The organism is Streptomyces roseirectus (genome assembly GCF_014489635.1).
GTDB lineage: Bacteria > Actinomycetota > Actinomycetes > Streptomycetales > Streptomycetaceae > Streptomyces > Streptomyces roseirectus.
Map to the genome: position 1 here is coordinate 9,113,453 of NZ_CP060828.1, position 57,671 is coordinate 9,171,123.

General features: G+C 72.1%; 42 protein-coding genes and 4 pseudogenes (1 of these 46 cut by a window edge). 23 read left to right on the forward strand and 23 right to left on the reverse strand.

The window, feature by feature from the left end; genetic code table 11:
• Positions 1–15: 15 nt before the first annotated feature.
• Entirely contained in the window at positions 16–2,577 is a 2,562-nt protein-coding gene (locus IAG44_RS39165; RefSeq protein ID WP_187751787.1) for an AfsR/SARP family transcriptional regulator, read from the forward strand.
• A gap of 360 nt (positions 2,578–2,937) precedes the next feature.
• Here IAG44_RS39165 and IAG44_RS43940 read toward each other — a convergent pair.
• Positions 2,938–3,488: pseudogene (locus IAG44_RS43940) on the reverse strand (IS701 family transposase); the annotation flags it as partial.
• A gap of 6 nt (positions 3,489–3,494) precedes the next feature.
• Between IAG44_RS43940 and IAG44_RS39170 the strand changes: the two are divergent.
• Together IAG44_RS39170 and IAG44_RS39175 are read left to right on the forward strand one after the other, a co-directional pair.
• Complete coding sequence (locus IAG44_RS39170) at positions 3,495–3,845, forward strand: oxygenase MpaB family protein (protein ID WP_246562481.1); 351 nt, start codon at positions 3,495–3,497, stop codon at positions 3,843–3,845.
• A gap of 132 nt (positions 3,846–3,977) precedes the next feature.
• Positions 3,978–5,495 (forward strand): hypothetical protein, encoded by a 1,518-nt coding sequence (locus tag IAG44_RS39175; protein ID WP_187751788.1) that lies wholly within the window; start codon positions 3,978–3,980, stop codon positions 5,493–5,495.
• Positions 5,496–5,868: 373 nt separating this feature from the next.
• Here the strand turns inward: IAG44_RS39175 and IAG44_RS39180 are convergent.
• Positions 5,869–6,401: pseudogene (locus tag IAG44_RS39180) on the reverse strand (MBL fold metallo-hydrolase); the annotation flags it as partial.
• A 133-nt stretch (positions 6,402–6,534) separates the two neighbouring features.
• Between IAG44_RS39180 and IAG44_RS39185 the strand changes: the two are divergent.
• The 6 genes from IAG44_RS39185 to IAG44_RS39210 all read left to right on the forward strand — a co-directional run bounded on the left by IAG44_RS39185 (position 6,535) and on the right by IAG44_RS39210 (position 9,694).
• A complete protein-coding gene (locus tag IAG44_RS39185; protein ID WP_187751789.1) occupies positions 6,535–7,233 on the forward strand; it encodes a TetR/AcrR family transcriptional regulator C-terminal domain-containing protein in 699 nt (232 codons plus the stop codon).
• Between the two features lie 127 nt (positions 7,234–7,360).
• Positions 7,361–8,350 carry an NAD(P)-dependent alcohol dehydrogenase gene (locus IAG44_RS39190; RefSeq protein WP_187751790.1) on the forward strand — a complete coding sequence of 330 codons (990 nt, stop codon included), beginning with the start codon at positions 7,361–7,363 and terminating at the stop codon, positions 8,348–8,350.
• 146 nt (positions 8,351–8,496) lie between these two features.
• A complete protein-coding gene (locus IAG44_RS39195) occupies positions 8,497–8,727 on the forward strand; it encodes a hypothetical protein (protein ID WP_246562494.1) in 231 nt (76 codons plus the stop codon).
• Positions 8,711–9,046, forward strand: a complete 336-nt coding sequence (locus IAG44_RS39200) for an ArsR/SmtB family transcription factor (RefSeq protein WP_281404324.1) — start codon at positions 8,711–8,713, stop codon at positions 9,044–9,046. Before IAG44_RS39195 ends, IAG44_RS39200 begins: the two co-directional genes overlap by 17 nt.
• Positions 9,047–9,114: 68 nt before the next feature.
• Positions 9,115–9,513, forward strand: a complete 399-nt coding sequence (locus IAG44_RS39205; protein WP_246562509.1) for an ATP-binding protein — start codon at positions 9,115–9,117, stop codon at positions 9,511–9,513.
• Between the two features lie 31 nt (positions 9,514–9,544).
• Positions 9,545–9,694, forward strand: coding sequence for a DUF6126 family protein (locus tag IAG44_RS39210; protein WP_187751792.1), 150 nt, complete (start codon positions 9,545–9,547; stop codon positions 9,692–9,694).
• Here the strand turns inward: IAG44_RS39210 and IAG44_RS39215 are convergent.
• Together IAG44_RS39215 and IAG44_RS39220 are read right to left on the reverse strand one after the other, a co-directional pair.
• The gene (locus IAG44_RS39215) at positions 9,670–10,050 is read right to left on the reverse strand and encodes a hypothetical protein (RefSeq protein WP_187751793.1); all 381 of its coding nucleotides are present in this window, start codon (positions 10,048–10,050) and stop codon (positions 9,670–9,672) included. The genes IAG44_RS39210 and IAG44_RS39215 overlap by 25 nt on opposite strands.
• 189 nt (positions 10,051–10,239) lie before the next feature.
• The gene (locus IAG44_RS39220; RefSeq protein ID WP_187751794.1) at positions 10,240–11,094 is read right to left on the reverse strand and encodes a helix-turn-helix domain-containing protein; all 855 of its coding nucleotides are present in this window, start codon (positions 11,092–11,094) and stop codon (positions 10,240–10,242) included.
• Between the two features lie 75 nt (positions 11,095–11,169).
• On the opposite strand from IAG44_RS39220, the gene IAG44_RS39225 reads away from it, so the two are divergent.
• From IAG44_RS39225 to IAG44_RS39235, 3 genes are all read left to right on the forward strand, one after another.
• A complete protein-coding gene (locus tag IAG44_RS39225) occupies positions 11,170–11,607 on the forward strand; it encodes a nuclear transport factor 2 family protein (protein WP_187751795.1) in 438 nt (145 codons plus the stop codon).
• A gap of 158 nt (positions 11,608–11,765) precedes the next feature.
• Positions 11,766–12,056 (forward strand): hypothetical protein, encoded by a 291-nt coding sequence (locus tag IAG44_RS43945; RefSeq protein WP_246562512.1) that lies wholly within the window; start codon positions 11,766–11,768, stop codon positions 12,054–12,056.
• Positions 12,047–12,244 (forward strand): hypothetical protein, encoded by a 198-nt coding sequence (locus tag IAG44_RS39235; RefSeq protein ID WP_187751796.1) that lies wholly within the window; start codon positions 12,047–12,049, stop codon positions 12,242–12,244. The genes IAG44_RS43945 and IAG44_RS39235 overlap by 10 nt, the downstream gene beginning before the upstream one ends.
• Positions 12,245–12,256: 12 nt before the next feature.
• On the opposite strand, the gene IAG44_RS39240 is transcribed toward IAG44_RS39235, so the two are convergent.
• The 10 genes from IAG44_RS39240 to IAG44_RS39285 all read right to left on the reverse strand — a co-directional run bounded on the left by IAG44_RS39240 (position 12,257) and on the right by IAG44_RS39285 (position 23,520).
• Positions 12,257–12,676: a hypothetical protein gene (locus IAG44_RS39240; protein ID WP_187751797.1), complete on the reverse strand. Its 420-nt coding sequence runs from the start codon at positions 12,674–12,676 to the stop codon at positions 12,257–12,259.
• The gene (locus IAG44_RS39245; RefSeq protein WP_246562527.1) at positions 12,673–13,557 is read right to left on the reverse strand and encodes a dienelactone hydrolase family protein; all 885 of its coding nucleotides are present in this window, start codon (positions 13,555–13,557) and stop codon (positions 12,673–12,675) included. The genes IAG44_RS39240 and IAG44_RS39245 overlap by 4 nt, the downstream gene beginning before the upstream one ends.
• 166 nt (positions 13,558–13,723) lie before the next feature.
• On the reverse strand, positions 13,724–14,737 hold the full coding sequence (locus IAG44_RS39250; protein WP_187751798.1) for a glycoside hydrolase family 5 protein: 1,014 nt from the start codon (positions 14,735–14,737) through the stop codon (positions 13,724–13,726).
• Positions 14,738–14,846: 109 nt separating this feature from the next.
• Complete coding sequence (locus IAG44_RS39255) at positions 14,847–15,704, reverse strand: SGNH/GDSL hydrolase family protein (RefSeq protein WP_187751799.1); 858 nt, start codon at positions 15,702–15,704, stop codon at positions 14,847–14,849.
• Positions 15,705–15,741: 37 nt separating this feature from the next.
• Positions 15,742–16,818, reverse strand: coding sequence for a rhamnogalacturonan acetylesterase (locus IAG44_RS39260; protein ID WP_187751800.1), 1,077 nt, complete (start codon positions 16,816–16,818; stop codon positions 15,742–15,744).
• A 68-nt stretch (positions 16,819–16,886) separates the two neighbouring features.
• Complete coding sequence (locus tag IAG44_RS39265) at positions 16,887–17,942, reverse strand: glycosyl hydrolase 53 family protein (protein ID WP_187751801.1); 1,056 nt, start codon at positions 17,940–17,942, stop codon at positions 16,887–16,889.
• Between the two features lie 130 nt (positions 17,943–18,072).
• A complete protein-coding gene (locus IAG44_RS39270; protein WP_223006887.1) occupies positions 18,073–19,854 on the reverse strand; it encodes a rhamnogalacturonan lyase in 1,782 nt (593 codons plus the stop codon).
• 259 nt (positions 19,855–20,113) lie between these two features.
• Positions 20,114–20,995, reverse strand: a complete 882-nt coding sequence (locus IAG44_RS39275) for an alpha/beta hydrolase family protein (protein ID WP_187751802.1) — start codon at positions 20,993–20,995, stop codon at positions 20,114–20,116.
• A 275-nt stretch (positions 20,996–21,270) separates the two neighbouring features.
• Positions 21,271–22,287, reverse strand: a complete 1,017-nt coding sequence (locus tag IAG44_RS39280) for a PaaX family transcriptional regulator (protein WP_187751803.1) — start codon at positions 22,285–22,287, stop codon at positions 21,271–21,273.
• A 564-nt stretch (positions 22,288–22,851) separates the two neighbouring features.
• Positions 22,852–23,520, reverse strand: coding sequence for a TetR/AcrR family transcriptional regulator (locus IAG44_RS39285; RefSeq protein WP_246562553.1), 669 nt, complete (start codon positions 23,518–23,520; stop codon positions 22,852–22,854).
• A 114-nt stretch (positions 23,521–23,634) separates the two neighbouring features.
• Here IAG44_RS39285 and IAG44_RS39290 point away from each other — a divergent pair, with 114 nt between their 5' ends.
• Complete coding sequence (locus IAG44_RS39290) at positions 23,635–24,846, forward strand: cytochrome P450 (protein WP_187751804.1); 1,212 nt, start codon at positions 23,635–23,637, stop codon at positions 24,844–24,846.
• A gap of 279 nt (positions 24,847–25,125) precedes the next feature.
• On the opposite strand, the gene IAG44_RS39295 is transcribed toward IAG44_RS39290, so the two are convergent.
• Positions 25,126–25,599, reverse strand: a complete 474-nt coding sequence (locus IAG44_RS39295) for a hypothetical protein (protein WP_187751805.1) — start codon at positions 25,597–25,599, stop codon at positions 25,126–25,128.
• 1,047 nt (positions 25,600–26,646) lie between these two features.
• Positions 26,647–27,236, reverse strand: a pseudogene (locus tag IAG44_RS39300) (LysR substrate-binding domain-containing protein); the annotation flags it as partial.
• Between IAG44_RS39300 and IAG44_RS39305 the strand changes: the two are divergent.
• From IAG44_RS39305 to IAG44_RS39315, 3 genes and pseudogenes are all read left to right on the forward strand, one after another.
• A pseudogene (locus IAG44_RS39305) lies at positions 27,226–27,624 on the forward strand (CoA-transferase); the annotation flags it as partial. The pseudogenes IAG44_RS39300 and IAG44_RS39305 overlap by 11 nt on opposite strands.
• A 132-nt stretch (positions 27,625–27,756) precedes the next feature.
• Entirely contained in the window at positions 27,757–27,924 is a 168-nt protein-coding gene (locus IAG44_RS39310) for a hypothetical protein (RefSeq protein WP_187751806.1), read from the forward strand.
• A gap of 137 nt (positions 27,925–28,061) precedes the next feature.
• Positions 28,062–28,736, forward strand: coding sequence for an RICIN domain-containing protein (locus IAG44_RS39315; protein ID WP_187751807.1), 675 nt, complete (start codon positions 28,062–28,064; stop codon positions 28,734–28,736).
• Between the two features lie 146 nt (positions 28,737–28,882).
• Here the strand turns inward: IAG44_RS39315 and IAG44_RS39320 are convergent, their stop codons facing one another.
• Positions 28,883–29,635: an aspartyl/asparaginyl beta-hydroxylase domain-containing protein gene (locus IAG44_RS39320; RefSeq protein ID WP_187751808.1), complete on the reverse strand. Its 753-nt coding sequence runs from the start codon at positions 29,633–29,635 to the stop codon at positions 28,883–28,885.
• A 238-nt stretch (positions 29,636–29,873) separates the two neighbouring features.
• Between IAG44_RS39320 and IAG44_RS39325 the strand changes: the two genes are divergently transcribed.
• The 4 genes from IAG44_RS39325 (at position 29,874) to IAG44_RS39340 (ending at position 49,702) form a co-directional block, all read left to right on the forward strand.
• A complete protein-coding gene (locus IAG44_RS39325; RefSeq protein WP_187751809.1) occupies positions 29,874–37,772 on the forward strand; it encodes a non-ribosomal peptide synthetase in 7,899 nt (2,632 codons plus the stop codon).
• Positions 37,769–48,100 (forward strand): non-ribosomal peptide synthetase, encoded by a 10,332-nt coding sequence (locus IAG44_RS39330; RefSeq protein WP_187751810.1) that lies wholly within the window; start codon positions 37,769–37,771, stop codon positions 48,098–48,100. The genes IAG44_RS39325 and IAG44_RS39330 overlap by 4 nt, the downstream gene beginning before the upstream one ends.
• Positions 48,101–48,180: 80 nt before the next feature.
• Entirely contained in the window at positions 48,181–48,387 is a 207-nt protein-coding gene (locus IAG44_RS39335; RefSeq protein WP_187751811.1) for an MbtH family protein, read from the forward strand.
• 79 nt (positions 48,388–48,466) lie between these two features.
• The gene (locus IAG44_RS39340) at positions 48,467–49,702 is read left to right on the forward strand and encodes an MFS transporter (protein ID WP_187751812.1); all 1,236 of its coding nucleotides are present in this window, start codon (positions 48,467–48,469) and stop codon (positions 49,700–49,702) included.
• Positions 49,703–49,719: 17 nt separating this feature from the next.
• Here the strand turns inward: IAG44_RS39340 and IAG44_RS39345 are convergent, their stop codons facing one another.
• Both IAG44_RS39345 and IAG44_RS39350 read right to left on the reverse strand, forming a co-directional pair.
• The gene (locus IAG44_RS39345) at positions 49,720–50,184 is read right to left on the reverse strand and encodes a hypothetical protein (protein ID WP_187751813.1); all 465 of its coding nucleotides are present in this window, start codon (positions 50,182–50,184) and stop codon (positions 49,720–49,722) included.
• 207 nt (positions 50,185–50,391) lie between these two features.
• Positions 50,392–51,363, reverse strand: coding sequence for a helix-turn-helix transcriptional regulator (locus IAG44_RS39350; protein WP_246562571.1), 972 nt, complete (start codon positions 51,361–51,363; stop codon positions 50,392–50,394).
• Between the two features lie 217 nt (positions 51,364–51,580).
• Here IAG44_RS39350 and IAG44_RS39355 point away from each other — a divergent pair, with 217 nt between their 5' ends.
• Entirely contained in the window at positions 51,581–51,775 is a 195-nt protein-coding gene (locus IAG44_RS39355; protein WP_187751815.1) for a hypothetical protein, read from the forward strand.
• Between the two features lie 221 nt (positions 51,776–51,996).
• Complete coding sequence (locus IAG44_RS39360; RefSeq protein WP_187751816.1) at positions 51,997–52,239, forward strand: response regulator transcription factor; 243 nt, start codon at positions 51,997–51,999, stop codon at positions 52,237–52,239.
• Here IAG44_RS39360 and IAG44_RS39365 read toward each other — a convergent pair.
• Both IAG44_RS39365 and IAG44_RS39370 read right to left on the reverse strand, forming a co-directional pair.
• The gene (locus IAG44_RS39365) at positions 52,202–52,450 is read right to left on the reverse strand and encodes a hypothetical protein (protein WP_187753153.1); all 249 of its coding nucleotides are present in this window, start codon (positions 52,448–52,450) and stop codon (positions 52,202–52,204) included. The genes IAG44_RS39360 and IAG44_RS39365 overlap by 38 nt on opposite strands.
• Before the next feature lie 28 nt (positions 52,451–52,478).
• Positions 52,479–52,910 carry a MerR family transcriptional regulator gene (locus tag IAG44_RS39370; RefSeq protein WP_187751817.1) on the reverse strand — a complete coding sequence of 144 codons (432 nt, stop codon included), beginning with the start codon at positions 52,908–52,910 and terminating at the stop codon, positions 52,479–52,481.
• 63 nt (positions 52,911–52,973) lie between these two features.
• On the opposite strand from IAG44_RS39370, the gene IAG44_RS39375 reads away from it, so the two are divergent.
• Positions 52,974–53,681: an SDR family oxidoreductase gene (locus tag IAG44_RS39375; RefSeq protein ID WP_187751818.1), complete on the forward strand. Its 708-nt coding sequence runs from the start codon at positions 52,974–52,976 to the stop codon at positions 53,679–53,681.
• A 142-nt stretch (positions 53,682–53,823) separates the two neighbouring features.
• Here the strand turns inward: IAG44_RS39375 and IAG44_RS39380 are convergent, their stop codons facing one another.
• Together IAG44_RS39380 and IAG44_RS39385 are read right to left on the reverse strand one after the other, a co-directional pair.
• On the reverse strand, positions 53,824–54,432 hold the full coding sequence (locus IAG44_RS39380; protein ID WP_187751819.1) for a response regulator: 609 nt from the start codon (positions 54,430–54,432) through the stop codon (positions 53,824–53,826).
• Between the two features lie 21 nt (positions 54,433–54,453).
• On the reverse strand, positions 54,454–57,671 hold the 3' portion of the coding sequence (locus IAG44_RS39385) for an SDR family oxidoreductase (protein WP_187751820.1). Its footprint extends 1,453 nt past the window's final position; the window shows 3,218 of its 4,671 coding nt (coding positions 1,454–4,671); the start codon falls outside the window, past its right edge — the gene reads right to left on this strand; it ends in the stop codon at positions 54,454–54,456.

Consider the following 57,671-nt stretch of genomic DNA (forward strand, 5'->3'; position numbering starts at 1 on the left):
AAAGGTGACGGGCGGATGCGAATTCCGGATATCGAAGTGAGTGCGCCGGATTTCTCCTTCACATTGCTGGGCCCTCTCGAAGTCGTCGGAGCCGACGGCGAGACCTGTCTGCTGCCCGGCCGGCAGCGGGCCGCCCTGTCCGTCCTGCTGATCCGGGCCGGCCGGGTCGCGAGCATCGGCCAGCTCGTCGACGCCATCTGGGAAGAGGTCCCGCCGCAGACCGCCAGGGCCCAGGTCCAGTTCTGCGTGCACGCCCTACGCCGGGTCCTCGACGACCTCGCCGTACCCGCCCGCATCGTCACCCAGCCCCCCGGCTACCGCCTGGAGGTCCCCGACGACCGCCTCGACAGCCGCGTCTTCGAACGCCACGTCGACACCGCCCGCGCCCTGGCCGCCGCCGGCCGCGCCGAGGACGCCGCCACCGCCTTCCGCCGGGGCCTCGACCTCTGGCGCGGCCCCGCCCTGGACGGCGCCGGACGCGCGGTGCGCGACCAGGTCGTCTGGCTCGACGAACTGCGCGCCCAGGCGCGGGAGCAGTGCGTGGAACTGGAGCTGGGGCTCGGGAGACACCGTGAACTGGTCGGTCCGCTGCGCACGTTCCTCGCCGCCGACCCGCTCGCCGAGGGGCTGCGGGGACAGTTGATGCTCGCGCTGTACCGGTCGGGGATGAAGGGCGAGGCACTGAACGTGTACCGGGCCGGACGGACGCTGAGCGCGGAGCAGCTGGGGCTGGACCCGGGGGAGCGGCTGCGGGGTCTGCAGGCGGCGATCCTGGCGGACGATCCGGGGCTGCTGTGGACGCCGGGGGAGCGGGCTGCGGGGGCTGGGGAGAGGGGCATGGGGCCGGGAGAGCGGGCCGCGGGGCCGGGGGATCGGGCGATGGGACCTGAGGGACGGCTCATGGAGCCCGGGGAGCGGGTGGCGGGGCCTGGGGGGCGGGTTGCGGGGCCTGAGGGATGGCTTATGGGGCCGGGGGAGCGGGCTGCGGGGCTTGAGGGGCGGCTTATGGGGCCGGGGGAGCGGGCTGCGGGGCTTGACGGGCGGCTCATGGAGCCCGGGGAGTCCGGGGAGCCGGCGGGGAGGTTCGCCGGGCGCCCGGGACCGTCCCGTGCCACGGCGGCGCCCGCGTACACCGACGACTCCACGTACACCGACGACCCCACGCTCCCCTGGAGACCTCGGCGCCCCGCGCCGCTCACCCCCGGTCGGTCCGCCCACCACCGCCCGCCCCGCCAACTCCCGGCCGCGATACCGGACTTCACCGGTCACACGGCCCTCGTCGCCGAACTCGTCCGCGAACTCGGCAGCGCGCGCGAACCGGCGGCGGGTCCCCGGATCGTGAACATCACCGGCGGCGCGGGCGTCGGCAAGAGCGCGCTCGCCGTGCACGTCGCGCACCGCGTCGCCGCCGCCTTCCCGGACGGCCAGCTGTACGTCGACCTCACCGACGTCCGCCCCCCGGGCGCCGCCCTCGCCCAGACCCTCGTCGGCTTCGGCTACGACGCCGGCTCGCTCGCCGGTGACGCCGCGAACGCCGCGCTGTACCGGAGCCTGCTGGCCGGCCGGCGGTTCCTGGTCCTGCTGGAGGGCGCCCGGGACGAACAGGACGTGGCGTTGCTGCTGCCGGGCTCCGCGGACGGCGTCGTCCTCGTCACCAGCCGGCGCCGGCTCACGGGGCTGCCGGGGGCGCGGTTCGCGCACGTCGACCCGTTGACCGGGACCGAGGCGGCGGAGCTGCTGGAGCGGCTGACCGGCGGGGGCGGGCGGGAGCCGGACGCGGTCGCCGCCCTCGTCGACCTCACCGGCGGGCTGCCGCTGGCCCTGCGGATCGTCGGCGCGCGGCTGAGGGCCCGGCCGCACTGGACCCTGCGCACGATGGTGCGCCACCTCGAAGAGGAGGCACACCGCCTCGACCTCCTCACCCACGGTGAACTCTCCGTCCGCGACAGCCTGTTGTCCGTCTACACCGACCTCGGCCCCGACGAGGCACGCCTGTTGCGCCGGCTGGGAGCCCTGAGCGGTCGCCGGCTGCCCCGCTGGACGGCGGCGGCGGTCCTCGGCGAGGGCCGCCGGTGCGCCGACGAACTCCTCGAACGCCTTGCGGACGCGGGCTTGCTGGACACCTCGACGGCGTCCCCGGCCGACGCCGGCCACTTCCACCGCACCGAACTGGTCCGCCTCTTCTCCGCGGAACGCCTGCGGGCGGACGAACCCGGCGCCGAGCCGGGCGTCCTCCGCCAGATCCTCGAAGGCTGGCTCTGCCTGGCGGAACACGCCCGCCGCGCGGTCCGCGCCCCCCACGCCCCGGCACCGTCCCCGGCCACCGCCTCCTGGCGGGTCCACGCCGACGCCGTCGCCGACGCCCTCACCGACCCCACGGCCTGGCTCCTGCGCGAACGCGAGGGCATGTCAGCGGCGTTGGCCCGGGGGCGCGAGCTGGGGCTGGAGGAGCTGTGCGGCGCGCTGACGCGCACGGTGAGTTCCTTGTGGACGGACCTGCGCGAGGGCGCGGAGTCGGAGAGGGCCCGGCGGAGCGGGCCGCGCGCGGTGTCACCTGCGGTGGGCTGGACAGCCTGACCGCAACCACCCCGCCCCACCGGCCACCCCACCGCCTCGGACAACTCCTGTGCCCCCCCCCCCGCGGAAGATTCCTGGCGGGTGTGCCGCTGAGGTGCCCCCGAGATGCGGAGGGCGACAGCGGATCAGAAGCTCAGGAAGTTGACCGTCGACCCCGAGGCTCTGCGTGGCTGGATCCGCCAGGCCGAGGCGGACGCCAGTGAACGCGACTGAATACGAGTCTGAGGGGCTGCCGACGCCAGGTGCTCGGGAGATTCCTGTCTCCTGCCCGGGCCGGGCGTTTTTCTCAGCGGTGGCTGTCGGGCACGCCGCATGACCGGGGACTGCCCCGGGGGACGACCGCACGTGGGTCCGGGCCTCAGGGTGTCGAGAACTTGGCAGGGGGGAGACCAGCGCGGGCACTTTTGGGGCCAGGAGCTGTTCGGTGAGGAAGGCATGGACGGCGGTCACGAGGGTGATGTGGTGGTGCCAACCCGGCCAGGACCGGCCCTCGAAGTGGTCCAGGCCCAGGCTGTGTTTGAGTTCGCGGTGATTGTGCTCGACGCGCCGGCGGACCTTGGCCGGACGGACCAGCTCGGTGACCGGTGTGTCGGAGGGTAGGTTCGACAGCCAGTAATCGGTTGGCGCGTCGGCATCGGCGGACCATTCGACCAGCAGCCGGCAGTCGGGCAGGCCCCCGTCCCACCAGCCCTGTTCGGCCGGGGCAGCGGCTTTGCCGGGACGCTCCACGGCGCCTTGTCGGCCGGGCGGACGCGCACCGCGGCGAAGCGGGAGCGTGACTCCCCTCACGCCCCGTTCCGCCAGGTGAGAGGGGTGAAGGCCTCCTGTCCGAGTCCGGCCGCCAGGGTTGCCAGGGAAGGTGCGGCCTGCCGGTAGCGCGGCTGAGGCCCACAGTCGATGGGCCCGTTGCGGTCGGCGTGCCGCGCAGCGCGGGCGAGGTCATCCGCTATCTGGCCCGGATGCGCCCCCAACTCCACGTCACCCCGGCCGTCTTGGACGCCCTGGGGTTCCTGCGCGGCTTGGGCCGCACCGGACGGAAACGGGTGGTCGTGCGCGTGCTGATGAACGACGTGGTGGGGCTGCTCCCGAGCTGGGCGCGCACAGAACTCGGCATTCACCGACCGGCCCTGGTGCGCGCCGACTGGGACCGGCCGGCGGCCACCGTGGTCGGCTGGGCGCTGGAGTGGGCCCGCGGCCCCTCCGAGATCCATGCCGCAGCGCGGGCCCGACTGGTCGAGGCGGAGCCGGGACCACGCGACGGGTTCTGAAGGGCTCGCCGACGGTTGCCCCTCGTCAAGTCACGGAGATCGGTTGACCACTTGAAGGCCGCGACCGGACGCGCCGAGCAGCCGTTCGAAAACCATGCGACGTATCGCGGGCGCCCCCGGCAGGATGCTCCTGTGAACCCTGTGCTGTGCGGGCTCGCCGCCAATCCGGCCCTCCCCGGTGAACTCATCGATGAGCTGATCGGCCTCGCGGACACCGGGGTCGACGAGATTCTCGCCGAGCGCGTGGATCTCAGCCGGGCACAGGTCGTCGCGCTCGCCCGTCGCGTCCCGGAGACCGCGGTGCTGCTCGCCTACCGGGGCAAGCTGACCGCCGCCGACGTCGATCCCTCGGCGCAGCCGCGTGCCGCGCTGGCCCTCCTGGACGAGGGTGCCGGCTGCCCGGAGTGGGCACGCCGCTTCGCGGCGGATCCGGTCGCAGAGCACAGGGAGAAGCTGGCGGCCTGTCCCGGTCTTCCGCCCGATGTCGTGGAGACGCTCGCCGCCGACGCGGAGGCAGAGGTCGTAGCGGAGCTGGCCCTGTGGGCGACGCCGGACGTGGCGGCCCGGCTCGCGCGGCACCCGCACGCGGCGGTGCGCAGCGCCGTGGCCGCCAACGAGGCGACACCCCCGTCCGTACTGGCGATGCTGATCACGGGGGAGGAACTGGCACTGGCCCGGACGTGCCTGGTCTGTGACCGCGAGACGACTCCCTTCGTGCATGATCCGAACTGCTCGCTGACCGACTGCGAGCTGCCACCGGGTGCCTCGTGCGACGGCTCCCACGAATCCACCACGCACGAGATGTACGCAAGAGCGTTGGCCAACCCGGCCACGCCCACCGCAGCAGTCGTCGGCTTCGCCGACCACCCTTCGACGCTGCTGCGCTACCAACTGGCCGCGCGCCCGGACCTGCCACAGACGGTGTACGGGCGGCTCGCCCGTGATTCCGTTCCCGGTGTCCGCGCCGGCCTCGCGGAGAATCCGGCGATCGACGACGCCCTGATCCGCGCGCTGGCCGGCGACCGCGGCCATGACGTACAGCGCATGCTGGCGCACAATCCGCGGGTGCCGCTCGATGTGCTCGCCGAGCTGACCGGTGTCACCAAGATCGGTCCGACCCTGCTGCCGCGGATCGCCGCCGCGTCCGAGTCCGAGATCAGGGAGCTGGCCGCATCGCCGAATCCCACGCTGCGGATGCTCCTGGCCGCCCGCCGTGATCTGCTGCCCGGGATCCGCGACGAGCTGGCCACGGACCCCGACGCGAAGGTACTCGCGTCCATCGCACCGCACCCTGGGCTCTCCGACGCCCGACTGCGCGCCATGACCGACCGGCACGGCGCCCGGGTCATCGCGAGAGTGGCGACCAACCCGGACGCGTCACCGGCACTCCTGCACGACCTGGCCCGACACCAGCCACCCGTCAGCAAGGCACTCCGGGAGATCGCCCGACACCGCAACGCGACGGCACCGGCACTGCTCGCCTGCCTGGCGGACGTACGGGCACGCCCCATGGCCGCCGCCCATCCGGCACTGCCACCGCAGACCATCGTGGACCTCCTCACCGACGACGACTGCGACGTGGCGGAAGCCGCCGCTGCCAACCCCTCCCTGCCCTCGGCCGTCATGACGCGACTGGTGTCACGCACCTGATCCGACACCCCCGGGCACCCGCATGCGCAGCAACCGGCCCCCTGACCTGGCCCACTTGGGCGAAACCCCCGCCACGACTACCGCCTCGCACTTCTGACCTGCCGTCAATTCTCTTGCGGGCGTCCAACGCCGGTGCCTCATGCCCCGTCCGAAAAGAGGTCCATATGCCCAGACCGTCCCGCCTGGCCGGTGCTGCCACGGCCACGCTCGCCCACCCACTTCGACCTGGCCGCGAGAACATCGCGCTGGAATCCGACGGATCCGCCGACCTGACGCTCGCCTTCGCCCGCCAGGTCGCGAACGTCACCCGGCAGGGCGACACACGGATCCTCGCCACTCTGCCAGCCGTGGCGAACCCGAACACACCTATCATCCAGGAGGAAGCGGCCGACGTGCGTGACGATCAACCGGTGCGCGCCGACCGTGTCGCCGGCGTCCTCGGGTGTGTGCTGCACCTGCTCGCCCTCGGCCGGTGCCTGCGCGCTCTCCGCCTCGCAGAGCAGCACGTCGCACCCCTCGGCCAACTCGGTGAGGCTCGGGCAAGGGGCCGTATCCCCGGAGTACACCAGCGACCTGCCCGCCGCCTCGATGCGCACGGCGAAAGGCCGGAACGCCATGCGACACGGCCCGGCTGGTCAGCCGCAGCGAGCCGATGGTCGCCCGGTGTCCGTCGTGCGACTCGGTGACGGCGAAGGCGGATTCGACCGGACTGCGGGCCGGTGTGTTGATGAGGAACGCGGCCAACCGGTCGGCGATGCCGGCCGGACCGTAGGGCGGGATGGGGCGTGCGAGACGGATGTCCGCGTACAGGGCGCCGTAATACGCCGTGAGGAGGTCCGCGCTGTGATCGGCGTGCAGATGCGAGATCCAGATCGCGTCGAGCTCGTCCAGCCGCACGTGACGACGGCGTCGCGCACTCCAGGACCGTGAGGCTGAAGAGTTCGCTGCTCATCCCGGGAGCTCAGAACGCGTGATCCACAACTCTCCCGGGTTTCTCGTGGAGATCGGGAGTTACGATGGCTCGCGCGAACGAGAGGGGATGGTGGAGATAGCCACGCAGGCCGCCGCCGCGCAGCCCCGCACCCCCTTGAGCAGGAAGCGGGTCCTGGACACCGCCGTCGCCCTGGCCGACGAAGGCGGGGTCGAAGCGCTCAGCATGCGGAAGATCGCGCAGCCACTCGGGGTCGTGCCCATGGCGCTGTACAAGCACGTGGCCAACAAGAACGAGTTGCTGGACGGCATGATCGACGTCCTCGTCGGCGAGATCGACCCGCCGGCCACCGACACCGACTGGAAGACCGCCATCCGCAGGCGGATCCTGTCGGCCCGCCGCATGCTGCTGCGCCACCCGTGGGCGTCCGCGGTCATCGAGGCGCGGATGAAGGCACGGGCCACCCCGACGCCCGCGATGCTGGAGTACCTGGACTCGATGATCGGGATCTTCCGGGCCGGGGGTTTCTCCGTCGACCTGGTCCATCACGCGATGCACGTCATGGGCAGCCGCCTGCTGGGCTTCTCCCAGGAACTGTTCGAGGACTCCGCCGGCGGTGAACCGGACCCGGACGCCTTGCCGCCCGAGGAGATGGCCGCGCGCTACCCCCACATCGCCGAACTGGCCATGGCCGTCGCCCACGACCCGGAGTCGGTCGTCGGCTCGGGCTGCGACGACCAGTTCGAGTTCGAGTTCGCTCTGGACCTGACGCTGGACGGCCTGGAACGGCTCAGGACGGCGAGCTGACCCGCCGGAGCCGTCGCCGCACTCCCTCTCCGAACCAGCTCCTCCCCACCCCTTGACCGGTGTACTGCGTACACCTAGCTTGCTTAGAAGGTGTACGCAGTACACCCCGAAGGGTGGGGGAAACCGGATGAAGGCGATCGTTCAGGAGCGGTTCGGCCCGCCGGACATCCTGCGGCTGGCGGAGACCGACGTACCCGAGGTCGGGGCCGGCGAGGTGCTGGTGCGGGTGCGCGCCGCCGCGATCAACCCGTACGACTGGCACCTGATGCGAGGCGACCCGTTCATGGCGCGGCTGACACCGGACGTGGGACTGACCCGGCCGAAGAGCCGGGTGGCCGGGGTCGACGCGGCCGGACGTGTTGAGGTCGTCGGCGCCGCTGTGCGCGGGCTGTGTCCCGGCGACGAGGTCCTGGGATTCTGCCCGGGCTCCTTCGCCGAGTACGCGCGCACCACCCCGGACCTGCTGGTGCCCAAGCCCGAGGGCCTGACCTTCGAGCAGGCCGCCGCGATCCCGATGGGGGCGGTGACCGCGCTGCGCGGCATCCGGACCGTGGCCCAGGTGCAGGCCGGACAGCGGGTGCTGGTCAACGGGGCGGGCGGCGGCGTGGGCACCTTCGCCGTGCAGATCGCCGCGGCCCTGGGCGCGGAGGTGACGGGGGCGTGCAGTGCGCGCAACGCCGAACTCGTGCGCTCACTGGGCGCCGCGCACGCCGTCGACTACACCCGGGAGGACTTCACCGACGGGCGCACGCGCTATGACGTGATCCTGGACAACGTGGGCAACCGTCCGCTGAGCCGGCTGCGCAAGGCACTCCCCCCGAGCGGGGTCCTGGTGGCCAACGGGGGCGGCTCGCCCGGCCACGTGGTCGGGGCGATGGGCTCGATGCTGAAGGTGATCGCGGTCAACGCGATCGTCCGGCAACGGCTCCGCGTGATCCTTCCGGCGGCCCCTGCCGGACCGACCCACGAGGACCTCCTCGCCGTCACCGCACTCATCGAGGCCGGCAAGCTCACCCCGGTGATAGACCGGACGTACACCCTGGCCGAAGCGGCCGAGGGCGTGCGCCACGTGGAACGGGGCCACGCACGCGGCAAGGTCGTGGTCACTGTGCCGTGAGCGTCTCCGGCCTTCGTCGCTCCAGACCCGCCGGCCGTCTTCGACGTAGACGGTCACATACGGTTCGTCAGGTCCTGCGGTGCGATGCCCCGGACGTTCGCTAGACTCGGCTTGAAGACTTCTTCAATTTCGATATTTGTTTGATCATGTATCTCGTATCTCGTGGAGGGTTGTCCGGGGTGGGTGGGTTCGTCGAGGCGTTGCGGGACCGGGTGCGGAAGGCGCGGGCCCGGGTGGTGGAGGCGACCCGGGAGGGCGATGTGTTCGAGAAGGCGGCCGCCGAGGACGAACTGGACGACGCGCTGCGCATCGCCCGTAAGCACGGAGTGGCGGTCGAGGAGGAAGAGGAAGGTGACGCGCGTGGTTCCGCTGTATGAGGCGAAGGCGGAGTTCTTCCGGATGCTCGGGCACCCCGTGCGGATCCGGGTCCTGGAGCTGTTGCAGGAGGGGCCGAGGCCGGTGCGGGAGCTGCTGGCCGAGATCGAGGTGGAGCCGTCGAACCTGTCCCAGCAACTGGCGGTGCTGCGCCGCTCGGGCATCGTGACCGCCACTCGGACCGGCTCGACGGTGGTGTACGAACTCGCCGGGGGAGACGTCGCCGAACTGCTGGGCGCGGCCCGGCGCATCCTCGCCACGCTGCTGGTCGGCCGTCAGGGGCTGCTGGAGGAACTGCGGAGCGCGGAGCCCGCGCGGTGAACGGCCGCCGGTTCAGGCCGCTGTGGGGGCGGGGGAGACCGGCGGCCCCCGTCGAGTACGGACCGCCCGTGGTACGGCGTCACCTCGCTTCGATCGAGGTCGGCCCGGAGGCGGTACGGCGGGCGAGGGAAACGGTGGCCGCGTACCTGCCCTCCGCCGGTGTCGCACCGGGTTCCGCGTTCGCGGACGCGGTGCTGCTGGCGACGAGCGAACTGGCCGCCAACGCCGTTCGGCACGCACCCCGCTCCCCGGTGATGGACGTGGGGATCGCGGTCGCGGCCGGACAGCTGATCGTCAGCGTCGAGGACGCCGAACCGGTACTGCCGGATCTCAGCGCCGAGGGCATGGGCGCGGGCCTGCGGATGGTGACCGAACTCGCCGGCGACTACCGCGGAGGCGTCGGCACCGAGCGGGCCGTCGACCATGACGGCAAGGCCGTGTACGTGCGGTTCGGCATCCCGTCGTAGGGACGGGGCGGAAGGGACAAGGAGCGGCACCATGTGGAAAACGCGCAGACCAAAGGCCCAGGACCGGGATTCGAAGGTCCAGCGAGGCGTCGCGCTGCGCGCCTTCATCTACATCTTCGGCACCCACATCATCGCCGGATGGGTGATGCTGCTCTTCTACCTGGGCGGACACGCCAAATAAGCGTGCCGCGGGTGGCTCGCCTCGGCCGTGCGGCAGGACACCGTGGGGCTGCCCTTGGTGACCGTCCTGCCGTCCAGGAACGGTCTGCCCGAGAAACCGGGCCCGGCCGCCTCCCAGCCGGTCGGGCACGCGGTGTCGACGTGCGGGTGATCTGGCCGTCGGGGGCCGCGCGTGAGGCGAGGTCCGGGGGACCGGGCGACGCGATCGCAGTCGATCGGGCTTCTGAACCCGTACACGCTGGTGTTGCAGAAGCCGGTGATCCAGGTGGCGATCTCGACGCGGGCCTCGGCGCGGGTGCGGAAGGCGCGCCGGTGGACGTACTCGACCTTGAGCACGCTGCGGGACGCCTCGCTCACGGCGTTGTCGAAGCACGAGCCGACTCTGCCCGCGGGGCGCACGACGCTCAGCTCGCGGCAGCCCCGCCTGCTCGCTGCCTCTGCCGGTGTGCATGATCATGCCGTGGACGTCGCCGCCCCGGGTCCGCGGCCAGGTGGAGGCCATCTCCGCGCCCGTGCCGAGCGGCGCGTGATGCACGGGGTGAGAGATCAGCCCGTCTCACCGACGCCGTGCTCCGCCCACGCGATGCCGTCCACCGACAGCCACGGCTGGCCGGCCACGGTCGCCGGGGTCATCGCGGTGAACGCCAGGACGTCCCGATGCAGGTGGGACTGGTCGGCGTAGCCGCTGTCGGCCGCGACCCCGGCCGCACCTTCGCCGGCCGCCAGACGATGCGCGGCATGATCGAAGCGGACCAGCCTCGCGGCGCGCTTGGGAGGAAGCCCGATCTGCGACCGGAAGCGGGACCACAGGCGCTTGCGGCTCCACCCGACCTCGGCCGCCAGGTCCTCGACCCGGACCCGGCCGCGGCTGACGAGCATCCGGTCCCAGACGAAGACCACCTCGGGATCCACCGCCGGTCCCGTCTCCGCCCGGCGGGCGAGCAACGCCTCCGTCAACGCGAAACGGTCCTGCCACGACGTGGCGTCCCCGAGTCGCTGTCCGATCCGTGCCGCGTCCCGGCCCCACAGGTCGTCGAGGGCGACCAGGGTACGGTCCAGCTCCGACGGGGAGGCGCCCAGCACGGCGCGTGCGGCCACCGGGGACAGGCGCACCTGCAGGCACTCGATGTTCTCGCCTCGCACGCGGACAGCGCTGTGCAAGAACCCGGCGACAAGGTTCCCCCGCTGCTGCCGACCGGTGGCGACATCCACGACGAGCGGGCCGTTGCCGAACTCCAGAGCCAGCGTGACCGCCGGGTGCGGGACCACCCGCACGTCGACCGGGCCCGCGCCGCCACTGCGGAACCCGGCCATGCTGACACCGGCTACCCGGCTGGGCCCCGGCGGCTTCACGACACCCCACCCGGCCACCGTCCCACGCTCGTGCGCAGCGGATCGCATGACCCCATGCTAAGAGGACGTCGACCGGAACATTTGTCCAATACACCGGCGCGCGGTGACGGTGACAGTGGGTTCATGAGCCACACCATCATCCAGAACGCCTTCCAGGCGCTCGCCGGCAACGACCCCGACCAGATCTCCGCAGTCTTCACCGAGGACGCCGAATGGCTGTCGCCCCCGGGGAACGCCACCGCCGTCGCGCTCGGGGTGACCCACCACATGGTGGGCAGGAGGGCGATCGCGCGCTTCTTCGCCGAGGACTTCCCCCGCCTGTTCGCGCACGATGTCGCCGTCTCCTTCCACGGGTCCCACACCGACGGCGAGCGGGTGACCGTGGAGGCGACCATGACGGCGACGCTCGCCGACGGCCATCACTACACCAACGACTACTGCTTCGTCTTCGAGCTCCGGGGCGAGCTGATCCACCGGGTCCGCGAATACGTGGACACGGCCCGCGGGCACCGCATGATCTTCGGCGAAGCCCCCCAGCAACCATCCCCGACCTGGCCGTGAGGCGGGAGCGCGGTCGCGGTGGTGCTGGCGCTGTCGGTGCCGGGAGGGGCCGGAACGGCGGGGGATCACGGGTTCGGGGTGGTGCCGGGGATCGGCACGGGGGGGTCGGTACGGGGGTAGGGGTCGCGTTTCTGTACCGGGCCATGGAGCAGGGGCAGATGAGTGTGGTCGTGCCCGTGAGCGATGTGGGCGCGGTCGCCCTTCCCGTCCTGGTGGGCGTGGCTCTGCTGGGGGAGCGTCCGACGCCGGCGGCCTGGGTCGGCATCGTGGCCGCGGTGCCCGCGCTGTGGCTCGTCTCCCAGGTTCCGGGGCCGGACCGGGCCCGGTCCGACGGGCCGCGGGTGACCGCCGGAGTGCCGGCCGCGCTGGTCGCGAGCGCCGGATTCGGTGTGCAGTTCCTGGCGATGGCGCAGGTGGGGGAGGCAGCGGCCTGTGGCCCGTGGTCGTGAGGCGGGTCGCCTCCGTGCTGGCGATCGCCGTCGTGCTCGCCCGGTACCGGGCGCCGGTGACGATGCCCGGCGGGCCGGGCGTGGTGGCCTGCGCCGCCGGTGCGGTGGGGACCGTGGCCACCTCCAGCCTGCCTGGTCCCGGGAAGCCGGTCCCCAGAGATGGCGAGCACGCGGACGTCGTCACGTGAAGAGGGCAGAGCTCAGCAGAACCTGCCCAGTCCTGCGGAGAATGAGTCGGCGAGGGCGGGGTCCGACTCGAACTTCTCGACCTGATCCCTGGCCGAGACCTCGAGATTGGAGCGCGAGAAGGCGAAGTTGGCTCGGACGAAGCAGTCGTCGCTGGTGTTCAGATCCGTCAGCGTCCCCGAAACATACGACCAGGTATGGCTCCCGAAGGGTGCCGAGCATCGCGTGTAGGTCACCTTGCCCCAGCTCTGCTTGATCGTCGTGGCCTTCGAACACTTGTAGCTGGACGCCGTTGCGGGAGCGGTTGTCACTGTGGACAGACCCGCAACTGCCAGTACTACACCGCCCGTCAGAGCAGCCAGGCGTTGTGCAGCCTTCATGTATACATCTCCCATAGTCCGTGGACAGCCCGTGCCGTCAGCGTTCCGGATCATGGGTGAGCTGCGTACCTGAAATGTTTCAGGTTGTACGGGCACTTGGTCCTGGACCTGGAGACGCCGCTGGAGTCCGCCAGTGAGGGACACAGGAACTGGGTGTAGCGGGTGTCGTTGTCGAGGAAGATCTTCAGCCAGGGGATCGTGCGGCGCGTCACGTTCGAGTTGCCCCAGGTGGGGAAGCCGTGACCGCCGCTGGTGAGTTCGATGAAGGCGCTCTGTGTGGCAGCGGGCATGCCGCCGTAGAGGCCGTCGAGGTAGGACGGGGTGACCGTACCGTCGTCGCGCGCGCCCATGATCATCGTCGGGACGCGCAGCGTGGACAGGTTCTGCGAGGGGGAGAAGGGCGCGAGCGGGATGGCTGCCTTCAGCGACGGCCGCCGTTCGGCCGCGCTGATGGCTCCGCCGCCGCCCATGGAGTGGCCGATGACACCCAGCCGGTTGGGGTCGACGCGGTCGCGTACCGGGCTTTTCCGGGTGAGGTAGTCCAGCGCGGCGAGGAGTTGGGTTCCTCGGGCGGTGTCGAAGTCGTTGGGGCTGTTGGTGTCGATGCCGATGACGACGAACCCGAAGGAGGCGAGCCAGGGCCCCATCCAGGCACCCTCGGCGTCCCACCGCGCGGTGTAGCCGGGCACGGCCGCGACCGCGGCCCAGGTGCCCAGGCTCGTGTCGGTCGGGTAGTAGATCTTCCCGCCCTTGAAGCCGTTGCCGGGCGGCACGCCCACCTCCGCGGTGGCGAACGTCCCCCTCTGGGCCGCGACGCTGCTCACCGTGGGGTCCGGTCCCCGCTGGTACGGATTGTCCTGGGCCGACGCTGATTGCGCCGATGTCGGCTGGATCGAGACCAGCGCGGTGATCAGACCGGCCACGGCCGTGGCCACGACCGTCCTCAGCCTGACCAGGCTGATTCTCCGACGAGTCCTCACCCGATCGCTCCAGGAGCCTTCGGATACCTGGACTTCGGTGACGTGTGTATGCACTGTTCAGCTTCCTTCCGTGACGAGGTGCAGCTGTGGTGCTCAGACCAGGTGGTGGGGGCTGAAGGAGTCACCGCCCGTTGTAGATCGCGGCCTGCTTCGACGTGGCGGCTATGCCGTTCGCGCCGTTGAAGATCCGCCGGCCCCAGGAGGTGAGGCGGTTCGGGTCGAAGTTCGTGACCATGTCCAGGTAGCCGACGTCGCTGCCGTTGCCGCTCCAGGACCAGCCGAGGTAGCCGAGGCCGAGCCGCTGGGTGGTGGCCAGGATGGCGTCCTCGTCGGGGTTGCCGTCGGAGTGGTTGTGGCCGAACTCGCCCACGACGATCGGGAGTTTCGCGGCGACGAAGCGGTTCAGGTAGTCGTTGACCTTCGCGGCCGTGTTGAAGACGCCGTACATGTGGACCGAGAAGACCGTGTTGCGGTCGGGGTCTGCGGCGAAGACCGAGGCGGCGTTGTCCCGCATGGTGAACGCCCAGTCCTGGCCCCAGTTGGGCGCGTCCACCATGAGCGTGTGGTTGAACCCGGCGCCCCGCAGCTTCTGGATGGCCGCTTTGGTGTCGGCCGTCCACCTCGTGTAGTTGCTGTTCCCGTACGGCTCGTTGCCGATGTTGACGATGACGTAGCTCTCCTGGCCGGCGAGAGCGCTCTTCACGCTGATCCAGTAGTCGGCCGCGCGGGAGAGGGTGGTCGCACCGCTCTGGTCGCCGTAGCCCGTGGTGTCGTGGACCTCCAGGACACAGATGAGACGGTTCCGCTTGCACTGGGAGACGACGTTCGCCACGTCGGTGGTGTCGTTGCGGGTCCAGCGATCCCCGCTGGCGAGGACCACGCGGACGGTGTTCGCGCCCGTGGCCTTGATGTGGGCGAGGGAGCTGGTCCGGTCCCGGTACCACGTGTGCGCGTGGTTGACGCCACGCATCACGAAGTCGTTGCCGGACGCCTCCAGCAGTCGCCCGTTCTGGACGCGGAAGCCGGTCGGCGCGGCGTGGGCCGGGGTACCTAGGCCGAGCAGCGGGACGAGGAGGCCGACGAGGGCGGCCACGACGGCGGCCACTCGTGGGGCGGTACGGGTGCGGGATTTCATGACGACTCCAGTGGGGGGTCATGGTGCGTCAGGAGAGTGCGGCCACTCCGGCGTGCGGCGATCTCCTCGTCGACGGAGGAGGCGGGGTGCGCGGTGATGAAGCCCGGCGCTACTTGAGATACGCGGCGAGCGGGAGGTTCTGCCGGCGCACTTCACTGGTGACGAGCGTGGCGATCTGCTGCGCGCCGTAGGTCTCGAAGTGGGTGTGGTCGTTGCAGAAGAAGGCGCCCACGGGGCCCGATGCGTAGTCGCCGTTGTTCGGGCAGAAGCGCAGACTGTTGTAACGCGAGACGCTCGACGTCTGCAGGTCGATGACCGGCGCCCCGGTCGCGGATCCGGCGGCGAAGGTCTGGGTGACGAAGCCGCGGTTCTTGACGGCGGTGCTGCCGGAGCAGGTGATGGCGGCCACCGGGGTGAGCAGCACCGGGTGCGCGCCCCGGTCCAGGGCGGTCTGCGCCATCATCGTCATCAGCTGCTGGTACCGGGCCGGGCCGACGTGTCGTGGGCAGGTCGAGGAGGAGTCGTTGATGCCGAACTGGATGAACAGATAGTCGCCGGGCTTCATCCCGGTGCTCGCGTTCAGCATGGCCTGCCAGCGTGCCGAGTACGCGGTGGACGTGAGGCGGCACTCGCCGTCCGGGCCCTTGGTGCTGCTCACGTTCCCCTCGTACAGCCAGGTCTGGATGGAGCGGCCTCCCACAGCCTGGTTCCTGACGGTCACGTCGGTGTTGAACAGGGCGTCGAACTGACTGCCCCAGCCGACCGGGCAACGGCCGCCGCTGGGGTTGGCCATGGTGGAGTCACCGGCCAGCCACACGGTGACCGGCTCGGCCGCGGCTCGTACGGCCGAGGCGGGGGAGGCCGCGCAGTTCGCGGCGACGCTGTCGGCCGCCGATGCGGTGCGAACACCGAGGCTCGGCAGGGCGATCAGCAGTGTGGCCATGAGGAGTGGGCGAAGGTTCTTCATCGGGTCCTTCCCGGGAGCGGGGGCTGCCGCGCGTCGGTCAGCGCAGGTAGGCGGCCAGGGGCAGGCGCTGCTCCCGGATGCTCTGGAGCACCAGCCCGCCGATCCGCGTCGCGCCGTACTGCGAGAAGTGGGTGTTGTCCGTGACGCCGTCGACGGAGGAGCGGAGGAAGAGCTGCGCGGAGGCGGACGGGCCGAGGGACTCCACCAGCGTCCTGCTCTTGGTGGTCAGGTCGATCACCGGCACGTTCTGCGCCGCGCCGAGCGAGCGCGTCTCGGCGGGCAGGTTCACGCCCACGCCGTTGACATGCAGCGCCGTCGGCGTGAGCCGGTTGCCGTCGAACAGCCGGCGGACCGGTGGGGTCACCAGTACCGGGACGCCGCCCTTGGCCCGGACTTGCGTGATCATGGACGTGAGGTTGTTCCGGAAAGCGGACGCGTTGGTCTGCTTGTCGTTGTGGCCGAACTGGATGTAGACCGCGTCGTTCGCCCGGACCTTCGACAGCAACGACGGGAGGAGCGCCGAGTTGGACCGGAAGCTGCCCGAACTCTCCCCCGAGTCCCCGTAGTTGGCGATGGCCGCGCCGGGACGCAGCGCAGTCGTGATCATCTGGCCCCAGCCGGTGTACGGGGCGACGGGCTGGTCGCACACGGTCGAGTCACCGGCCAGGTAGGCGACGAGCGGCCGGTCCGCCGGCTTCACCGAGACGGCCGAGACCTGCGGGTCGGCTCCCGCGAACCGGATGTCCAGACCGGGGGTTCCGGTGCCGCCCTGCCCGGTCGGCTGCCCCTCCGGCTGCCGCACGTCGACCGTGAACGAGTACGTGGCGACGGCTCCGGCAGCCGTCCTCGTCGCCGGCAGCATCAGCCGCCGGGCCTCCGCCCACATCTCGGTCTGCCCGGCTAGGGCGCCGCCGAGGGAGACCGTCACCTCGTAGGTGCCCGGCGAGACGCCGTAGTGACAGTGGATCGGCGAGGTACCGGAACAGCCGGCCGGGAGCGCCCGCGGTGTGGCGTCGTCGGCATGGGCCGTACCGGTGCCGGCCAGCGTCGCAAGGGTCAGCAGACTCGCCGCTATCGGCCCGGCGCAGCGTCTCCCCTTTCGCGATAATGTCATGGTCATTTCAATCTCGCGTTCCATTCCTGCCCCCGGAGATGTGTGGGTCGAGGTCTGCGGCCCCTCGCTCAGGCCTGGGTGAAGCCGTCCATGATGACGGTGGGCCGTTGGGTGGCGGAGTCCCAGGCGCCCATGGTGTAGCCGGTGAACGGGGACATGCACTCCGGCTCCCAGTAGAAGATGCCCTGACCCCCGTGGTCCTTCAGCGCCTTGGTGTAGGCGACCAGCGCGGCCCTGGTGGAGGCGGCCCTGTCCACGCGACCGCCGAACTCGCTCTGGAGGAAGGGTTTTCCGTAGGCATCGGAGATCTTCCGCATGTTCCCCACGATCCCGGCGGCGACGTCGGCGCTGCCGTAGGAGGAGAACACCGACATGTCCCACTTGCCGCCGTTCGCGGCGTAGCGGCTGAAGAACGTCGTCATCACGTCGTACTTCTGCGGCTGGGCCAGATGGACGCACACGGTCGAGTTCGGTGACACCGCCTTGACCTGGTCGTACGCCGCGTTCAGCAGTCCGGTCAGCTGCGCCGGGCTGGAGACGCTGCCGACGGGGCGGCAGATGCCGCTGTTGATCTCGTTGCCGATCTGCACCCAGGTGGGGAGCACGTCGTTGTTCTTCATGACCGTCATGGTCTGGCTCACGTACGTGCTCATCGCGGTGCGCATCTGGCTGTAGCTCATGTTCCGCCAGGCGGCGGGCGGGTTCTGCACACCGACGGAGTTCCAGGTGTCGCCGAACATGTAGTCCAGCATGATCGACATGCCGGCGGCCTTGACCCGCTTGGCGAAGGCGGCGACCTCGTTGATGGAGCAGTGTCCGTCGGTCGGGCTGCTGGAGGGGTTGACGAAGGTGCGCAGCCGGACCGCCGTGATGCCGTACCCCTTGAGAACGGCCAGGATGTCCTGCGTCTGTCCGCTCGCGTTCCTCCAGGAGAAGCCGCGCGCCTCCATCTGCGGCACCCAGCTGATGTCGACGCCCTTGACGAAGCCCGCTGCGGCGTTGGCCGGCGTTTCGAGTTCGGCGAGCGCGGTGGCGGTGGCGATCGCCCCGGCGGTGGCGGTGGTGGCCTTGAGCAGGGTCCTGCGGCTGATCCGCCCGGAACCGGATGCCTCGGTGGGGTGCATGGCCGTTCCTTCCTGCGCGCCGGCCGCGCGTGAGTCGTGGCGGCCGGCGGGCGGTTGGTCGTGGGGGGTGTCGGGGCGCGGCAGGAGCCGTTCCGCCGGCACGGCGGAGCCGTCGTGCTGAGGGCGCCGTTCAGGGCGTGCGGACGGTGGGCCGTGGAGCCGTCGGCATGCCGTTGCCGATGAAGAAGCTCGGGTGCGGGGGCTGGTTGTAGGCGGTGTTCTGCCAGGCGAGGGCCGTACGGTACTGGGTGTCGTGGAGCAGGGTCGTGATGCGGGTGTTCGTCTGGTGCGGCGTGGAGTAGATCCGCAGGGCCGTGTTGTTCGACGTCGGCCAGATGACCTCCTCACGCCAGTCGCCGAGGATGTCTCCGGACAGCGACGGGGTGGCTTTGGTGCCGTTGTTGGAGTGGACGCCGGAGCCGGTGAGCAGGCGGGTGTCGCCGGAGGTGCCGTACTTGTCGATGCGGGTGCCGTCGAGGAGTTCGCGGACGGGGTCGCCGTCCCACCAGGAGAGGAAGTTGATGCTGGACGGCTCCCGGCCCAGGGCGGCGCCGGTTGCCGAGCGCAGGGTGGTGTCGGAGGCCGACCATGCCTCGGCGCCCGCGCTGCCGGCGTGGATGTCGGCGGCGACCCCGCGGCCGTTGTCGGATCCGGAGGCCGTCTGCCAGAGGATCTGGCCGGTGCGGGCGTCGGCCATCCAGGAGCCGGGCTTGCTGGAGTCCTCGGAGACCTTGAAGTACTCCAGGCCCGCGCGGGACGGGTTCAGGTCCCCGACGTGGCCCGCGTCGCCGTGGCCCAGCCTCGTGGTCCACAGCCCGTTGCCGTTGTCGTCCACGGTCATGGCGCCGTACACGATCTCGTCCCTGCCGTCGGCGTCGACGTCCGCGACGGACAGGCTGTGGTTGCCCTGGCCGTCGTAGCCCTTGCCGCTGTTGGCGGAGGAGGCGGTGTCGAAGGTCCAGCGGCGGGTGAAGGAGCCGCCGCGCCAGTCCCAGGCGGCGATCACGCTGCGCGTGTAGTAGCCGCGCGCCATGATCAGCGACGGGCGGGAGCCGTCGAGGTAGGCGGTGCCGGCGAGGAAGCGGTCGACCCGGTTGCCGTAGTTGTCGCCCCAGGAGGAGACGTTGCCGCGGGCCGGGACGTAGTCGACAGTCTGCATGGCCTTGCCGGTCTGCCCGTTGAACATCGTCAGGAACTCCGGGCCGGACAGGACGTATCCGCTGGAGTTCCGGTGGTCGGCGGACGAGCTGCCGATCACCGCGCCGGTGCCGTCCCTGGTGCCGTCGGCCGTCTTCATGGCGACCTCGGCCTTGCCGTCGCCGTCGTAGTCGTACACCTGGAACTGGGTGTAGTGCGCGCCGGAGCGGATGTTGCGGCCCAGGTCGATGCGCCACAGCCGGGTGCCGTCGAGCCTGATGCCGTCGAGGATCGTGTGACCGGTGTAGCCGGACTGGGAGTTGTCCTTGGCGTTGGTGGGCTGCCACTTCAGGACCAGGTCGAGTCGGCCGTCACCGTCCAGGTCGCCGACGGACGCGTCGTTGGCCTCGTAGGTGTACGGCGAGTTGCCCGGAGCGGTGCCCCCGGCCGGCGGCGAGATCGGCACGTCCAGGTAACCCGACCGGAACCGCAGCGCGGGTTCGGAGGGGCCTTGCTCGGTGCCGTTCACCACCGGGCGCACCGTGTAGTCGGCGGAGTCCGGGGCGCCGGAGTCGGTGTAGTCGGTGGAGCCGGTGATCGGCGAGGAGTTGAGCTTGGTGGCGCCGCGGTAGACGTTGAACCCCACGTCGGTGGGGTCGGTGGCCAGCCAGCGCCACGACACCAGGTTCCCGCTGCCGGTGTGGACACTGGTCAGTCCCCGGTCGAGGCGCTCCACCTGTCGCGCGGTCGCGGCCTGTGCGGTCTGGGGCGACATGGTGAGTGCGGAGGCGGCCAGCGCGGCGGCGAGAACACCTGCCACGCGGCCGTTCACGGTGCGGCGGATTCTTCGTTGACACGGCGTCGTTCGGGAACGTCGGCGGGAGTCGGTCACGGTGACCTCCGGTGTGTGTGGGGGGGGGGGGGGGTACACGCCTTGCGACGGCAGGCAGCCCGATGCTCATGGACTGCCGGACCGCGGTCGCGGACTGACCTGATCATGACAATCCAGTCCCGAGGGGCGAAGAGCGGTCACCTCAGCCCAGGACGGCTTCCCACCTGGTCCTGGACCCGGCCGCGTCGGCCGGGAGGCGGTCCCGTGCGGCGGTGTCGCCGTACATCGTCCAGCGGGCCCAGTCGACGACGGTGTTCGGGAAGTGGTTGTCGCTCCAGAAGCTGGTGTGGCTGCCACCGACGAAGGTGAGGAACGCCTTGGGCCAGGAGATCTCCGTGTACGCCTGCCGGGCCGAGGAGTACGACGTGGTCGAGTCCCGGTCTCCGTGGACGAACAGGACCTTGGCGGAGACCGAACGGGACGGGGCGCCCATGTCCACGCAGGACTGCGGGTTCGCGGAGACGATCCGGCTGTCGGGCCAGGAGGTCAGCAGGCCATGGGTGATCATGCCGCCCAGGGAGTGGCCCGAGACACCCACGCCGATCCCGGTGTCGATGTGCCCGGCCAGCGGCCCGCCCGCGTTGAGCGCGAGGGTGTTGGTGAGGATCTGCGAGACGTCCTTGGCGGAGTTGCCGTTGTTGACGTCGCCGAAGTCGTGGTTGAAGTGCGGGGCGGGGACGACGAAGCCCGCCGAGGCCAGAGCCCGGATGATGAACAGGGAGTTCTGCGGGCTGCTCCCGTAGCCGTGGGTGAAGTTGTGGACGGGGAAGACACCGCCCGCGACCGGGGCGTTCGTCACCGGTGCGCCGCCGGGGGTGCCGGTGGCGGGGTAGTAGACGTAGGTGGTGCACGGGCGGCTGCCGCGGGTCCAGTCATACCGGCGCACGCCGACCGCGAACGGCGTGGTCGGCGCGCCCTGCGGCCTGACGGCGGCACTTGCCTGCCCGGCGCCGAGCAGGGACGTGCCCACGCCCGCTGCTCCGGCCGCGCTCAGGGCCAGGAAGGTACGTCGTCGCATGCTCATGGGTGACTCCCGTGTGAGTGGGGGAGACGGTGTGAGGTGAACGAGGCGCCGGTCTTGCCGATCACGGCGACACTCGTATCGGCACCGCGTGGATGTCGAACGCCGACCGGCCGTGACTCACACATGGGGATGCCTCCTGTCGCCAGTGGTGCGGAGGTACGAGGCTGTGGACGGCGGGGGGTGATGCGTGCGATCAGCTCTTGAAGCGCCCGCGACTGTGAACGCTCCCACACCGTTTCGAATAACAGAAAGAGTCACCATCGGACTCTCGTCTGTCAATCGTTGCGACTCAATCCCTCGGAAGTCGCGGTCGGATCGTCGGCCATCAGACCACGGCTGTGACCGATACCAGCACTCATTCCGGCGATCGTGTGGGCACTGATGCCGAGGTGCGGACCGTCCGCGGACCGGGCCGCCACCGAACGGACGTGTTCCTGGGCCGGGTGGGCCAGACCGTCGTACACCGCGACGCACACCTCCCGCGCCCGGGACCGAGGCCAGTCGGCCGGCAGCAGCTCAACGGGCAGCAAGGGGTCCAGCACCGGAAAGTGACGGTAGGTGTTCATCACCTCGGTGCGGGCGCGCACCGCCGCGGCGCCGGTGACGCCACCAGCGCCGATACGGGGCAGCAGGCCACTCCACCGCCGGATGAAGATCTCGTACTGGTCGGCGATGCCGGACAGGTCCCAGGCCGCGACCGGGTTGCGGTTGGCCTCCGTCTCCAGATCCACCTGCCGCGCCCGGAACACAGTCATCGCCCCCAGCGCCAAGTCGGCCAGTTCGGCACGCCCCTTGGGGGTGAGCGGGTGCGGCGACGCCCAGACCGCGTCGTACAGCGGCGCGTATCCCCGCCACCGCAGCGCGGTGCGCAGCGCACGCCGTCGCGTGCTCTCCCGTTCCGGCACGGAGAAGGCGACCAGTGTCCACCATCCGTCCCATGAGTCGGGTTGCGTGGTGAACGTGGCGATGGAGGCGCCGCCGCTCCACAGATCGACAGCGGCCTCCGGCGTCAGCCGATACGTGCTGTACCGCCCCCGCCGACTGCCCTCCAGCACCCCTCGACGCACCAGCCTGCTGATCGTCGTACGGGCCGCGCCGTCGGCCACGTCGAACTCCCCCAGCAACGTCACGATCGCCGCCGCCGGCAGCCAGGCCCGGGCCGGAAACGTGTAGTCAGCGATCAAGGTGACCGCCAAGCCCGCCGGTGAGGCGTCGGCCTGCCGGCGCGGCAACCGGATCGGCCCCGTGCCGTCGCCGGAGAAGATCTCCTCGTGGTGAGACAGGTTCGCCAAGGCTGCTCCGACGCGTCGAATGGGGCGAAGCTACTGTAGCGGCCGGCCCCGACGCCCAGATGTGACTCGGGCGTTGACCGCAGCCCCCGGCCGGCCGATCTCACCGACGGCCACCTCACACCGAGCGGCACGCACCCGGACGTCCCCTGACTGCCATGGATGAATAACGCTCGATGTCCGATCGGGACGCTGAATGAAACATTCTCCGAGCCATACATGGATCTCGCTTGCCACCCTGACCGCGAGGGTCACGAACGGCTTCGCCCTCCCCGTATCGGCGGGGTGGCGGACCGGCTGAGCCGGGACGTGGCCGATCTCGCGCTTTCACGAGGCGGGCCTGCTTGCGGCAGTTCGGGCACCGGCCTGGGCGGGCAGTCGACACCGCCTCTCCACCCGCACATCGATCCCGGGAAACAGCACATCCTCAACCGCCTTGCTCGCCACGGCAAGACGGGAGATCCCTGTCTCCTGCTCGGGCCGGGCGTTTTTCTCAACGGGTGACTGCCGGGCACGCCACATGACCGGGGACCGTCCCCGAGGGGGACCGCACGCGGGGCCCGGGCCCTAGCCCTGCTGTTTCTCCGAGAGCCCCCGTGTGACGAGGCTGAGCGCGCCCGCGAGTTGTTCGTGGTGGCGGTGCAGGACGCCGGGGGTGAGGCCGGTGTCCGCCGTGTCGTGGGCGAGGTGGTCGGTCGCCACCTTGAACACGGCGCTCATGGCGGCGGCCTGCGAACGTATCTCGAACCCGTCGGACGGCAGGCCGGCCCGTTCGGCGAGGGCTTCGGCGAAGGAGTCCTCCGCGCGCTCCCCGAGCACGAGGTAGACGGCGCGCAGCGCGGGCTCGTGCCGGGTCAGCCGGACGACGGCGTGGACGGCCTCGATGTCCGCGTCGGACGACGAGTCGAGGACGGGACGGTAGGCGTCGCGCAGATGCTCCGTCAGTTCGACACCGGGCGGCCAGGTGCGCAGGGTCGCCCGGAACGCGTCGATCACCTGGGTGAGCAACGGCTCCACGCAGCTCTCCTTGGTGCGGAAGTGACGCCACAGGGTGCGTTCGGAGACCCCGGCGGCCCGTGCGATGTCCTCGCCGGAGGTGGCGGCCACGCCCTGCGCGGCGAACAGCCGGACCGCGTGGCGGGAGATGTCGAGACGCTGCCGCTCGCGTTGTTCGCTGCTCACGGGCGGCCGGCCGCGACGAGGTGTCCGGCCGGCGCCCGCTCTGAAGTCCTCCATCCGGCGATCTTAGGCGGCTCCGCGGACGCGGGCCGATTGGCGCGAACTTTATTGGCAGTGACTGACAGTAAAGTGCTACGGTCGGGCCACCGGAAGGAACACCGGAGGAGAGCCATGAGCGTTGCCGCCGAGCGTCCGCACCTGCCCTTCACCCGCCCGAACGTTCTCGATCTCGCCCCCTTCTACGCGGTGCTGCGCAAGGAGGCCCCCGTCGCACCCGTCACCACCCCGGCCGGGGACCCCGCCTGGCTGGTCACCCGCTTCGACGAGGTCCGGGACCTGCTCGGCGACAAGCGGCTCGGCCGCTCCCACCCCGAGCCGGAACGCGCCGCACGCATCACCTCCGCCGCGATCCTGGACGGCCCCTCGGGCAACTACGACACCGAGGAGGCCGACCACACCCGGATGCGCCGGCTGCTCACCCCGGCGTTCTCGGCCAAGCGGATGCAGCTGCTCTCCGGCCACGTCCAAGACCTGGTCGACGGCTGCGTCGACCGACTGCTCACCGACCACGCCGACGCCCCCGACGGCGTGGTGGACCTGCACACCGGGCTGGCCTTCCCGCTGCCGGTCGCGGTCATCTGCCGCCTGCTCGGAGTCTCCGAGGACGACCACGAGTACTTCGCCGCGCTGTCGGAACGCATGGCCAACTACGCCATCGGCGACGAAGCCCACCGGGCGCGCGACGAGTTCAGCCGCTACATGATCGGCCTCGTCGAGACCAAACGCGGACGGCTGGGCGAGGACGTGATCTCCGACATCGTCCGCGCCCAGAGCACCGACCCGGACCACGACTACGACGAGATGATCCGGCTCTGCGTCGGGCTGCTGTTCGCCGGGCACGAGACCACGGTCAACCGCATCGGCCTGGGCACGCTCTTCCTGCTGACCCACCGCGAGCAGTGGCGGGCGCTGACCGACGACCCGGACGGCCGGGTCAACGCCACCGTCGAGGAGATCATGCGCATGGGCGCGCCCGGCGACCTCGGGCTGCTGCGCTACGCCCACACCGACCTCGACGTCGCCGGCGTCACCATCCGGCGCGGCGACGCCGTGATCCTGTCCGTCAACGCCGCCAACCGTGACGCCACCGTCTTCACCGACGCCGAGACCTTCGACCCCGACCGCGAGGAGCGCGGCCACCTCGGATTCGGCCACGGCATGCACTTCTGCATCGGGGCGAGCCTGGCCCGCGTCGAACTGCGCGTCGTGTTCGCCGCCCTGGCCCGCCGCCTCCCCGGCCTGCGGCTCGCCAAACCCCTCGACGAACTGGAGGTGCGCACCACCCTCACCGGCGGCGTCACCGAACTCCCCGTCACCTGGTGACCTCGCCGCAGCGGGGTCGGACGAGCGCCGGCCGCAGCGCCTCGACCGGCCGGCGGCACACCGGACCCGGCATCGTGGCCGAGCCCACACAGGACGCCGCGGAAGCCCGCGCGCCGCACAGGTACGAGCGCGGCCTGTCCCCCTACGCCACGGAGCCGGGCGAATCGGCATGCGCCGCGACGCCACAGCCGGCGAGGCCGACACGGATGAGACCGCCCGTGAGGTCGAACATGACCAACGGCATGTCGCTCCCTTCCACCCGTGTGCCTCCCAGGAGCGCTAATCGTAAAACGTCACTAGCTTCTGCGATCCCGGGTCGTTGGTGGCGAGGTAGAGTTCGGCCCGATTATTGTCACCATCGACGTAGGCGCCAACATTCCACGTCTCGCAGCCACCTGCTATCTGCGTTCGAGTACTGCCGACTTTCTCGTCGGAGTTGCTCTCGTCGTACTCGTAGAGGGCGTAATCCGCACTGCCGGACCAGCTGGTGGTTACACAGGCATGGAATTCTCCGCCATGTGATAAGGCGTAACCTGTTGATATGTAGTTTCCTGACCCCAGATATGTGAAGCCCGTGGTGCCTATCAGGTCCCAGGTAGGGGGTATGTCTGCGGGCGACGCCGAAGAGGAATACCCCGTGGAGGCCGGCGGGTTCGACTCCAGCGTGCTACCCGAGGCGGTGGCTGGAAGTGCTACGGCGAGGAGCCCGGCGACAGGGACGACGCGCAGGACTCCACGAAAAGTTGCGAGCATGGGATCACCCTTTCTGTCACCTTCGAGTGAGTGCCTACTGCCACGTGCACACAGTACTGAAACGAGCGTTGGCACGCCTTGGCTAGAATTCTCCCACTCAAGTCCGGTATCTTTTTTCGCGGCAGAAAATCGACCCACCAAGATGAGCCTTGATCCAAAGATGGACAGTCAGGGAGTGTCGATCAATAACTCTCCGTCTTGATCTCCTATTTGGGAATGCATCGCACGGACCCCCTCTCCTCCTCGGCGCAGAACCGGCGGAGAACCCAGGGTTACGGCACAGTCGCACGCCGTCCGGCTCGTGAACATCCGAGGAAGAGGGAGCCCGTCCACAGGCCGGTGCCGCGGCCGCGGTCGGGGTTCGGGGCGAGCCAGATCACTGCGAAGCCGAGGGCGCAAAGGCCGAAGGCGGTGGGGGAGGGCTCGTCCGCGCGGCCGGCCGGCCGGGGCCGGGGCAGGAAGGCGGCCATGGCGGGGGCGAGCAGCAGACTCACGGCGTGGGCCCAGAACGGTGCATGCCAGTCGGCCGGAGTAGCAGTCGCCCGATCAGCGTGGTGCGTACGTCGGCGAAGTGGTCCTGCATCTGCGGCAGGACGGGGGCGGTGAGCACGGCGCCCAGGATGGGCAGACAGGCGCGCTGGCCATCAGCAGCGTGAGGCGAAGCCGGTGGCTGGGTCGGACACGGTCTGCTCGGGCGGGACGTCTGCGACAGCTTCGGACGGCGGGGAAGGGAGCGGGGGCACGGGTGCGGGCATGCGGGAACTCCACGTGGCGGGTCGGGAGGGGAACGGGGCGGTGCGGCCGTCGTGGTTGGGCCGTCCGGTAACCCGTGGCAGGTTCGGAGTGTGGTGCCGATGGCTGCCGGACGTCGCGGCGGGCCGGTTCGCCGGGTGCCTGCGTGGTCCCGGCGGCGGGGGATGGTGTGGCTCCGGCGCCGGGTGGAGACGACTGCGGGCCAACGGGCAGGTTCTGCCCAGCCCTCGTCCGATCGATGTCGAGGATGTGGGTCATCCGGGCCTTGGGTGCCAGGCACGTGCACGGGGCCCGTTATCTCGGTGCGGCCGTGGCGATCCGGGCGGGCTCGGAAGCGGACAGCCGCGCTCCCACGCGGGCCGCGGTCTCGCGGAGCCAGATGTGGGCCGCGTCGTGGGTGTGCATCGGGTGCCACCACAGTGCTTCTTGGAGGGGGACCGCCCCGTAGGGGGGTTCCATGAGGCGTACGGCGGCCACGCCGCGCAGCGGCTCGGCCAGGCGCTGCTGGACCAGGGCGAGCCGGCGGGTGCCGGCGACCAGGAAGGGCAGCGCCTGGAAGCTGTCGACGGAGATCTCCACGCGGGCATCGACACCGAGCATGCTCAACTGCCGGGCGCCCGGCGCGTCGTGGGCGCGCTGGTAGATGACCCAGGGCAGCCGTGCCAGGTCGTCCATGGTCAGCTGGTCGCCGACCTCGTCGTTCGTCTCGGCCACCAGGAAGACCCAGCGGTCGGTGAACAGGTCGACGGCGGGGAAACCGCTGATGACACCGCGCGGCATCAGCAGCCCGTCGGCTGAGCTGAGCAGCGGCGCCGTCTCCTCGGTGACATCGGTGGGCGTCTGCTGGAAGCGCAGCCGTACCCCCCCGGGGCCTCGGCGTGCACGGTCGGCATGATCCGCGGCGGTCACATCGACACCGCGGTGCTGGGCGCCATGCAGGTGTCGGAACGCGGTGACCTGGCCAACTGGATGATCCCCGGAAAGATGGTCAAGGGCATGGGCGGGGCGATGGACCTGGTCCACGGCGCCCGCCGGGTCATCGTCCTGATGGAGCACACCGCCAAGGGCGGCAGCCCGAAGATCCGCACAGAATGCACCCTCCCGCTGACCGGCGAACGGTGCGTCCACCGCGTCATCACCGACCTCGGCGTCTTCGACGTCACCCCCGACGGCCTCACCGTCGTCGAGACCGCACCCGGCATCACCCTCGACGAGATCACCGCGAAGACCGCCGCACCCCTGCGGACCGACGCCGTCACCGCCGCCTGCTGAACGCGGCCGTCGACGCCCCCGCTCGCAGGTTCGGGCAGCGGCCCGTCACCACTGCCCGAACACGGCCGAGCCCGGCAGTCCCTCCATCCCGGGTGCCCCCTTCCCGGGCAGTCGGGTGAGTGGAAGGTTTCCGTGAGTACCCGGAGACCCCGTGCTGGCCGGCGTCCCCATCCGCGAGATCGCCGCCCGCAGGCCGCCGACTTCAGCCGGGTGTTTTGCGGCGTCTACGGCATCCCGCCCAGGGAGTACCGCGAGCGCGCCGCCGCCCACCCCGAACTCCCGCACCGGCGGGCCGAGTAGAGCGTCCTGCCCGAGCGGCTTGTGCGGTCCGTGGGCGGGCGGCGGGTCCTTTTCCGCGCGGCCAGGATGTGACTGGTGGAGTTCCGCCGGTGTGCTGCATAGTGCGCGGGAACATTCTCGCGGAGGGGGAGCCACGGGTGCCGCAGACGTCGCAGGGTTCGCAGGCGGGAGAAGGGGCGGACCCGGCTCCGGCCGGGCGTCCGCCGGAGCATCCGCCCAGGTGGTCCTGGTGGCTGGTCGGCATCGTCATCCCGCTGGTCGGCATCGCCGTCACCGTCCTCACGGTGCCGTCGCAGTCCCCGAACCGCCCACCGGCCCCACCCGCCTCCTCGTCCCCCGCCACCACCCGGCCCCCCGCGTCCCCGCCCCCGCTCCCCGTCGGCCTGTTCCGCCTCACCAACGCCGACAGCCTCATGTGCCTGTCGCCGCCCCCGGGGAACTCCACCCCCGCCGCGGGGCTCGTGCAGGGCGACTGTGACGCGCGTCCCGAGCAGTTCTGGAGACTCCGCAGGGAGGAGACCGGCACGGGCGTCGTGTACTCGGTCCGCAACCAGCACACCGGGCTGTGCCTGTCGGTCGACGCCGCGCACAAGGAGAACGACGTCACCGTCACGCAGTACCTGTGCGGCGACGAGAACGGCCTCTTCCCGGACCAGTTCTGGAGCTTCCGCTACGACACCCTCCGCCACGCGTGGCGGCTGGTCAGCCGCAACAGCGGCAAGTGCGTCGCCCTGCCCGCCGGAAGCGGTGACGGGGAGCAGGCGCTCCAGGAGGACTGCGACGGCGGGACCTGGACGCTCTGGCGCACCTGAGCCGTCAGACGCCCTGGGCTTCTTCACGGGGGGACTTCAAAGGGTTCAAAGGGGAGGACGAGCCGGAAGACGCAGCCCTCGCCGGCCCCCGTGCCCCTGGGCGGCCACCGAGGCGATCGCGAGGCCGAGGCCGGCTCCCGGGTGGTTCAGGACTCGCCGGTCAGTTGGCGTATCTCGGTGACCAGGGTGGTGAGGGCCTTGCGCTCCGGCAGAGTGGTCTCGGGGTGCCAGAGGTCGACCAGGAGGCAGGTCCGGGGGCGGGTGCCGTGGTTCCAGGCGTCGTGCTCGAAGGAGTAGTCGAACAGCAGGCACTCGCCCTCCTTCCACTGGCGTGCCTCGCCGGCCACGCTGATGCCGCACCCCTCGGGGATGTCGACGGCGAGGTGGAGGTTGATGCTGAAGTTCCACAGATCGCAGTGGGGCGCGATCACCGCGCCCGGTAGCAGCGTGGAGAAGTGGCTCTCCAGGAGCGGGCAGAGTTTCTCCGTCTCGACGGCCGTCTCCCGCAGGATCCGGTAGGCCGTCGGGACCAGCGGCTCGGACTCCGGGACGGGCCCGCCCGCCCGGTAGAGGTAGAGCGCCTGCCAGTCCTCCTGGCGCACCAGGTAGTGCTCGTAGTCGGAGAACCGGCCGCGACGCTCGGCCCAGGCCGAGGCGAGCTCTTCCTTGATCGCGGCATGCCCGGCCTCGAAGGCCCGCACGACGGGGGCGATCTCGGGGTGCCCGTACGGGTCGTGCCAGGGCCGCCGCGAGATGCCCGGCATGATCCATTTGGCGTTCTTCTGCAAGGGATGCCTGGCCTGGGGGGCCGGGTCGAGCATCTGTGTGACCCGGTCGATCGACCGGGGGCCGTACTCGTCTCTGATCGCCGCGAAAGCGGCTTCGATCTCCGGTGTCATGCCGTCGCTTTTCCTTTCCGGAACAGCCTGATTGCCAGAGGCAGCGTGGCCCATGCGGACGGGCGCGGAAAGTCACGGATATTCGGCACCGAGATTCCTCGGTCCCGCGTTCTCGGCGGGCCGCCCGCGACGGTCAAGAGCCTGTTTTCCGTGACTTCCGGGCTTTCTCTCGGCCTTGCACAGTGGACGCCGACCACGACATCGCCCGTCGTTCCGCCGAGTGAGAAGAGACAACCGCATGTCCGCTGAGGAGCGCGACCGTCTGCCTCTGACGTCCCCGCAGGCCGGCATCTGGGTGGCCCAGCAGCTCAATCCCGAGAGCTGCGACTATCACATTGCCGAATACCTGGAAATCCGTGGCGCGGTCGATGCCGGACTTTTCCAGGAAGCCCTGCGCATCATGATCGACGAGACCGAATGCCTGCAGGTGCGCTTCGTGGAGGAGGACGGCCAGGTCTGGCAGGTTCCGCACCGGACGGCGCCGCTGGAACTGGACGTGGTGGACGTCAGCGACCACCCCGACCCCCGGGCCGGGGCGGAGGAGCACATGCGGGCGATGCTCGCCCGGCCCATCGACCTCGCCCGTGATCCGCTGGACCGCCACCTGCTCTTCCGCGCCGGACCCGAACGCTACTTCTGGCTCCACGCGCCCCACCACATCGTGGTCGACGGCGTCACGGGCGCCATGATGATCCGCCGGGTCGCCGAGGCGTACACCGCCCTGGTGAACGGCACACCGCTCGCCCCCGCCACCGGCGCTCCGCTGCGGCAGATCGTGACGGAGGACCGGGACTACCGCAGCTCGGAGCAGTTCGCGCAGGACCGGGCCTACTGGCTGGAGCGGATGACGGGCCTCCCGGAAACCGTCAGTTTCGGCGGCCGCACCGGGGTGACTCCCTCGGGCCGGGTACTCCGCCGCCGCACCGACCTCGGGCCGGAGACCGCGCAGGCGCTGCGGGCCCTCGCCCGGCGCACCCGGACCAGGTGGACGGTCGTCGTGCTGGCCGCGGCCGCCGCCTATCTGCACCGCGTCAGCGGAGCGGAGGACCTGGTCCTCGGCCTGCCGGTGACCGGCCGCACCACCCCCGCCGCCCGCGCCGCCCACGGCGTGTTCTCCAACATCCTTCCGCTGCGGCTCACGGTCACCTCCGCCACCACGGTCGAGGACCTGGTACGGCAGACCTCCCAGGCCGTGCGCGAGGGGCTGCGGCACCAGCGCTATCCCGTCGACGACCTGAAGCGGGACCTCGCCCTCGGCGAGAGCGGCCGCAGGCTGTGGGACGCCGCCGTCAACGTCATGGCCTTCGACTACGACGTGACCTTCGCGGGACTGCCCGCGACCGCCCACAACCTCAGCGTCGGGCCGGTCGACTACCTCTCCACCAACGTCTACGAGCGCGGCGACGGCACCATCGGCCTCCAGTTCGAGGTGGACGCCGCCCGCTGCGACCTCGATGAACTGGCCGCGCACCAGAGCCGTATCGCCGACTTCGTCGCCACCGTCGCACGGGCCGCCGAGGACACCACCGTCGGCGGTCTCGACATCCTCTCCCCGGCCGACCTGAGGGTCCTGCTGGAGTACGGCGACGGCGGCACCGCACCGGTCGCCGCCGGCCGGGGCCTGCACCAGCTCTTCGAGGAGCAGGCCCGGCGCACCCCGGAGGCGGTGGCCGTCGTCTGCGACGGCGAGCAGGTCACCTACCGCGAACTGGAGGAGCGGTCCGAAGAGGTCGCCCGGCGGCTGCGGCCGCTCACCGGCCCGGACCGGCCCGTCGGTGTCTGCGTCGACCGTTCCCCGGGCATGGTCACCGCCGTGCTGGCGGTCCTCAAGGCCGGCGGCTGCTACGTCCCCCTCGACCCGGGTCTGCCGCCGCGCCGTCTGGAGTACATCGTCCAGGACGCCGCGATCGACACCGTGGTGAGCCGGCCGGAACTGGCCGACCGGCTGCCCGCCGCCGTGCGGACCGTGGTCCCGGTCGAACCGCCGGCGCGGCGCGGGCCGTCGGCACAGGAAGAGGCGGGAACCCCAGCCCCGGCCTCAGCCCCGGCCCCGGATCCGGCCGCTGCCGCCGACGTCAGCCCCGCCCGCGCCGCCTACATGCTCTACACCTCCGGCAGCACCGGGCAGCCCAAGGGCGTGGTCGTCAGCCACGGCGCCGCCGTCGGCTTCACCCTTCAGAACCTCGCGGCCTGCCGGGTCGGCCCCGAGTCCCGCTTCCTCGGCTTCGCGGCGCTCACCTTCGACGTCTCCGTCCTGGAGATCTTCGGGGCGCTGCTCAGCGGCGGGACGCTGGTGCTGGCCACCGACGAGGAGCGGCTGGACATCGACCGGCTGCAGGACCTGATGGCCACTCAGGCGGTCACCGTCGCCGACCTGCCCACCGCCCTCATGCCGCTGCTCGACCCCTCCGCCCTGCCCGCGCTCACCTTCGTCTCCACCGGCGGCGAGGCCCCCTCCGGCGACGTCGTGGACCGCTGGGCGGCCCCCGGGCGCGAGGTCTGGAACACCTACGGCCCCACCGAGACCACCGTCGTGGTGGCCATGCACCGCTGCACCGCGCCCTCGGGAGGAACGGCCCCGCCGATCGGCCGGCCCACGGTCAACCACCGGCTCTACGTGGTGGACGCCCAACTGCGGCTGGTGCCGCCCGGCGTTCCGGGCGAACTGTGCGTCTCCGGCGACGGGCTGGCGCGCGGCTACCTCGGCCGCTCCGGCCTGACAGCGGGCCGGTTCGTCCCCGCCCCCTGGTCCGACACCCCCGGCACGCGGATGTACCGGACCGGCGACCTGGTCCGCTGGAACGACCGGGGAGAACTGGAGTTCCTGGGCCGGATCGACCAGCAGGTGAAGATCAACGGTCACCGGATCGAACTGGGCGAGATCGAGACGGAGTTGATCCGGCACCCGGCCGTCGCGCAGGCCGCCGTCCTGGTCCAGGAGCTGCCGGCCGGCGGCAGGCGACTGGTCGCCCACGTGGTCGGCGCCGCAGGCCCGCAGCCCGTACCCGCCGCCCTGCGGTCCCACCTCGCCGAGGCGCTGCCCCACTACATGGTCCCGCACAGCTATGTCGTCCGGGCGAGCCTGCCGTTGACCACCAGCGGGAAGCTGGACCGCAAGGCCCTGGCCGCGGAACTCGCCGTGCCGCCCGAGTCGCCCAAGCCGCCCGAGCCGGCCGCCGGGACTTCGCTGCCGAGCTTCGGCACGGAGGCGGTGCTGTGCGGTCTGTTCGCACAGGTGCTGGGGCGCGAGAAGGTCGGTGCGCAGGAGGGGTTCTTCGAGCTGGGCGGTGACAGCATCACCGCGCTGACCCTGGTGAGCCGGGCGCGCGCGGCCGGGCTGACGATGACGCTCCGCGACGTCTTCACCCACCGCACGCCGGCGGCCCTGGCCCGCGACGCGGCCGAGACAGCGGCCCTCGACACCGAGGCCGCCGCGGCCGACCCCGCCCCCCAGACCGCCGCGGCCGACCCCGACGTCCCCCTCACCCCGATCATGCGGTGGCTGCTGGACACCCCCGGCCCAGTGGACCGCTTCAGCCAGTCGGTGCTGGTGCAGACCCCCGCGGACACCGACCAGGACCGCCTCACGGCCGTCCTCCAGGCACTCCTCGACCACCACGACATGCTGCGCCTGCGTACCGAAACCGCCGAGGGCGCCGAGCCCGCCTGCCGCATCCAGCCCCGCCCGGCGCCGGTCCACCTCACCCGCGTCGACCTGACCGGCCTCGACGAGGAGGCCCGCCGAGCGGCCGTCGCCCGGGAGACCGAGGCCGCCCCCGGACGGCTGGACCCCGCGGCCGGAACGGTGACGCAGGCCATCTGGTTCGACTTCGGCCGTGACCGGCCGGGCCGACTCCTGCTCTGCCTGCACCACCTGGTCGTCGACGGCGTCTCCTGGCGGGTGCTGCTCGCGGACCTGGCCGAGGCATGGGCGGCGGTGTCCGCAGGCCGGCCGGTCCAGCTCCAGCCGGTCGAGACCCCCTTCCCCACCTGGGCCAAGCACCTCGGCGCACTGGCCCTCGACTCGTCCACCACCGGGCAACTCCCGCTGTGGCGCGGCATCCTGAGCCCCGCCGACCCCGTCCCGGCCCCGCTGACCGACCGGGTGCCCGACCCCGCGCGCGACACGGCGGCCACCACCCGCACCCTGACCGTCACCCTGCCCGCCGAGGTGGTCCAGCCACTGCTGACCACCACCGGCGCGGCCCTGCGCACCGGCCCCGACGGGCTGATGCTCGCCGCACTGGCCCTGGCCGCGCACCGCGGACAGCAGCGCTCCGGCAGCCGGGCAGCCGCGATGGCCTCCCTCCTGGTGGACCTGGAGGGGCACGGCCGCGACGCCCACCCCGCCGGCGGCCCCGACCTCTCCCGTACCGTCGGCTGGTTCACCACCCAGTACCCGGCCCGTATCGACCTGCGGGGACTCGACCTGACCGCGGCCTGGCGCGGCGGCCCCGCACTCGCCGACCTGGCCCGGCGGGTACGGGACGACCTCGCGGCCCTGCCGAACGGCGCCGGCTACGGCCTGCTGCGCCACCTCCACCCCACAGCCCGCACGGAGCTGGCCGGACTGCCGCAGCCGCCCATCCTCTTCAACTACCTCGGCCGCTTCCCCGCCGCCGACGAAGGCCCCTGGAAACCGGCTCCCGAGAGCAGCGCCCTCGGGGCCGACACCCCGCCGGAGATGCCGGCCGAACACTGCCTGCAGATCGACGTCCTGGTACGCGGTCGGTCCGGCTCCGACGAACTGACCGCGCGGTTCACCTGGCCGCGGGCGCTGCTCTCCGAGACCGAGGCCACCGGACTCGCCGACGACTGGGCCCAGGCCCTGCGGCTGCTGGCGGCCTGGTCCGACGAGGCCGGGGCGCACCGGCTCACCCCGGCCGACTGCCCCCTCGTACAGCTCGACCGGATCCGGCTGGACCGGCTCGCGGACACCCACCCCGGCCTGGCCGAGGTCCTGCCGCTCTCGCCGCTCCAGGAGGGCCTGTTCTTCCACGCCTCCTACGACGAGCAGACCGTCGACGCCTACACCGGGCAGCTCATCCTCGACCTGCGCGGCCCGCTCGACCTGCCGGCGCTCAAGGAGTCCTTGCGCACCCTGCTGCGCCGCCACGACGCCCTGCGGGCGGGCTTCACCGACCACGGCCTGACCGAGCCCGTCCAGATCGTCCTGGCCGAGGTGGACGCCCCCCTCGACGTGACGGACCTGTCCGGCCTCGGGGACGGGGCACGGCAGGAGGCGCTGACCCGCCTGCTCGACGAGGACCGGCTGCGCCGCTTCGACCTGGCCAGGCCACCCTTGGTGCGCTTCACCCTCGTCCGGCTCGGGGAGAGCGAGCACCGCCTGGTGATGACCAACCATCACATCCTCTGGGACGGCTGGTCCGCCGCGGTGCTGCTGAAGGAACTCCTCGCCGGCTACGCCGCGTGCGCCGGGCACACCCCGTGGACGCCGGAACCGGCCGAGCCCTTCCGTTCCTACCTGGCCTGGCACGCCCGCCAGGACCGCGCCGCCGCGGCCGCCGCCTGGCAGCGCGCACTGGACGGGCCGGCGGTGCCGACCCTCCTGGCCGGCACCGAACTCCATCGCGTCGCCACCCTGCCCGAGCGCATCCCCGTCGAACTGGACGCCGACCTCACCGCGCGCCTCACCGCCCGCGCCCGCTCCGCCGGAGTGACGCTGAGCAGCGTGGTCCAGGGAAGCTGGGCGATCCTGCTGAGCCGGTTCACCGGCCGCGACGACGTCGTGTTCGGCGGCACGGTCTCCGGGCGGACCCCCGACCTCCCCGGCATCGAGCACATGGTCGGCCTGCTGATCAACACCCTCCCGGTGCGCTTCCGGATCAGGGAGGACGAACCGCTCGTCGAGGCCCTGGCACGCTTCCAGGACGAGCAGACCCCGCTCCTCGACCACCAGCACCTCGGCCTCGCCGACATCCAGCACCAGGCGGGACTGGGCACCCTCTTCGACACCGCCGTGGCCTTCGAGAACTACCCGGTCGACGAGGAAAGCCTCAGCGGCGCGGCCGCCGGACTGCGGCTCGCCGGCGTCGAGGGCACGGACGCCACCCACTACACCGTCAACCTCGTCGTCCTGCCCGGCGAGCGGCTGTGCCTCAACCTGGACCACCGGCCCGACGTACTGGACCCGTCCCTCGCGCACGGCATGGCCGACGTACTGCGGCGACTGCTCACCGCGGTGGCCGAGCAGCCGGACCTCCCGGTCGGCGCGGTCGAGCTGATGTCCGCCGAGGAGCGCCACCGCGTCCTGCGGGAGTGGAACGACACCGCCCGTCCCGTTCCCGAGGGCACCTTGGCCGACCTCTTCGAGCGGCGGGCCGCCCGTGATCCGCACCGGACCGCGACCGTCTTCGAGGAGGAGACGCTCACCTACCGGGAACTCGATGCCCGCGCCGACCGGCTCGCCGCGCGCCTGCGGGCCCGGGGCGCAGGCCCCGAGGGGATCGTGGCCGTGGCCCTGCACCGGTCGACCGAGATGGTGGTCGCGCTGCTGGCCGTCCTGAAGTCGGGCGCCGCCTATCTGCCGGTGGACCCCGGACTGCCCGCCGACCGCGTCGCCTACCTCCTGGCCGACGCCGCCCCCGCCCTGCTGATCACCGAGAGCGCCACGGCCGCCGCACTCCCGGACGAGCCGGCGGTGCCGCGCATGCTGCTCGACGAGACGGCCGACACCGCCGACGGGGCGGACGGGGCCGACCCGGGCGCTGCCGCAGCGACGGCGGCGGAACCGGCCCGCCCGACCGGCTCCGACCCGGCCTACGTCATCTACACCTCGGGCTCCACCGGCCGCCCCAAGGGCGTCGTGGTGACGCACGACGCCATCGTCAACCGCCTGGCGTGGATGCAGGACGCCTACCGGCTGGACGACAGCGACCGGGTGCTGCAGAAGACCCCGTTCGGGTTCGACGTCTCCGTCTGGGAGTTCTTCTGGCCGCTGCTGGAGGGCGCCACGCTGGTCGTGGCGCGGCCGGACGGGCACAAGGACCCCGCCTACCTGGCCCGCACGATCCAGGAACAGCGGATCACCACCGTCCACTTCGTGCCGTCGATGCTCGCGGCCTTCCTGGAGGAACCGACGGCGGCCGGCTGCCGCTCGCTGCGCCGGGTGGTGTGCAGCGGTGAGGCACTGTCCGAGCAGACGCAGAACCGCTTCCACGAAGTGCTCGACGTACCGCTGCACAACCTGTACGGCCCCACCGAGGCCGCCGTCGACGTGACCTTCTGGGAGTGCCGCCCCGGCCCCGGCCCGGTCCCCATCGGCCGGCCCATCTGGAACACCCGTCTGTACGTCCTCGATGCCGAGTTGCGGCCTGTGCCGGTGGGGGTCGTGGGTGAGCTGTACCTTGCCGGGGCGGGTTTGGCGCGTGGTTATCTCGGTCGGCCGGCGCTCACTGCGGAGCGTTTCCTCCCGGATCCGTTCGGGCCGGCCGGTGCCCGGATGTACCGCACGGGGGATCTGGCCCGGTGGCGTGCGGACGGTGTGGTGGAGTACCTGGGGCGTACCGATGACCAGGTGAAGATTCACGGGTTCCGGATCGAACTCGGTGAGATCGACGCGGTGTTGGCGCGGGTGTCGGGTGTGGCCCGTAGCGCGGTGATCGTGCGGGAGGACGCTCCGGGGGAGCGGAGGCTGGTGGGATACGTCGTTCCCGAACCCGGCGTCGCCTGTGATCCGGAGGTCGTGCGCCGGGCGCTGGCCGCGACTCTGCCCGAGTACATGGTTCCGGCGCTGGTCGTGGTCGACGACCTGCCCCTCACCCCCAACGGCAAACTCGACCGCAGGGCCCTGCCCGCCCCCTCGGCCCCCGCCGCGGAGTACGTCCCGCCCGCCACCGAGACCGAAGAACTCGTCGCCGGCCTGTGGGCCGAAATCCTCGGCGCCCCCCTGATCGGACGTCACGACAACTTCTTCGACCTGGGCGGCCACTCCCTGCGCGCCACCCGGGTGATGGCCAGACTCCGCCACTCCCTGGGGCTGGACCTGCCCCTGCACACCCTGTTCGACCGTCCCACCGTCGCCGCACTGGCCGACGCCGTAGAAACCGCACTGCTGGAAGAGCTCTTGCGCACCGGCAGCGAGCGGACCCACACCCACCAGGGAGGGATCGCGTGACCATCGAGGACAGCCGACCGATCGAGGTGTCCGGGACGGACCGGCTGACGGCCGCCCGGGAACTGCTCCGGCGCCGCGTCCAGTCGGCCCGCGACCGGCAGACCACCCGCCCCGACCACGTCATCCCCCCGAGCCCGGCCGGACCCGTCGCGTCCTTCGCCCAGGAACGGCTCTGGCTCACCGACCGCATCCTCGGCGACACGGCCGGCTACGCGGTGCCCGAACTGCTGCGGCTGCGCGGCCCCCTGGACACCGACCGGCTGCGGCACGCCCTGACCTCAGTGGTACGGCGCCACGAATCGCTGCGCACCGTGTTCGAGGAGCACGACGGCACTGCCCGCCCCGTCCCCCTGCCGCCCGGCGAGGTGCCGCTGCCCGTACGTGACCTGAGCGGTCCGGACGGAGCCGACCTCGAACAGCGGGCCGTGGCATGGGCCGTCGAGGAGGCCCGCAAGCCCTTCGACCTGGCCACCGGTCCGCTGGTGCGGGCCCTGCTCGTCCGGCTCGCCGACGACGACCACCTGTTCCTGCTGACGATCCACCACATCGCCACCGACGGCTGGTCGATGGCCCTGCTGTGGAAGGAACTGGGGGCCGCCTACCGCGCCCCGGCCCCCGCAGCCGAGCCGCTGCCCGACCTGCCGGTCGCCTACCGGGACTGGGCCCACTGGCAGCGCCGGCGCTTCGAGCGCGGCGAGTTCGACGGCTCCCTGAGGTACTGGGAGGAGCGGCTGAGCGGCCTCGCCCCGCTGGAACTGCCCACCGACCGCCCGCGCCCGGCCGCCCGGAGCGGCCGGGGGCAGAGCGTGGACTTCACCCTCACCCCCGCACTGACCGACCGGCTGCGGCACCTGGCACGCGCGGCGGACGCCACCGTCTTCATGACGCTGACGGCCGGTTTCCAGGCGCTGCTGGCCCGCTGGAGCGGCCAGAGCGACGTGGCGGTCGGCACCCCGGTGGCCGGCCGCGACCGGATGGAACTGGAGCCGCTGATCGGCTTCTTCGTCAACACCGTGGTGCTGCGCACCGAGATCCCCCGGGCCCTCACCTTCCGGGCCCTGCTGGAGCGGGTGCGACGGACCACGGTGGACGCCTACGACCACCAGGAGGTGCCGTTCGACCGCCTGGTGCAGCGGCTGCGGCCGGAGCGCGTCCTGGACCGCAACCCGCTGGTGCAGGTCATGATCGCCGCCGCCGAGGAGGAGACCGGGGGATTCCACCTGCCCGGTGTCTCGGTGGAGCGGGTCCCCGCCGACTTCGGCGGGGCCCAGTTCGACCTGAGCGTCTTCGTCGGCGAGCGCGCGGACCACTGCGCCGGCTCGCTGGTCTTCGACACCGACCTGTTCGACCGCGCCACCGCCGAACGCCTCGTCGCCCACTACGTCCGCCTGCTGGAGAGCGCCGTCGCGGACCCCGACCGGCCGCTGAACGAGCTGGACCTGCTCGATCTCGCCGAACGGCTGCGGCTGGAGCGCCGGCACGGCCCGGAGCGGGAACTGCCCGCGGTGCCCCTGCCCGAACTGTTCGCCCAGCAGGTCGCGCGCACCCCGGACACGGTGGCCGTGATCTGCGCGGACACCACCCTCACCTACGGCGAGCTGGACCGGCGTTCCGACGCCCTGGCCCGCCGGCTCGCGGCGGCCGGAGTGGGCCCGGAGAGCGCGGTGGGTCTGCTGATGGAGCGGTCCGCCGACCTGGTGACGGCCATGCTGGCGGTCCTGAAGGCAGGCGGCTGCTACGTGCCGCTGAACGACCGGTACCCGGTACAGAGGTCGCACTGGATCCTGGAGCGGACCGGGGCCGTCCTGCTGCTCGCCGACCCGGCCACGCTGACCCACCCCGTCGTCATCGGCTCCCCGGTACCGGTCCTGGACGCCACCGGGGACCACCGCGACGCCGCCGGAGCCGAGCCCCGTGCCCCGCACAGCCCCGGCCAGGCGGCCTACGTGATGTTCACCTCCGGCTCCACCGGCGAGCCGAAGGGCGTCGTCGTCACCCACGGCAACGTCGCGGCCCTCGCCCTGGACCGGTCCTTCGGCGACGCCCACCGGCGGGTGCTCGCCCACTCGCCGCATTCGTTCGACGCCTCCACCTACGAACTGTGGGTACCGCTGCTCTACGGCGGCCAGGTCGTCGTGGCCCCGCCCGGACAGCTGGACACCGCCACCCTCGGACGTCTGATCACCGAGCACGAGGTGACCGCCCTGTTCATCACCACCTCGCTGTTCAACCTGGTGGCCGAGGAGTGCCCGGAGATCCTGGCCGGGGTGCGGGAGGTGTGGACCGGCGGCGAGGCCGCGTCGGTCACCGCCTTCCGGCGGGCGCGGGAGGCGGCACCCGGCACGGTGTTCACCAACGTCTACGGGCCCACCGAGACCACCACCTTCGCCACCAGCCACCGGCTGACCCCGTCGGCACCGGCCGACGGCCGGCTGCCGATCGGCCGCCCGATGGACAACACCCGTCTGTACGTCCTCGATGCCGAGTTGCGGCCGGTGCCGGTGGGGGTCGTGGGGGAGTTGTACCTTGCCGGGGCGGGTTTGGCGCGTGGTTATCTGGGGCGGCCCGCGCTCACTGCGGAGCGTTTTGTTCCGGATCCGTTCGGGCCGGCCGGCGGCCGGATGTACCGCACGGGGGATCTGGCCCGGTGGCGTGCGGACGGTGTGGTGGAGTACCTGGGGCGTACCGATGACCAGGTGAAGATTCATGGGTTCCGGATCGAACTCGGTGAGATCGACGCCGTGTTGGCGCGGGTGCCGGGTGTGGCCCGCAGTGCGGTGATCGTGCGGGAGGACATTCCGGGGGAGCGTCGGCTGGTGGGGTATGTCGTCCCCGGACCCGGCGTCTCCTGTGATCCGGAGGTCGTGCGCCGGGCGCTGGCCGCGACCTTGCCCGAGTACATGGTCCCGGCGCTGGTCGTCGTCGACGACCTGCCCCTCACCCCCAACGGCAAACTCGATCAGCGCGCGCTCCCGGCACCGCCGGGCGACGCCCCGCGCGAGCACACCGCCCCGGACGGCCCGACCGAGGAGACCGTCGCCGCCGTGTGGGCGGAGGTACTGGGCGTCGAACGGGTCGGACGCGACGACGACTTCTTCGCCCTCGGCGGCCACTCCCTGCGCGCCACCCGCGCGGTGTCCCGGCTGAGCGGGCGCCTCGGCACCGAGATCCCGCTGAGGACGCTGTTCGAGCACCCCGTCCTGCACCGGTTCGCTGCCGCCGTCGACACCCACGCCGCCCCGGCCGCCCAGGACGTCATCACCCGCCGCCCCCCGAGCGCGGCCGCGCCGCTGTCGTACGCCCAGCAGCGGCTGTGGTTCCTCGACCAGCTCCAGCCCGGACGGCCCGACTACAACATCCCCGTCGTGGCCCGGCTGGACGGCCCCCTCGACACCGCGGCCCTGGCGAGCGCCCTGGCCCTGGTGGTCCGCCGCCACGAGGTGCTGCGGTCCCGGATCACCGTCGACGCCGGACGCCCGGTCCAGATCGTCGAGCCCGACGAGGTCTTCACCACCGAACTCACCGACCTCCGCGCGCTGCCCGTGGACCGGGCCGAGGCCCAGGCACTCGACCTCGCCCGCTCCGAGGCCGCCACCCCCTTCGATCTCACCGGCGCGCCGCTGCTGCGGGCCCGGATCGTCCGCACCGCCGAGGACACCCACCTCCTGATCCTGATCCTGCACCACACGGTCGGCGACGGCTGGTCCATGCCCGTCCTGTGGCGGGAACTGTCCGCCGGATACGCCGCACTCGTCCGGGGCGCCACCCCCGAACTGCCCGAACTGCCCATCCAGTACGCCGACTTCGCCCACTGGCAGCAGCAGCGCATGGACTCGGACGGCTTCGCCGCGGAGCTGGCCCACTGGAGCGGAAGGCTCGCCGGCACGACCCCGCTGGACCTGCCGACCGACCGGCCGCGCCCCCGCGTGCGCACCGGCGCCGGCGACAGCCTCACCTTCCGGCTGCCCGCCGACGTCCGCGACCGCCTGACCGCACTCGGCCAGGAGCACGGCGGCACCCTCTTCATGGTGCTGCTGGCCGGCTTCAAGGCGCTGCTGGCCCGCTGGAGCGGCCAGACCGACGTGGCGGTGGGCACCCCCATCGCCGGGCGCGGCCGCATCGAACTGGAGCCGCTGATCGGCTTCTTCGTCAACACGCTCGTCCTGCGCACCGCCCTGTCCGGCGACCCGTCCTTCCAGGACCTGCTGGCCCGCGTCAGGGACACCGCCCTGGCCGCCTACGACCACCAGGACCTCCCCTTCGACCGGCTCGTCGAGGAACTGCGCCCGGACCGAGACCTCAGCCGCAACCCCCTGTTCGACGTGCTCTTCCAGCTCCACCCCGAGCAGCCCGACTCCCTTCCCCTGGACGGCGTGTCGGTGCGGACCCTGGACGTGGACAACAACACCGCCAAGTTCGACCTCAGCCTCGCCCTCACCGAACTGCCGGACGGACTGCTCGGCACCCTCCAGTACGCCACCGACCTCTTCGACCGCACCACCGTGGAGCGCCTCGCCGAGCACTACGTACGACTCCTGCGGGATGCCCTGACCGACCCCGCCCGCAAGCTGTCCCGCCTGGACCTGCTCACCCCCGAGGAACGGCGAGCCCTCCACACCCTGCCGGCGGCCCCGCGGGCGGCCGCGGACCGGCTGCACGGGCTGGTCGAGGAACAGGTCCGCCGCAGCCCCGACGCGGTCGCCGTGACATGCGGCGCCGAACACCTCACCTACGCCGAACTCAACCGGCGCGCCAACCGGCTGGCCCGGTCCATCCGGAAACACGGAGCCGGACGCGGCGACACCGTCGCGGTGCTGCTCCCGCGCTCGGCGGAGACGGTCGTCGCCGTGCTCGCGGTGCTCAAGGCGGGTGCGGCCTACGTACCGGTGGACCCGTCCCACCCGGCCGAGCGGATCCGCACCGTCCTCGACGACAGCGGGGCCGCCCTGGTCCTCGTCCAGGGCGACCGGGCCGCCGTACCCGGGCGGACGCCCGTGCTCGACCTCGACCGGGAGCGGGCCCGCACCGACACCCTCCCGGACGACGACCTGCGGCTGCCCACGGGCCCGGACGACCTCGCGTACGTCATCTACACCTCCGGCTCCACCGGCCGGCCCAAGGGCGTGGCGGTCCGCCACGGCGGCATCACCGGCTACCTCTCCTACCTCACCGGCACCTTCGCCCTGGACGAGCGGGACGTGGTCCTCGCCCGCACGGCGCTCACCTTCGACCCCTCGGTCCGTGACCTGTTCGCACCGCTGAGCACCGGCGCCCGGGTGGTCGTCGCCTCCGACGACGAGGCCAGGGACCCCGAGGCACTGCTCGCCCTCATGGAGGCGGAGCGGGTCACCGCCGTCCTGTCCGTCGTGCCCTCACTGCTCAGCGAACTCGCCGCCACCGCGTCCGGCCCGCTCCGGGCGCCGCTGCGCCTGGTGATGACCACCGGCGAAGCCCTCACCCCGGGCTGCGCACGCGACGTCCGCCGCCTCGGCGCCGGGATCCGGCTGGTCAACCAGTACGGGCCCACTGAGTGCACCAACACCTCCACCTACCACGTGGTGACCGACGAGGACATCGACAGCGGCCGCATCCCCATCGGCCGCCCGATCCCCGGTGCCCGCTGCCTGATCCTGGGCGAACACCTGGAACCGGTACCGGCCGGAGCGGTCGGCGAACTGTTCATCGCCGGACCCGGCGTGGCGCGCGGCTACCTCGGCGACCCGGCCCGCACCGCCGCCGCCTACCTGCCCGACCCCTACGCGCCACCCGGCGGCAGGATGTACCGCACCGGCGACCTGGTACGCCGCCGCGCGGACGGCGTCCTGGAGTTCCACGGCCGGCGCGACAACCAGGTGAAGGTCCGCGGCCACCGCGTCGAACTGGGCGAGGTGGAGGCGGCCATGGCCCGCCACCCCGACGTGGGCCGGGCCGTCGCGGCCGCCCACGGGCAGGGCGCCGACCGGCACCTCGTCGGCTATGTCGTCTGGCGCACCACCGGCGAGCGCACCGCCCTGCTCGACTTCCTGCGCACCGCCCTGCCCGAGGCCGCGGTGCCCTCCGTCCTCGTCGAACTGGACGCGCTGCCCCTGCTGCCCAACGGCAAGGTCGACCGGACGGCCCTGCCCGCCCCGGAGGGCGAGCGGCTGCACCGCGCGTACCGCGCGCCGCGCACCGCACTGGAGCAAGCCGTGGCCGGCGTCTGGGCGGACGTGCTCGACTGCGGCCGCGTCGGCGCGCACGATCATTTCTTCGAACTCGGCGGCCACTCCCTGAAGGCCGCCCGCATGGTCTCCCGCCTGCGCGAGGTGCTGGGCCGCGAGATCGCGCTCCACCTGCTGTTCCAGCACCCGGTGCTGGCGGACTTCGCCCGCTCCCTGGAAGGCGCCGACCGGGCCGTCGCCGGGATCGAGCCGCTTTCTGAAGGACCGGCCCCGCTCTCCTTCGGACAGCAGCGGCTGTGGCTGCTCGACCAGCTCCAGCCCGGACGGCCCGACTACAACATGCCGACCGCCGTACGGTTCACCGGACCACTGGACCAAGGCGCCGCGCTGGCCGCCCTGCGCGGCGTCGTCGAACGGCACTCGGTGCTGCGCTCCCGCATCGTGCCCGGCCCCGACGGCCCCCGCCAGCGGACCGAACCGGCCGACGTGTTCGCACCGCAGCTCGTCGACCTGACGGACCTCGGACGCGACCAGGCCGAGGCCCGCGCCCGGGAGCTCGCCGAGGCCGACGCCGCCCGCCCGTTCGACCTGGCCCGAGCCCCCCTGCTGCGCGCCCGGCTGATCCGGCTCGCGGCCGAGGAACACCTGCTCGTCGTGGTCGTCCACCACCTCGCCTTCGACGGCTGGTCGATCGGAGTCCTCTGGGCCGAGTTCCACGCCGCCTACCAGGGCGCCGCTCCCACCCCGCCGCCGATCGGCTACCGGGACTTCGCGGCCTGGCAGAGACAACGCCTCACCGGCGAACTGCTGGACGGCCGGCTGGCGTACTGGCGCGAACGGCTCACCGGCACGACCCCGCTGGAGCTGCCCACCGACCACCCCCGCCCCGCGACCCCCTCGGGCCGTGGCGACCAGGTCGACTTCACCCTCCCACCGGCGCTCCTGGCGGACCTGCGCACCGTCGGACAGCGACAGAACGCCACGCTGTTCATGGTCCTGCTGGCCGGCTTCCAGGCACTGCTGGCCCGCTGGTCGGGCAGCACGGACATCGCCGTCGGCGCGCCCATCGCCGGCCGCGACCGGGCCGAGCTGGAGTCCCTGATCGGCTTCTTCGTCAACACGCTGGTCCTGCGCACCGACCTGTCCGGCGAGCCCACCTTCGAGGAACTTGTGGCGCGGGCCCGGGAGACCGCCCTGGGCGCCTACGCCCACCAGGACGTCCCCTTCGAACGGCTCGTGGAGGAGATGCGGGTCGAGCGGGACCTCAGCCGCCATCCCCTGTTCCAGGTGATGCTGGTGCTCAACGACGAGACGGCGGGCCCGCCCCGCTTCCCCGGCCTCACGGCCGAGCCCGTGGCACTCGGCAACGGCGGCTCCAAGTTCGACCTCTCCCTGTATCTGACGGAGGACGCCGACGGCCTGCACGGCCACGCCGTGTTCGCGGCGGACCTCTTCGAGCGGCGGACCGTCGTGCGGATGATGCGATCCTTCGAGCGGCTGCTCGAAGCCGCCGTGGCCGCACCCGGCCGTCCGTTCAGTGAACTGGAACTGCTGGACACGGCGGAACACGACCACCTCGTGCACGCCCTGAACGACACGGCGGCACCGCTGCCGGCCGAGACCGTCCACGGGATGATCGTCCGCCAGACGGCCCGCACTCCGGGCGCGGTGGCCGTCCGCGACGAGCGACGCGGCCTGACCTACGCCGAACTGGACGAGCGGGCGGAACAGTTGGCGGACGTACTGCGCGCGCGGGGCATCGGGCCGCGGTCGCTGGTCGCCGTGTCCGTGCAGCGCTCGGTGGACCTGCCGGTGTCCCTGCTGGCCGTCCTGAAGACCGGCGCGGCGTACGTGCCCGTCGACACCGCCTATCCACCCGAACGGGTCGAGCTGATGATCGCCGACAGCGGTGCGCGGGCGCTGCTGACCAGCGGCGACGACCATGGCGGCGCGCGGCTTCCGGACGGGGTGCAGACCCTGCGGGTGGACCACGTGGTGACGCAGCGGCGGCAGCCGTCCGCTGCCGCGCCCGGGGGGTCCGCCGACGACCTCGCCTACGTCATCTACACCTCCGGCTCGACCGGCCGCCCCAAGGGCGTCATGGTGCCGCACCGAGGCGTCGTCAACTTCGCCCTCGACATGGTCCGCAGACTGGAGATCACCGAAGGGGACGTCGTCGCCGCGGTGACCACCGCCTCCTTCGACATCGCCGTCATGGAACTGCTGGTGCCGCTGGTGACCGGGGCCACGGTCCACATCGTCACCAGGGACACGGCCCGCGACGGCAGCAGGCTCGCCAAGGAACTGGACCGGGCCGGCGCCACCCTCGTCCAGGCCACCCCGGCCACCTGGCACCTCCTCATGCAGGCCGGCTGGCGCAACCCGCACGTCAGGGCCCTGTGCGGCGGTGAGGCGCTGCCACCCGTCCTCGCCGAACGCCTGATCGCCGCCGTGGGCAGTGTGTGGAACGTCTACGGACCGACCGAGACCACGATCTGGTCCACCGCCCACCGGCTGGGCGGGGACGCTCCGGGCCGCCCGGTGCCGATCGGCCGGCCCCTCGCCAACACCCGGGCGCACGTCCTGGACGAACGGATGCGGCCGCTGCCGGCCGGGGTCTACGGGGAGCTGTACCTCGCCGGCGACGGTGTCGTGCGCGGCTACGCCGGCCGGCCGGGGCTCACCGCCGAGCGCTTCCTGCCCGATCCGTTCGCGGCACCCGGCGGCCGCATGTACCGCACCGGGGACCTGGTCCGGCGCCTGCCCGACGGCACCCTGGAGTACCGCGGACGGGGGGACGGCCAGGTCAAGGTGCGCGGCCACCGCATCGAACTCGGCGAGATCGAGACCGCGATGGCCCGCCACCCCGAGGTCGCCGAGGCGGCCGTCGCGGTCCACGGCACCGGAGTGGACGCGATCCTGGTCGGCTACGTGGTGTGGGACGGCCCCACCGGCAGCGCCCTGGCGCTGCGCGAGACCCTGCGGGAGAGCCTGCCGGACTTCATGGTGCCCTCGGCGCTGATGGAGCTGGACGCGCTGCCGCTCACCCCCAACGGCAAGCTCGACCGCAAGGCCCTGCCGGCGGTGGACCCGGCCCGCGCGAGACACGGCCTGCTGCTGCCGCGCGACGCGCTGGAACTGCGGATGACCCGCATCTGGGAACAGGTCCTCGACGTACGGCCGCTGGGCGTGCGGGACGACTTCTTCGCCCTCGGCGGCCACTCCCTCAAGGCGTTCGAACTGATCGCCGCCGTCCGCCAGGAGCTGGGCGTGGAACTGCCGCTCAACCTGGTCTTCCGCAATCCCACCGTGGAACTGCTCTGCGAGGCCGTGCCGGACGCCGGTGAGACCGCCGCCCGGCTGGTGGTCCCGCTCGCCGACGGCGACCCGGAGCAGCCGCCGCTCTTCCTCGTCCATCCGCGCGGCGGCGACGCCTGCTGCTACCTGCCGCTCGCCCAGGCCCTGGGCAGCACCCGGCGGGTGTACGGCGTGGAGGCGCTGGGCTACAACACCGCGCAGGCACCGCTGCGGCGGGTGGAGGACATGGCGGAGCGGTACCTGGCGGAGATCCGCGCGATCGCGCCGCACGGTCCGTACCTGATCGCCGGCTGGTCCTTCGGCGGGGCGGTGGGGTACGAGATCGCGACCCGGCTGGAGGCGGCGGGCGAGACGGTCGCCTTCTTCGGCGCCATCGACACCTCCGCCCCCGGCCGGGGACCGCGCCCGGCGAGCCCGGACGGCGTACCGGACGTCGTCCGCTACGGCATCGCGGCCGGCCTGGACGCCCAGCAGGTCCACGGGCTGGACGAGGAGTCCCTGATCGCGGCGCTGGTCCACCGGGGCCACGAGCAGGGCAGCCTTCCCCGCCGGGCCCGGACCGACGCCCTGCGGCGGATGCTGCGGGTGGCCGGCGCCAACGGCGAGGCGGCGGCGGCCTACCGCCCCGGCGCCGTCCTGCGAGCCGACGTCCGGCTGTTCACGGCCGCCGAGCGGCACCCGGAGCTGGACACCCCGCTGGTCGATCCCGACGCCTGGACCCCGCACACCCGCGGGCGGGTCCACCAGGTCCCCGTGCCCGGCAACCACCACAACCTGCTCGACGACCCCCATGGAGCCGTCCTCGCGGAGCGGCTGTCCGCCGCCCTGCGGGAGTCGGTCTCCCCCTGAACGCGGCCTCCGGCCCGGACGGGCCGGACACCGCGAGGCATCGCCCACCCGATGGAAACACGACAACGAAGGAGCACACCATGAACGGCATCACCACGCAGGACTGGACCGTGGTCGTCAACGATGAGGAGCAGTACTCCGTCTGGGCGGGCGACCGGGACATCCCGGCCGGCTGGCGCGAGAGCGGGATGCGCGGGACGAAGGAGGAGTGCCTGTCCCACATCGACCGGGTGTGGACCGACATGCGCCCCCTGAGCCTGCGGCTGGCGATGGACTCCGCCGGCTGACCGCCCCTTCCTCTCCCCCCGTGCCCGTGCCCGGCGCTTCGTGCCGGGCACGGGCCCCGTCCACAGGAGTACGACGCCCATGAACAGACGCGTGCCACTGGTCACGCTGGTCGCGGTGTCCGCCATCTCGTCGGTGGGCACCGCGGCGAGCCTGCTCGCCATCCCGTGGTTCGTCCTGCAGAGCACCGGAAGCGGCATCAGCACCGGGGCGGTCGCGGCGGCCGAGACGGTGGGCCTGCTGTGCTCCGCCGTCCTCGCCGGCCCCGCCGTCGACCGGCTGCCCGCCCGCACCGCGAGCGTCGCCGCGGACCTGCTGACCGCCCTCGCCATCGGGCTCGTCCCCGTCCTCGACCGCACGATCGGCATGCCCCTGCCGGCCCTGGCCCTCCTCGCCCTGCTCGCGGGCGCCGCCCGGGGGCCCGCCGACACGGCCAAGCAGGTGCTGGTGATCGCCGCGATGCGCCGGGCGGGGACACCGGTCGAGCGGGGCACCAGCGCGATGGAGGGCGCGCGGCGCATCGGCACCATGGCCGGCGCCCCGCTGGCGGGCCTGCTGGTCGCCACGGTCGGCCCGGTCCCCACGCTGTGCGCCGACGCGGCTGCCCTGCTGCTCGCCGCAGCCCTCGTCCACACCCTCGTACCGAGCGAACCCGCCGCGCCCGCCGCCGACGACGGCTCCTACGCCGCCCGGCTCCGGGCCGGCTTCGCGAGCCTGCGCGCCGACCGGCTGCTGCGCGCCATGGTGGGTGTCCTGCTGGTCTCCAACGCCCTGGACAGCGGCCTCAACGCGGTCCTGTACCCCGCTTACGGCGCCCGGGTGCTGCACAGCAGCTCCCTGTTCGGCGCCATGGTGACCGCGATCGGACTCGGCGCGCTCGCGGGGACCGCTCTGCACGGCTGGCTCGGGCACCGCTGGCCCCGCCGGACCGTCTTCGTCGGCTGCTTCGTCCTGCTCGGCTCACTGCGCTGCGTCCTGCTCGCCCAACAGCCGTCCTCCGTGGTCCTGCTGGCGGGCCTGGCCGTCTCGGGCATCGGGTCGGGCGTCGTGAACCCGCTCATGATGTCGGTGGCCTACGAACGGGTGCCGGAGCGGGTGCGCGGCCGGGTCTTCGGGCTGGTCGTCGCCTGCGCGCTGGCGGCCACCCCCTTGGGCGCCCTCACCGCCGGGCTGCTCCTCGACCGGCTGGAACTGACGAGCGCTCTGCTGGTCTTCGCCGGCGTCTATCTGTCGATCGCCCTGGCCCCGCTGATGTTCACGGTGTGGCGGGAACTGGACGCGCCTCGGGGCGGTTTCCTCGCCGAGGTCCGCCCCTGAGCCGCTGCCGAGGAGCGTCACCAGTCCGGCGGATGCAGCGTCAGCACCTGGAGCGTGCACGGGGTGTGCACGGCGTCGAGGGCGTAGACGAAGCCGCGCGGCACGTACAGCGCCTCGCCCACCCGCAGTCTCAGCTCCAGCGCGTGCACCGGAGCGTGCCCCCCGGGCGACGGCTCGACCCGGCCGCCGCAACTGCCCTTCACGGGCAGCAGCACCAGGTCGGTGCCGGCCGTGTCGCCGTCACCGCGTCCCCCCACCGGCAGGCCGACGAAGGAGCTGGTGACCTCGCAGCCCAGCAACGCGCCCAAGGAGGTGGCCAGTTCGGGCAGTTCCCCGTCGGCTTCCGCCACCACCGCGTCGATGCCGTCCGGCCACACCAGAGCCGGACTCCGGTCGCGGTGGACCGACAGACACAGCGCCAGATCCCTGACGAAGTGGCTCAGTCCGGGCTCCGCCCCTTGCGAGGCCGGTTCGAATTCCACGTGCCGCTCACACTCCCCTCACCGGCCGCGCGTCGGGCGGAACGGGAGGTGCCCGCTGTTCTTCCGCCACCTGACCGCAGAGACCAGCGGTGCCTGTCGAAGGGGCACCCTGACTGCGGAGTCGGGGGAACTCTCGTGCACGGGGCGGTGTTGCGGCAGTCCCGAGTTCGCGGTACCGCGAACCCGGGGACAGGGCGGCGGGCGGATTCAGCCGGTCGGACTCTCGGCGGGGTCGCCGAGCAGTCCGTGACGGGCCGCCAGGGCACCGGCCTGGAAACGGCTCTCGGCCCCCAGCGTCTCCATGATGTCGGCGATGTGTTTGCGGGCCGTTCTCAGGGACATGCCGAGGCGGCGCGCGATGGACTCGTCCTTCATGCCCTCCGCAAGCAGCCGCACGATGGTCCTGTCGATGTCCTTGGCGACGGCCTCCAACCCGTCCGTCGCCGCGTCCGAGAACGGCTCCGCGTGGGTCCAGTACTGCTCGAACACCTCGCACAGGAAGTGCACGACCGAGGGTTCCCGGACCACCACGGCGCCCCACCCGTCGCCCTGCTCCGGGATGAAGGCGACCCGGCGGTCGAAGACGATCAGGCGCCCGAACAGCTCGTGGGCGGTGCGGTATTCGGCGCCGAGACCGGACACCAGGGCGACGTATGCCTGGCTGGGGCCGTTGAACCGGGCCGTGTGGTGGTACAGCGTGCGCATCCGCACCCCCCGGGAGAGCATCTCGGTGTCCCGGGCCAGGGCCTCCTTGAGGACGCCCGGCGCCCGGGTCCCGCCGGGCTGGCTGGTCAGGATCTCCTCGGTGCACTCCGCGGAGGCCCGGTTGAGGGCGGCGCGCACCTCCTGAAGACCGGGGACCAGTTCGAGGCCCACGGACACCCGGCGCAGACTGTCCAGGTAGTGGCCGCGCAGGCTGGCGAACCGGTCACGTATGTGGTGCAGTTCGGCCTGCTGGTCCCGGATCGACTTCTCCAGCGAGTTCGTGACGACCGCCGCCACGAGGTCCGGATCGACCGGCCGCAGTCTGGCCGGATCGTCCACGTCCGCCTTTAACAGGCCCAGTTCGGTCAGGGCGGTGACGGCCGCGTCGACCTCGTCCCGGCCCAGACCCAGTTCCCGCGCCGCACGGTCGGGGTCCAGCCGCTCGTTCCCGACGACCCATTGGTAGAGGGCCATTTCCCGGTTTCCGGGCCCCACGGACGAGCCGATTGTCCTGCTCTCATCGGCTTTGAACATTTCGTCCCCTGTTCGTCTTGCTGCGGGGCAGCTTGGTGAGCACCTTGATCCATGGCCCGAACGTCACCGGCGGGCGAGTCTTGGAGCACCGGAAGGGGTGAGCACACCGCGGATTCCGGCTCCAGTCCCAGAAACACCAGAATGAGGAGTGTCCGGCATGAAGTCCCTCAACCTTGCCGCCATCGTCGTCTCCGTCGTCGCCACCGCGGCCGTCGCTTTCGGGCCCTCCGCCGCCGCACCCGCTCCGAACGCGCCCGAAGGCCCGGCGGTCACGACGTCGGCCACGGGGACGGGTACGACGAACGGCGACAGCGGCTGGGGCCGTGTCATCCCCGACGTCGCCGACGCCTGATCCGGTTGCGCGCACTTCGTCGCGGCCCGGTCGGCCGGTCACCGTTCGGCATGAAGTCTCACCGCGTCGCATATCGAACACGCGTCGCACCTTAGCCCGAACCTCCGTACGACTGCCGGAGGCGCGAGGGGAGCGGCGACCGTGACCGGTGACCGAACCCCGGGGGTGTGACCCCCTTCCCGCAAGGCGTTCAACCCCACTACCCCACGAAAGGCACGCTCGTGAGCTTGACCGCCGGCGACGTACTCGACCTGCTGAGTACGCGCGAGATCGAGGTGCTGGGCCACCTCGCAGAAGGACACACCTACTCCTCCATCGCGCGGCGCATGCACCTCAGCCCGCACACCGTCGACACGTATCTGCGCAGGATCAAGGGAAAGGCGGGGGTCAGCAACCGGGCGCACCTGATGATCCTGGCGCTCCAGATCACCCGGCTCGACGAACCGTGGCTGAAGAGAACCTGACGGCCCGTGCGCCGGCCGGCACACTCCGCCGACCCGTCACCGCACCGGGTGCGGCCACACCGCCGTGGCCGTCCTGGCAGGACAGCAGGTACGCCGGCGCGGCGGTGGTGACGAGGCGGTGCCGGTCGGCCCAGCGCTCGGCGGGATCGAGCGCGGTCCCGGCCCGCCAGTCGACGAAGGCGGGGTCCGGCTTCATGCAGGCGTCGCGCATCTCCAGGTGGACGGCCGGACTCCGGCAGTCACGGAACAGTTGGGACCGCTCGGCCGGATGTCCTCGGTTCGTCGGGGGTGGCGTCCGTGTCCGGCGGGCACTGCGCCGGTGACGACGCCGTGTACTGGACGGCGAGGCCGATCAGCTCGTCGAGGCGTTCGCGTGCCCGGGTCAAGTCGTGGATCCGGGCCTGGATGCGGTCCCGCTCGTCCGTGAGCCGTCGCGTCATCTCCGGTGTCGCGACCAGGGTGTCCAGGAACGGCAGGAGGCGCAGGATCGCCTTGCTGGGCAGCCCGGCCGAGTAGAGGAGCTGGATGAACCTCACCCGCTCGACGTCGGACTCGGAATACTGCCGCTGGTCCCCGGGGCCGCGGGCGGCGACGACGAGTCCTTGCTCCTCGTAGTAGCGCAGCGCGCGAACGCTGACCCCCGCGCGTTCGGCGGCCTTCCCGATGCGCATCGTGTCTCCTGACCGGTCCCGACCCTTGAACCTCACGCCGACGTGAGGTTCTAGCGTACGCGCATGGACATCAGCGGAGCCACAGCGCTCGTCACCGGAGCCAACCGCGGCATCGGCCGCCACCTCGCGGCCCAGCTCGTCGAGCGTGGCGCGAAGGTCTACGCGACCGCTCGCCGACCGGAAACCATCGACCTCGACGGCGTGGAGGTCCTTCCCCTCGACATCACCGACCCCGACGCCGTCGCAGCCGCCGCCCACGCGGCCGGCGACGTCGACCTGCTCGTCAACAACGCCGGCATCGGGGGCGGAGCCCTGCTCGGCGACCTCGACGGTGTCCGCGCCACGATGGACGTGAACTTCTGGGGCACCTTGTCCGTGGTCCGGGCCCTCGCCCCGGTCCTGGCGAGGAACGGCGCAGGCGCCGTCCTGAACATCGCCTCCTCGGCGTCCTGGTTCGTCTTCCCCGGCAGCAGCGCCTACGCGGTCTCCAAGGCCGCTGTCTGGAGCATGGGCAACGCGCTGCGCCAGGAACTGGCCGGGCAGGGGACCCTCGTCACCTCGGTACACCTCGGGGCGGCCGACACCGACATGATGAAGGGCCACGACGTCCCCAAGACGGCCCCGGCCGACGTCGCGCGCGCCGCCCTCGACGGTGTCGCGGCCGGCGCGTTCGAGGTCGTCGTCGACGAGTTCACCGCCATGGTCAAAGCGTCGCTGAGCAAGGACCCGAGGGAATTCGACCGGCGGTTCCAGCAGTTCCTCAACTCCTGAGCCGCGCCCGCAACGCCTGCCCATTCACCCCGGCCCGGCGACTCGGCGCTCCTGCTGACCGTCGGCACCGGCCTCCAGCTCGGCCGCGTCGCCCATGCGGGTCGCTCACCGGGGCGTTGCTCCGACGACCAGGACGGGTGCCTCAGCCGGTGAACCCCGGCACCACCAGACCGGACTCGTACGCGATCACCACGGCGTGGGTGCGGTTGTGCGCGCCGAGCTTGGTCAGCACGTTCCCGACGTGGGTCTTCGTCGTCTCCAGGCTCACCGTGAGCGAGTCCGCGATCTGCGGGTTGGACAGGCCGGTGGCCATCAGCCGCAGCACTTCCTCCTCGCGCCCGGTCAGCGCCGCTCTCGGCAGGGCCTCGGCGGAACCCAGCGGGCGGGCGGCGACCATGCGGCGCAGTGCGGCCGGGAAGAGGATCGCCTCCCCGGCCGCCACCACCCGTACCGCCTCCGCGATCTGCCGGACCGGCAGTCTCTTGAGGACGAAGCCGCTGGCTCCGGCGCTGAGGGCGGCGGTGACGTGACCGTCGTTCTCGAAGGTGGTGATCACCACGACTTTCGGCGGCCGGGCCGACTCGGCCAGCAGTTCCCGGGTGGCGTCGATCCCGCCCCGGCGCGGCATCCGGACGTCCATCAGGACCACGTCCGGCCGCGGTCGCCGCGCCTGAGCGACCGCCTCACGGCCGTCGGCGGCCTCGCCGAGGACCGTGATCCCGGGCTGCCGACCGCACCGTGCGGTGTACACGGCGCACGAGTGGTACCGGGTTCACGTGGTGCCGGCACTTCTCGTGGTGCGCAGCGAGGCCCCTTCGAAGCCGGTGACGCGGAGCAGGAGGGTGCCGTCGGGGGCGAGGGCTGTGTAGGTGTCCTCGGCGGGGGAGTGGTGGGTCGTGATGCCGTGGGGGTAGGCGATGCTGAGGGTGTGGTCGTTGGCTGGTACGGGGAGGTCGATGCGGGCGATGCGACGCGGGGCGACGACGTCGCGCCGCTGCTCGGCGTCGGGAACCAGGGTGCGGGTGCGGAGAGTCGCGCACAACAGCAGGGCGGGAAGCGGGAGTCGGCGCAAGACAGGGTGGTCTTCGTACGCCGTTCCCGGTGGGCGCCACAGCGCGGTGGGGCCGGTGGGGGTGTTCCGCCAGCGGCGGGTGTTGGCGAACAGGCCCGTGAGATGCACCGGTGAGTCCGCGAAGTAGTAGGGGTCGGGCGGGAGGGGCGTAGCGGTCTCGGTGGGGTGCCGGGGCGTCTGCCGGTGTGTGGCGGGTGCTTGCGTGAACGCGACGCGGACGGTGAAGTGGCGGCGCCGGGGCAGGACATGGCCGCGCAGCCGGGTCGTGCCGTGGAGTTCGACGAGGACGGTGTCGTCGTCGGGGTCCTGGCCCGGGTGGGCGGTGAGGGTGTAGCGGCGGGTTGCCCGGGTGGTGGAGGGACGTACGAACACCTCGAAGGACGCGTCCAGGAGCGCGGTGGGCGCGCACCCGGGGCGCAGCGCGAGCGCGGCTTCCACGGCGGCGGCCAGGAGGAAGGTCCCGGGCACGGTGGGTTCGCCATGGACGGTGTGGTGGACCAGGTAGGTGTGATGGTCGGGGGCGAGATCGATGTCCCAGGTGGCGCAACCGTCGCCGGGGCGGCGAGGGGTCGAGGTGAGGAAGGCCCCGCTTCGTGGGGTGTCCGGTTGCCCGGGATCGAGCGTGCGACGCCACTGCGGTGAGGGGTCGTCGTCCAGCAGGCCGGGCTGCTCGGTGCGCATCAGGTCTCGTTCGCGCGCGCCGAGGTAGACCCCGGAGGGCGTGGGGTGCGGGGCGAGTGCGGCGAGGAAGTGGGCGATGCCCTCCGTGTCGCTGATCCCGGTGAGGCGCCCACCGTCGACGATCTGGCCGATGAGTGCGGGACGGGACGCGAAGTACCCGCTGTCCCGCCACAGGGGGAAGCCGAGGGTGATCTCCCGGACGGTGGACAGGTGGTGGGGGACGGCGGACAGGTAGGCGTTGGCCGGGCCGTAGTCGATCTCTCCGCGCAAGGGCTGGACGGCGGCGACCGAGGCGATGTTGCACCACAGGCGCGGGTCGAGGTCTGCGAACGCCGTGCGCAGATGGTGGTATCCGAGGATCTTCACATCCCGTACGAGGCGGAAGTCGGCCGGCGCCTTGCGGTCCAGCGGCGCGGTGCGGCTGCGGGTCGCGGCATGCAGGAAGAGGTCGATGCCGGCGTGCCGGGCGGCCACCTCGCGTGCGGCCGCGGCGCAGGCGTCCGCGTCGGTGATGTCGCAGGGGAGGTAGTGGACGCGGGCCTCGCCGAAAGCGTCACGCAGACGGTCCAGGTGCCGCGCGGCGCGGCGCCCGGCGAGCAGACGGTCCGCGTATCGGGCCGCTTCGCGGACACCGCCGGTGCCGACGCGCAGCGCGCGGGCGATGAACGCGGCCCGCAGGGACGGGAGTTCGGCCTCCGTGGCAGTGAGAAGTTCGGCGGGCAGCGCGCTGACGTCTGTCGTGCCCAGCAACCAGACGTCGGGGGGCGTGGGTCCGGTGGCGAGGGCGGTGAGCAGGGCAGTGGTCACGCCCCCGGTGCCGCCGCTGGCCACCACTGCCGACAGCGGCGGCAGCGGGCCGGGGGCCGGAAGTGGTGCGGGCACCAGACGGCGGCGGTGCCGTTGCCCTTGGACGTACCAGACGGCTCGGGCGGCGTCGGCGCTGTGCCACTCCCGGGCGAGACGGTCGAGTCCGTCCTCGACCGTGGTGTCACAGACCACGACGCGTACGGGCAGACCGGGGTGGTCGGCCAGCAGTGCCGGATCGAGAGCGGTGAGCAGGGCCGCGTGCGGATGATCGGGCGGGCAGAGGGCCAACGCGCCCAAGGATCCCGAGAGCCGGCGCCGCAGGCCGTGGCGGAGAGCCTGGAAGAGGACTTCGTGCAGTGTGCTGTTCCCCGCGCTCGGGCGGCTCGGCCAGGCGGCGCCGGGACGGCTGATCACGCGGACATGCCCGGCTGCCTGTTCGACAGCCCGTTCCAGGTCTTGCGCCGTGCCGGGGCGCAGGGAGCGGGGCGCGTCCGGGGCCGTGCACAGCACCGTCCAGCCGTGGGGAGGAGCGGGGCGGGTCAGGTCGGTGGCGGTCGGTGTGTGGTCGGTCAGGATCAGGGTGTTTCGTGGCGGCGCCGGGCGCGGCGGAGCCGTGTCCTGCCAGGGGGCGGGGCGCAGGGTGCTGGTGTGGCGAACGGTGAGCGGCGCGGTGGCCGGCGGCTTGAGCGGGGGCGCGCCCGGCAGGCGCACGGTCGGCGGTTCGCCAGGGGCGGTGGACAGGGAGGCCAGCAGTCGTACGGCATCGCGCGCGGCATGGAACTCCCCGGCTGGGCCCGCGCTGTCATCGCCGATCGGTGCCGGTGCGGCGAGCCGGGCGGTGACCGGCCAGCCGTGCTCGCGGGCGGTCGTCGCGCGGGCGAGCGCGAGCAGGAAGGCCCCCTGGCGCGGGACGGCGGCCGCGGCCGCCGCGGTGCGGGAGGGATGCAGGGCCCCGGCGTCGACGGCGAGGACCAGGGCGAGCCGGAGCTCACCTGTGGCCAGGTAGTGCGCTGCCACGGAGAACGCCGTGGCGGCCGAAGTGGTCCCCGTGTCCACGCAGATGCTGCCGCCGTGCAGGTCGTACCGGGCCGCGAGCCGGGAAGGGATGACGTTGGGCAGGACGCCGGGCATGGCGTCGGGCCCGGCCCGCGGAGTACGGGCGCGCACCTCGTCGAGCAGGTCGTCCAGGGCGGTGCTCGCGGACGGGTGGGCGCGCAGCGCGTTGCCGAGCAGGTCGGCGTGGCAGCGCAGAGCGTAGTCGCGCAGGGCGACGGGCACTCCGCTGTGCGCGGCGATCACTCCTGTGCGTTCCCGGACGTCGGCCCACGGTTCGCCATGTTCGGCGGTGAAGCGGTGGGCGACCTCCAGAGCCAGGGTCTGGGCACGGTCCACGGCCCGCACGGTCGGGGCGGGCAGGGCCACGGTGGCGA

What these genes read in the sequence shown, in the direction of transcription:
- IAG44_RS39195 (WP_246562494.1), top strand. Translation starts at nt 8,497, where the DNA reads ATGTATCTCGTATCTCGTGGAGGGTTGTCCGGGGTGGGTGGGTTCGTC.
- IAG44_RS39255 (WP_187751799.1), bottom strand. Translation starts at nt 15,704, where the DNA reads ATGAAGAACCTTCGCCCACTCCTCATGGCCACACTGCTGATCGCCCTG.
- IAG44_RS39295 (WP_187751805.1), bottom strand. Translation starts at nt 25,599, where the DNA reads ATGCTCGCAACTTTTCGTGGAGTCCTGCGCGTCGTCCCTGTCGCCGGG.
- IAG44_RS39335 (WP_187751811.1), top strand. Translation starts at nt 48,181, where the DNA reads ATGAACGGCATCACCACGCAGGACTGGACCGTGGTCGTCAACGATGAG.
- IAG44_RS39240 (WP_187751797.1), bottom strand. Translation starts at nt 12,676, where the DNA reads ATGATCCGGAACGCTGACGGCACGGGCTGTCCACGGACTATGGGAGAT.
- IAG44_RS39325 (WP_187751809.1), top strand. Translation starts at nt 29,874, where the DNA reads ATGTCCGCTGAGGAGCGCGACCGTCTGCCTCTGACGTCCCCGCAGGCC.
- IAG44_RS39165 (WP_187751787.1), top strand. Translation starts at nt 16, where the DNA reads ATGCGAATTCCGGATATCGAAGTGAGTGCGCCGGATTTCTCCTTCACA.
- IAG44_RS39225 (WP_187751795.1), top strand. Translation starts at nt 11,170, where the DNA reads ATGAGCCACACCATCATCCAGAACGCCTTCCAGGCGCTCGCCGGCAAC.
- IAG44_RS39375 (WP_187751818.1), top strand. Translation starts at nt 52,974, where the DNA reads ATGGACATCAGCGGAGCCACAGCGCTCGTCACCGGAGCCAACCGCGGC.
- IAG44_RS39210 (WP_187751792.1), top strand. Translation starts at nt 9,545, where the DNA reads ATGTGGAAAACGCGCAGACCAAAGGCCCAGGACCGGGATTCGAAGGTC.
- IAG44_RS39260 (WP_187751800.1), bottom strand. Translation starts at nt 16,818, where the DNA reads ATGACATTATCGCGAAAGGGGAGACGCTGCGCCGGGCCGATAGCGGCG.
- IAG44_RS39370 (WP_187751817.1), bottom strand. Translation starts at nt 52,910, where the DNA reads ATGCGCATCGGGAAGGCCGCCGAACGCGCGGGGGTCAGCGTTCGCGCG.
- IAG44_RS39185 (WP_187751789.1), top strand. Translation starts at nt 6,535, where the DNA reads ATGGTGGAGATAGCCACGCAGGCCGCCGCCGCGCAGCCCCGCACCCCC.
- IAG44_RS39355 (WP_187751815.1), top strand. Translation starts at nt 51,581, where the DNA reads ATGAAGTCCCTCAACCTTGCCGCCATCGTCGTCTCCGTCGTCGCCACC.
- IAG44_RS39340 (WP_187751812.1), top strand. Translation starts at nt 48,467, where the DNA reads ATGAACAGACGCGTGCCACTGGTCACGCTGGTCGCGGTGTCCGCCATC.
- IAG44_RS39190 (WP_187751790.1), top strand. Translation starts at nt 7,361, where the DNA reads ATGAAGGCGATCGTTCAGGAGCGGTTCGGCCCGCCGGACATCCTGCGG.
- IAG44_RS39320 (WP_187751808.1), bottom strand. Translation starts at nt 29,635, where the DNA reads ATGACACCGGAGATCGAAGCCGCTTTCGCGGCGATCAGAGACGAGTAC.
- IAG44_RS39285 (WP_246562553.1), bottom strand. Translation starts at nt 23,520, where the DNA reads ATGGAGGACTTCAGAGCGGGCGCCGGCCGGACACCTCGTCGCGGCCGG.
- IAG44_RS39265 (WP_187751801.1), bottom strand. Translation starts at nt 17,942, where the DNA reads ATGCACCCCACCGAGGCATCCGGTTCCGGGCGGATCAGCCGCAGGACC.
- IAG44_RS39220 (WP_187751794.1), bottom strand. Translation starts at nt 11,094, where the DNA reads ATGCGATCCGCTGCGCACGAGCGTGGGACGGTGGCCGGGTGGGGTGTC.
- IAG44_RS39250 (WP_187751798.1), bottom strand. Translation starts at nt 14,737, where the DNA reads ATGAAATCCCGCACCCGTACCGCCCCACGAGTGGCCGCCGTCGTGGCC.
- IAG44_RS39275 (WP_187751802.1), bottom strand. Translation starts at nt 20,995, where the DNA reads ATGAGCATGCGACGACGTACCTTCCTGGCCCTGAGCGCGGCCGGAGCA.
- IAG44_RS39290 (WP_187751804.1), top strand. Translation starts at nt 23,635, where the DNA reads ATGAGCGTTGCCGCCGAGCGTCCGCACCTGCCCTTCACCCGCCCGAAC.
- IAG44_RS39350 (WP_246562571.1), bottom strand. Translation starts at nt 51,363, where the DNA reads ATGGCCCTCTACCAATGGGTCGTCGGGAACGAGCGGCTGGACCCCGAC.
- IAG44_RS43945 (WP_246562512.1), top strand. Translation starts at nt 11,766, where the DNA reads ATGAGTGTGGTCGTGCCCGTGAGCGATGTGGGCGCGGTCGCCCTTCCC.
- IAG44_RS39365 (WP_187753153.1), bottom strand. Translation starts at nt 52,450, where the DNA reads ATGCGCGACGCCTGCATGAAGCCGGACCCCGCCTTCGTCGACTGGCGG.
- IAG44_RS39270 (WP_223006887.1), bottom strand. Translation starts at nt 19,854, where the DNA reads ATGTCGCCCCAGACCGCACAGGCCGCGACCGCGCGACAGGTGGAGCGC.